At 57.3% G+C, this 51,219-nt stretch carries 43 protein-coding genes and 1 pseudogene (1 of these 44 running past the window's edge); 16 read left to right on the top strand and 28 right to left on the bottom strand.

Annotated features, from left to right (window positions below; translation table 11 throughout):
- On the top strand, nt 1–727 hold the 3' portion of the coding sequence (locus tag ACFFSY_RS10675; RefSeq protein ID WP_377493586.1) for a helix-turn-helix transcriptional regulator. It extends 119 nt beyond the left edge of the window; the window shows 727 of its 846 coding nt (coding positions 120–846); its start codon lies off the left edge, out of view; the stop codon is at nt 725–727.
- 395 nt (nt 728–1,122) lie between these two features.
- Nucleotides 1,123–1,971: a LysR family transcriptional regulator gene (locus ACFFSY_RS10680; RefSeq protein WP_377493588.1), complete on the top strand. Its 849-nt coding sequence runs from the start codon at nt 1,123–1,125 to the stop codon at nt 1,969–1,971.
- On the opposite strand, the gene ACFFSY_RS10685 is transcribed toward ACFFSY_RS10680, so the two are convergent.
- Nucleotides 1,968–2,624 (bottom strand): NADPH-dependent F420 reductase, encoded by a 657-nt coding sequence (locus ACFFSY_RS10685; protein ID WP_377493590.1) that lies wholly within the window; start codon nt 2,622–2,624, stop codon nt 1,968–1,970. The genes ACFFSY_RS10680 and ACFFSY_RS10685 overlap by 4 nt on opposite strands.
- Before the next feature lie 235 nt (nt 2,625–2,859).
- A complete protein-coding gene (locus ACFFSY_RS10690) occupies nt 2,860–3,273 on the bottom strand; it encodes an Lrp/AsnC family transcriptional regulator (protein ID WP_377493592.1) in 414 nt (137 codons plus the stop codon).
- Nucleotides 3,274–3,450: 177 nt separating this feature from the next.
- Between ACFFSY_RS10690 and ACFFSY_RS10695 the strand changes: the two genes are divergently transcribed.
- Nucleotides 3,451–4,209 (top strand): MBL fold metallo-hydrolase, encoded by a 759-nt coding sequence (locus ACFFSY_RS10695; protein WP_377493594.1) that lies wholly within the window; start codon nt 3,451–3,453, stop codon nt 4,207–4,209.
- Nucleotides 4,210–4,317: 108 nt separating this feature from the next.
- Here ACFFSY_RS10695 and ACFFSY_RS10700 read toward each other — a convergent pair whose 3' ends face one another.
- The 11 genes from ACFFSY_RS10700 to ACFFSY_RS10750 form a co-directional block, all read right to left on the bottom strand.
- On the bottom strand, nt 4,318–4,674 hold the full coding sequence (locus ACFFSY_RS10700; protein ID WP_377493596.1) for an MmcQ/YjbR family DNA-binding protein: 357 nt from the start codon (nt 4,672–4,674) through the stop codon (nt 4,318–4,320).
- Nucleotides 4,675–4,706: 32 nt separating this feature from the next.
- Complete coding sequence (locus ACFFSY_RS10705) at nt 4,707–5,561, bottom strand: phosphotransferase family protein (RefSeq protein WP_377493598.1); 855 nt, start codon at nt 5,559–5,561, stop codon at nt 4,707–4,709.
- A gap of 96 nt (nt 5,562–5,657) precedes the next feature.
- Nucleotides 5,658–6,518: a glycerophosphodiester phosphodiesterase gene (locus tag ACFFSY_RS10710; protein WP_377493600.1), complete on the bottom strand. Its 861-nt coding sequence runs from the start codon at nt 6,516–6,518 to the stop codon at nt 5,658–5,660.
- Between the two features lie 14 nt (nt 6,519–6,532).
- Nucleotides 6,533–7,276: a glycerophosphodiester phosphodiesterase gene (locus ACFFSY_RS10715; RefSeq protein WP_377493602.1), complete on the bottom strand. Its 744-nt coding sequence runs from the start codon at nt 7,274–7,276 to the stop codon at nt 6,533–6,535.
- 27 nt (nt 7,277–7,303) lie between these two features.
- Nucleotides 7,304–8,116 (bottom strand): carbohydrate ABC transporter permease, encoded by an 813-nt coding sequence (locus ACFFSY_RS10720; protein WP_377493710.1) that lies wholly within the window; start codon nt 8,114–8,116, stop codon nt 7,304–7,306.
- Between the two features lie 123 nt (nt 8,117–8,239).
- The gene (locus ACFFSY_RS10725; RefSeq protein WP_377493604.1) at nt 8,240–9,112 is read right to left on the bottom strand and encodes a carbohydrate ABC transporter permease; all 873 of its coding nucleotides are present in this window, start codon (nt 9,110–9,112) and stop codon (nt 8,240–8,242) included.
- 1 nt (nt 9,113) lies between these two features.
- Nucleotides 9,114–10,184, bottom strand: coding sequence for an ABC transporter ATP-binding protein (locus tag ACFFSY_RS10730; protein ID WP_377493606.1), 1,071 nt, complete (start codon nt 10,182–10,184; stop codon nt 9,114–9,116).
- Nucleotides 10,144–11,058: an HAD family hydrolase gene (locus ACFFSY_RS10735; protein ID WP_377493608.1), complete on the bottom strand. Its 915-nt coding sequence runs from the start codon at nt 11,056–11,058 to the stop codon at nt 10,144–10,146. The genes ACFFSY_RS10730 and ACFFSY_RS10735 overlap by 41 nt, the downstream gene beginning before the upstream one ends.
- Nucleotides 11,059–11,162: 104 nt before the next feature.
- Nucleotides 11,163–12,524 (bottom strand): ABC transporter substrate-binding protein, encoded by a 1,362-nt coding sequence (locus ACFFSY_RS10740; RefSeq protein WP_377493610.1) that lies wholly within the window; start codon nt 12,522–12,524, stop codon nt 11,163–11,165.
- A gap of 503 nt (nt 12,525–13,027) precedes the next feature.
- A complete protein-coding gene (locus tag ACFFSY_RS10745; RefSeq protein WP_377493612.1) occupies nt 13,028–13,705 on the bottom strand; it encodes a glycerol-3-phosphate responsive antiterminator in 678 nt (225 codons plus the stop codon).
- Nucleotides 13,666–14,508: a metallophosphoesterase family protein gene (locus ACFFSY_RS10750; protein ID WP_377493614.1), complete on the bottom strand. Its 843-nt coding sequence runs from the start codon at nt 14,506–14,508 to the stop codon at nt 13,666–13,668. Before ACFFSY_RS10750 ends, ACFFSY_RS10745 begins: the two co-directional genes overlap by 40 nt.
- Before the next feature lie 258 nt (nt 14,509–14,766).
- Between ACFFSY_RS10750 and ACFFSY_RS10755 the strand changes: the two genes are divergently transcribed.
- Entirely contained in the window at nt 14,767–15,564 is a 798-nt protein-coding gene (locus tag ACFFSY_RS10755; protein ID WP_377493616.1) for a DUF2935 domain-containing protein, read from the top strand.
- A gap of 571 nt (nt 15,565–16,135) precedes the next feature.
- On the opposite strand, the gene ACFFSY_RS10760 is transcribed toward ACFFSY_RS10755, so the two are convergent.
- On the bottom strand, nt 16,136–17,734 hold the full coding sequence (locus ACFFSY_RS10760; RefSeq protein WP_377493618.1) for a xylulokinase: 1,599 nt from the start codon (nt 17,732–17,734) through the stop codon (nt 16,136–16,138).
- 334 nt (nt 17,735–18,068) lie between these two features.
- Between ACFFSY_RS10760 and ACFFSY_RS10765 the strand changes: the two genes are divergently transcribed.
- The 3 genes from ACFFSY_RS10765 (at nt 18,069) to ACFFSY_RS10775 (ending at nt 25,192) form a co-directional block, all read left to right on the top strand.
- Complete coding sequence (locus ACFFSY_RS10765) at nt 18,069–23,144, top strand: S-layer homology domain-containing protein (protein WP_377493620.1); 5,076 nt, start codon at nt 18,069–18,071, stop codon at nt 23,142–23,144.
- A 203-nt stretch (nt 23,145–23,347) separates the two neighbouring features.
- Nucleotides 23,348–23,491 carry a hypothetical protein gene (locus ACFFSY_RS10770; RefSeq protein ID WP_377493622.1) on the top strand — a complete coding sequence of 48 codons (144 nt, stop codon included), beginning with the start codon at nt 23,348–23,350 and terminating at the stop codon, nt 23,489–23,491.
- Between the two features lie 225 nt (nt 23,492–23,716).
- Entirely contained in the window at nt 23,717–25,192 is a 1,476-nt protein-coding gene (locus ACFFSY_RS10775; RefSeq protein ID WP_377493624.1) for a stalk domain-containing protein, read from the top strand.
- Between the two features lie 159 nt (nt 25,193–25,351).
- Here the strand turns inward: ACFFSY_RS10775 and ACFFSY_RS10780 are convergent, their stop codons facing one another.
- The 7 genes from ACFFSY_RS10780 to ACFFSY_RS10810 form a co-directional block, all read right to left on the bottom strand.
- Nucleotides 25,352–26,302, bottom strand: coding sequence for a YbhB/YbcL family Raf kinase inhibitor-like protein (locus ACFFSY_RS10780; protein WP_377493626.1), 951 nt, complete (start codon nt 26,300–26,302; stop codon nt 25,352–25,354).
- Nucleotides 26,303–26,567: 265 nt separating this feature from the next.
- Nucleotides 26,568–27,557: a hypothetical protein gene (locus tag ACFFSY_RS10785; protein ID WP_377493628.1), complete on the bottom strand. Its 990-nt coding sequence runs from the start codon at nt 27,555–27,557 to the stop codon at nt 26,568–26,570.
- Nucleotides 27,547–28,125: a sigma-70 family RNA polymerase sigma factor gene (locus tag ACFFSY_RS10790; RefSeq protein ID WP_377493630.1), complete on the bottom strand. Its 579-nt coding sequence runs from the start codon at nt 28,123–28,125 to the stop codon at nt 27,547–27,549. Before ACFFSY_RS10790 ends, ACFFSY_RS10785 begins: the two co-directional genes overlap by 11 nt.
- Before the next feature lie 160 nt (nt 28,126–28,285).
- Complete coding sequence (locus ACFFSY_RS10795; protein WP_377493632.1) at nt 28,286–28,561, bottom strand: hypothetical protein; 276 nt, start codon at nt 28,559–28,561, stop codon at nt 28,286–28,288.
- Entirely contained in the window at nt 28,545–29,033 is a 489-nt protein-coding gene (locus ACFFSY_RS10800) for a hypothetical protein (RefSeq protein WP_377493634.1), read from the bottom strand. Before ACFFSY_RS10800 ends, ACFFSY_RS10795 begins: the two co-directional genes overlap by 17 nt.
- A gap of 756 nt (nt 29,034–29,789) precedes the next feature.
- Complete coding sequence (locus ACFFSY_RS10805; protein ID WP_377493635.1) at nt 29,790–31,412, bottom strand: glycoside hydrolase family 5 protein; 1,623 nt, start codon at nt 31,410–31,412, stop codon at nt 29,790–29,792.
- Nucleotides 31,413–31,936: 524 nt separating this feature from the next.
- Nucleotides 31,937–32,965: a LacI family DNA-binding transcriptional regulator gene (locus ACFFSY_RS10810; RefSeq protein ID WP_377493637.1), complete on the bottom strand. Its 1,029-nt coding sequence runs from the start codon at nt 32,963–32,965 to the stop codon at nt 31,937–31,939.
- A gap of 113 nt (nt 32,966–33,078) precedes the next feature.
- On the opposite strand from ACFFSY_RS10810, the gene ACFFSY_RS10815 reads away from it, so the two are divergent.
- On the top strand, nt 33,079–33,996 hold the full coding sequence (locus ACFFSY_RS10815) for an ROK family protein (RefSeq protein ID WP_377493639.1): 918 nt from the start codon (nt 33,079–33,081) through the stop codon (nt 33,994–33,996).
- Between the two features lie 22 nt (nt 33,997–34,018).
- Nucleotides 34,019–34,963 carry a mannose-6-phosphate isomerase, class I gene (gene manA / locus ACFFSY_RS10820; RefSeq protein ID WP_377493641.1) on the top strand — a complete coding sequence of 315 codons (945 nt, stop codon included), beginning with the start codon at nt 34,019–34,021 and terminating at the stop codon, nt 34,961–34,963.
- A 293-nt stretch (nt 34,964–35,256) separates the two neighbouring features.
- On the opposite strand, the gene ACFFSY_RS10825 is transcribed toward manA, so the two are convergent.
- A complete protein-coding gene (locus ACFFSY_RS10825) occupies nt 35,257–37,221 on the bottom strand; it encodes a stalk domain-containing protein (RefSeq protein WP_377493643.1) in 1,965 nt (654 codons plus the stop codon).
- Between the two features lie 420 nt (nt 37,222–37,641).
- On the opposite strand from ACFFSY_RS10825, the gene ACFFSY_RS10830 reads away from it, so the two are divergent.
- Nucleotides 37,642–38,121, top strand: a complete 480-nt coding sequence (locus ACFFSY_RS10830) for an RNA polymerase sigma factor (RefSeq protein ID WP_377493644.1) — start codon at nt 37,642–37,644, stop codon at nt 38,119–38,121.
- A 4-nt stretch (nt 38,122–38,125) separates the two neighbouring features.
- Nucleotides 38,126–38,815 (top strand): zf-HC2 domain-containing protein, encoded by a 690-nt coding sequence (locus ACFFSY_RS10835; protein WP_377493646.1) that lies wholly within the window; start codon nt 38,126–38,128, stop codon nt 38,813–38,815.
- A gap of 261 nt (nt 38,816–39,076) precedes the next feature.
- Here ACFFSY_RS10835 and ACFFSY_RS10840 read toward each other — a convergent pair whose 3' ends face one another.
- Nucleotides 39,077–39,718 carry a TetR/AcrR family transcriptional regulator gene (locus ACFFSY_RS10840; protein WP_377493648.1) on the bottom strand — a complete coding sequence of 214 codons (642 nt, stop codon included), beginning with the start codon at nt 39,716–39,718 and terminating at the stop codon, nt 39,077–39,079.
- Nucleotides 39,719–39,888: 170 nt separating this feature from the next.
- Here ACFFSY_RS10840 and ACFFSY_RS10845 point away from each other — a divergent pair, with 170 nt between their 5' ends.
- Together ACFFSY_RS10845 and ACFFSY_RS10850 are read left to right on the top strand one after the other, a co-directional pair.
- Nucleotides 39,889–40,305, top strand: coding sequence for a VOC family protein (locus ACFFSY_RS10845; RefSeq protein WP_377493650.1), 417 nt, complete (start codon nt 39,889–39,891; stop codon nt 40,303–40,305).
- Nucleotides 40,306–40,342: 37 nt separating this feature from the next.
- Nucleotides 40,343–40,681 carry a DUF1801 domain-containing protein gene (locus tag ACFFSY_RS10850; RefSeq protein ID WP_377493652.1) on the top strand — a complete coding sequence of 113 codons (339 nt, stop codon included), beginning with the start codon at nt 40,343–40,345 and terminating at the stop codon, nt 40,679–40,681.
- Between the two features lie 69 nt (nt 40,682–40,750).
- Here ACFFSY_RS10850 and ACFFSY_RS10855 read toward each other — a convergent pair whose 3' ends face one another.
- Nucleotides 40,751–41,167, bottom strand: coding sequence for a hypothetical protein (locus ACFFSY_RS10855; RefSeq protein WP_377493654.1), 417 nt, complete (start codon nt 41,165–41,167; stop codon nt 40,751–40,753).
- Between the two features lie 157 nt (nt 41,168–41,324).
- Nucleotides 41,325–42,786, bottom strand: a pseudogene (locus ACFFSY_RS10860) (sulfatase family protein).
- Between the two features lie 235 nt (nt 42,787–43,021).
- On the opposite strand from ACFFSY_RS10860, the gene ACFFSY_RS10865 reads away from it, so the two are divergent.
- The 3 genes from ACFFSY_RS10865 to ACFFSY_RS10875 all read left to right on the top strand — a co-directional run bounded on the left by ACFFSY_RS10865 (nt 43,022) and on the right by ACFFSY_RS10875 (nt 46,744).
- Nucleotides 43,022–43,819 (top strand): helix-turn-helix domain-containing protein, encoded by a 798-nt coding sequence (locus ACFFSY_RS10865; protein WP_377493656.1) that lies wholly within the window; start codon nt 43,022–43,024, stop codon nt 43,817–43,819.
- A gap of 57 nt (nt 43,820–43,876) precedes the next feature.
- A complete protein-coding gene (locus ACFFSY_RS10870) occupies nt 43,877–46,018 on the top strand; it encodes a winged helix-turn-helix domain-containing protein (RefSeq protein WP_377493658.1) in 2,142 nt (713 codons plus the stop codon).
- Nucleotides 46,019–46,114: 96 nt separating this feature from the next.
- On the top strand, nt 46,115–46,744 hold the full coding sequence (locus ACFFSY_RS10875) for a DUF4386 domain-containing protein (RefSeq protein ID WP_377493660.1): 630 nt from the start codon (nt 46,115–46,117) through the stop codon (nt 46,742–46,744).
- Between the two features lie 157 nt (nt 46,745–46,901).
- Here ACFFSY_RS10875 and ACFFSY_RS10880 read toward each other — a convergent pair whose 3' ends face one another.
- The 3 genes from ACFFSY_RS10880 to ACFFSY_RS10890 all read right to left on the bottom strand — a co-directional run bounded on the left by ACFFSY_RS10880 (nt 46,902) and on the right by ACFFSY_RS10890 (nt 50,963).
- Nucleotides 46,902–47,870 carry a formylglycine-generating enzyme family protein gene (locus ACFFSY_RS10880; RefSeq protein WP_446686130.1) on the bottom strand — a complete coding sequence of 323 codons (969 nt, stop codon included), beginning with the start codon at nt 47,868–47,870 and terminating at the stop codon, nt 46,902–46,904.
- A 139-nt stretch (nt 47,871–48,009) separates the two neighbouring features.
- Nucleotides 48,010–49,377 carry an MFS transporter gene (locus ACFFSY_RS10885; protein WP_377493664.1) on the bottom strand — a complete coding sequence of 456 codons (1,368 nt, stop codon included), beginning with the start codon at nt 49,375–49,377 and terminating at the stop codon, nt 48,010–48,012.
- Nucleotides 49,378–49,637: 260 nt separating this feature from the next.
- On the bottom strand, nt 49,638–50,963 hold the full coding sequence (locus ACFFSY_RS10890) for an ABC transporter substrate-binding protein (protein ID WP_377493666.1): 1,326 nt from the start codon (nt 50,961–50,963) through the stop codon (nt 49,638–49,640).
- Nucleotides 50,964–51,219 lie beyond the last annotated feature (256 nt).

Consider the following 51,219-nt stretch of genomic DNA (forward strand, 5'->3'; position numbering starts at 1 on the left):
GGACGTCAATTTGGATCGCTATTATAATCTGCACATCGTGCTTGAAGGCAAAGGATATGTACAGGAAGCGGGCACGACGTACGAATTGACACGCGGGCAAGGCTTCCTCTACGGTCCGGGTCTTCGGCAGCGGTATTATGCGGATGCGCGCGAACCGTGGGACATTCGATGGGTGCATTTCTACGGCATACGGCTGGAGGAATTGCTGAACGGGAAGGGACTGGACGAGCCATGGCTGTTCGGTCTGTCGGAGCTGGACTCGATCGCGGCCTTGGTCGAGCGGCTGCTTGGCTTGGGAAGAACGTACGAGGTGGAGGATGAATACGCGACGGCCGGCACGCTGTACGAGCTGCTGACCCGACTGCAGGCGATGGCGACGCAGCTGAACGTCCCGGTCAATCTGGCGGCGGACAAAATCCGGGCGGCCGCGAACTACGTGCGCGCGCACTGCCATATGCCTTTCACGCTCGAGGAAGCGGCCGCGATCGCCGGCTATAGTCCGCATTATTTCAGCCGCAGATTCAGCGCCGCGTTCGGCATGTCGTTCCCGGAGTTCGTGCTGGAAGCCCGCATGCTCCAGGCGAAACGGCTGCTCGCCTCCACCCGATTGTCCGTCAAACAGATCGCGCTCGAGACGGGCTTCTCGCAGACGAGTTATTTCAGCAAATGCTTTCGGCGGTTAGAAGGGATGACGCCGCTGGATTTTCGGGGGCTGCATCAGGATTAGGGGTTAAAAAATCGTACGGGTAAAAATTCGCGGCCTCCGGTTGGTGTGGGCTTTCACTCGCTGTTGTCTTCGGATTTCATTGAATTTGGTTGGTCTGGGGAGAAATCCGAAGACAAAGGCGACCGCTGCCGCTGCTCCATCTCCACACCAACTCTCCGGCTGCTATTCACCCGTTTAATATCATTTAACCTGACAACATTGTTAGGAAGGCAGAGGGGATGCGCCATGGGTGATGCATCCGTATAAGAAGCTAGTTCATAGTAACTTTCCAATAGAATCACCGCCTTTAATGCGCTTGTTGTGCGTTCTATATTATAGTAGATCTATGGAAAAACGACCAATCTACGACATGGATTTCTCATCCAACCACTATCTTCCCGGAAGGAGCTTGAATCGTGAACACGGATTTTCTCATCGGCTTCATGGAGACGGCCCGTACCAAAAGCATCGCGAAAGCGAGCGAATCGCTGCATCTTACGCATACCGCGCTCAGCAAGCAAGTGCGCAGCTTGGAGCAGCAGTTCGACGTCCAGCTGTTCACCCGCTCCTCGCAAGGGGTGGAGCTAACGGACGCCGGGAAGGTGTTGTTCGACGCTTCAACGGCGCTGCTCGATCAGCTATCGGTACTAACGAAGGCGCTTGAGCCCTACAAGGTATGGAAGCAAATTCGGATCGGGACGGTGCCGGACATCGCTTCCCGGTATCTATTGCCCTCCCTCCACAAGTTGGAGGCTCAAGGCCATCAGGCGGAATTAATCTATCGGCAGTCGACGGCGGAGGCCTATCGCATGTTGATGAACGGAGAAGTGGATCTGCTCGTGGCCGAGCGTATCTCCATGCATCCGGCGTTATGGATGGGGGATCTGCATCGGGAGCCGTTATTCGCGGTCGTGCCGAAGGGACATCCTTTCGCAGCCCAAACAGCCGTCACGTTGGACGAATTGAGCGGCGAGCCTCTCGTTCTGTATGCGGAGGGCTGCACCATTCGAGCCAAATTGACGGATCTATTCCTGGCCTTGCATCTTCCGATGCAAATCAAAACCGAGGTGAGCTTCAAAGAAGTCATCCTCGGCTACGTGGACCATGGCGCGGGACTGACCGTGCTGCCGGAATCTCATATGAGCACGCTGCCTGCCGATCGTTTAGTCGGCGTTCCTTTGGGACATCCGGATGCCGTGCGAACGATCGCCGTCTTTAGCACGAACCGGCAGAAAGGCAAGAAGATGGTCCAGCTGCTCCGTTAAATCACCGGGACGGCTTCCGGGATGCCGAACACTTGAAGCGAAATATACGGATACGTGCCATAGCGGACGGCCAGCTCCAGCTCCAGCAGCGTGAACCGTTCGATCGTCCGGTTATTGGCGAGCGGGCCGGCATGCAGGAAACGGAACGGAAGCGGGTTGAACCGCTGGATGAACTGCTGCACCGCATCTTCGTCGTCCCCGGTAACGAGCACGTCGCTCTGGCGATCCTGGAATTCCGGCTGCTCGAATACCTGGAAGAACGTATTCTTGAAGGCCCCGATGACGATCGATTCCGGCAGTAGAGCCTGCAACCGTTCGGAGGAAGACTCGCCCCAAGACGTCGTGAATCCGCTGAAGTCGGCATTGAACGGGTTGGCGATATCGACGACGATTTTGTTCTTGAGCTGCTCGCGGTTCGCCTCCGCCCATTCCAATATCGCCGCGGCCGGGAAAGCCGGAATGATGATGTCCGCCTGCAGCGCGTCTTCATACGTGCCAGTGACGATGCGTTCCTGTCTGAAGCCCTTAGCGAGCTCCGCCGCTGCTTCGGGATTGCGCGATCCCCACAGTACCTGCCCCTCCAAATTCGCCGCCGCTTGTTTCACCAACGCTTTACCCATATTTCCCGTGCCCAGTACGCTGATTTTTTTCATCGTAATCACTCCTCCTTTGAATTGATTTCAGCTTATCAGAGAAAAAGCGCCCTTCGAAGTTCCGCGATTTCGTCCCCCTCCCACTTTTGGTTTCGGCGCTGGAGAATGCAACGGAGGCAACGACGATTTCCCGAGCATAAAAAAGCACCCTGTTCGGGTGCTTAGCTGTAAACCGATCATGGCCGCAAAATCCGTCGATTAACCGATGGCGGTCATTCTTTGCTCCGGCGCATCCTCACTGCTGCTTAATGACCATCGTAATCTTGTAATTCGCATGCTCGTTGAGCCGTACCAGGAACTCATCGAGCACCTCGTTGGACGGAAAACGGCACTCCAGGAGGTAACATCCATCGCCGCTGATTTTATAGTTTCGCAGCACGTGGTTCTCTTGCGTCTTGATGAAGGAGAGGAACGGCTCGTGCTGGAGGCTTTTGGTGAAAATCGTAATGAACGCGTGCATGAAGCACCCGAGCTTGGCTTGATTGACTTTAATCGTATAACCTTCGACGACCCCGTTGTCCTCCAGCTTAGCGACCCGCGCCGCAGCCGCTTGGCCGGTGAGATGGACTTTCTCGCCCAGCTCCTTCATCGTAATTCGGCTGTTCAGCGACAACTCCTCTAATATGCGTATATCGGTTTGATCTAACATGCCATCACGTCCTTTATCGAATAAGCAGGATCTCTCCGTTCGCAGAGGGGGATCTGGCGATACGGCATTAACACTTTCAAAAATCAAGCCAATCGCGCGAATGACTTGATTTGTTCTATGTAACGGCAACCGGCTCCTCGTATACACTTAGGTCATGAAAGAAAAGGAGCTGATCACATGAAAGTAACGCAAATTAGAAACGCCACGCTAATCGTCGAGTATGCCGGGAGAACCTTCCTCATCGATCCTCTATTAGGGGAGAAAGGCGCTTACCCGCCTCTCGCCGATTCGATCCGTCAAGATCAGCGGAATCCGCTCGTCGACCTGCCGCTTCCCATCGACACTATTATAAAGGCAGACGCGGTCATTGTAACCCATCTCCATCGGGACCATTTCGACGAGGCGGCCAAAGCGGTATTGCCCAAACACCTCCCCTTGTTCGTGCAAAATGAAGACGATGCGGTCGAAGTACGCAAAGCCGGGTTCCTTCACGTCGAGGTACTTCAAGCGAATACAGTCTTCGAGGGCATCCAGCTGAGCAAGACGAAAGGCGAGCACGGCAGAGGCGAGCTGGTCCAACTCATGGGTCCTGTCAGCGGCGTCGTGTTCAAGCACCCGAGCGAGAAGACGCTCTATGTCGCGGGCGATACGGTGTGGTACGAAGGTATTCACGAAGAGATCGCCTTGCATCGTCCCGACATCATAGCGGTCAACGGCGGGGATAATCAGTTTCTTCAAGGCGGCTCGCTCGTCATGGGCAAAGATGATATCTACGAAGTTCACAAGGCGGCGCCGGATGCCAAGATCGTGTCCATCCATATGGAAGCCGTCAATCACTGGACGTTGTCGAGAGCGGAATTAAGAGATTTTGTTGCGGAGAAAGGCATCGCAGCGAGCGTGCTCGTTCCGGAGGATGGGGAATCGTACGTGTTCTAAAGAGTGAAACGTTTCAATTGATAAGCAATAGGCCGTACCGAACACGCCATCTAGGATGACGCCGGGACGGCCTCTTATCGTTAGAGGTATTGGGCTAACAGTCGTGCTTTACGCGCCATTGCTTTCCCCGTCCGAGCTAAATTGCCGCAGGAGTTTTTTCGGCGCATGTTCCGTCCAAAGCTTGCGAAAATGACTCCTCAACTCATCGAGATCGACTCCGGCAAGACGCACCAATACATAGGGGTACCCCCGATAATGATCCGTTATGTAATACGTCTCCGGATTGGCCTGCAGGAAGAAATCGCGGGTTTCTACGTCCATCTTTAACACCAGACACTGGCCGTCTTCGTGGAGCCTCGCCAGCATTTTGTCCTTCAGCTTGAACGAGGGCGTGCCGTAGGAGACGCTCTCCGCGACGCCCGGCAGCGAAAGCGCGATTTGACGAATGGCTTCCTTCGTTTCCATTTGTCCGCTCCTCTCCGAACTATTCATAGACTTCAGCCTTTCTGGATCGCCGATCGCAGCCGGGTGACAATCTCGGCTTGTTCCTCTCCCCGTAACTCGCGTATGCGAGCCGCAAAGGTGGGCACGAACCACTCCTCAAGCGTGCCTCGGTCCATTCCGGAAATCCTTTCGTACTCGCCTAAATAGGCTTCGGCGAATAGAACGCGCAGCGCCCTGTTCGTTAGCCAAGCCGGAGCATGCGGTGGCACGGCGCGCGAGTCGATCATCATGTATGTTCTGGCAACATCCGCGAGCCGATGTCCGACCAACGCGTTCATCCAATCAATAATAATTGGCCCGTTCGGCGAAAGGATGATATTTCCCGGATGGAAATCGTAATGGCATAAAGTCTGCTCTTCGGGTAAGGTCTCCAGCATGTCGAGCACAATGACTTTTTCCGGTTCCGTCATGACCTCTGAATGAATCACGTTGGCGGACAATTGGGTTCGTAAATTCGATTGGACGTCAGTCTGAACCTCGTGTAACTCGATGTGGAGCTGGGCCATTAGCTTGGCACAGTCGGAGACGCTAGACTCGGTTGGCTCGATGGAGGACAGCATCGTCTGCCCTTCGATCTTCTCGTAGATGAGACACGTCTTTCCCTCATATTCCGTCAACCCGGAGAACCGAGGCGCCTTTATTGAAAGCCGGTCTACGATTTCCGCATTTCGGGCTTCCTTCATCGCTTCCTCGCGCGCATTCTCCTCAAGATGAAAAATTTTGATCACTTCGCTTGTTCCCCATTCGAAGACATTCGCCGTGTTCCCGACACCCAGGAGCTGGCCGATCCTCATCGCGACGACCCCTTTTCCGCTACTTTTTCGACTGCGCTCTTTCAGCCCCATCATACCATATGCTGGTATTTCATAAGACTAACGTACGTCATCTAGACTAAAAAAAGGCTACAGACGAGGCTCCCCCTCATCCATAGCCTTCTCCTAACCCTACTTTCCCTCATTCCCCCACACCGGATAATCCGTAATCATCCCGTCCACGCCCAGCCGCGCGACGCGCTCCATCTCCCGCTCATCGCGAAGCGTCCACGCCATCACCTTGCGGTCTAACGCATGAATGTCCCGGACGAGCTTGCGGTCCAGCACCTCGTAATTGCAGTTGATATAGTCCGCGTACGACGCCAGATCCGCTAGCGTGTCTGGCGAGAGCGGGTGCTGGTCCGGATGGATGAGCACCGCCCGCGGGATGTCCGGGAGCCGCTCGGCCAGATAGCGGATCGACTCCCGCTCGAACGACTGGATCATGATCGGCGCAGCCTGCCCCTCCTGAGCAGCGATCACGGCGACGTCATATTCTTCGATCAGCTGTGCCAGCTTCTCCTCGATCCCCGGATAGGACGCCGTCTCCTTCAGCTCGATCAGAATGCCGATTCGCCCTGCGAAGCGGTCCAACACCTCGCGCAGCAGCGGGATTCGTTCCCCTCGATAAGCCGGGTCGTACTTACTTCCCGCGTCGAGCCTGCTAATCTCCGCCCATGTGCGATCCTTCACCGGCCCAACCCCGTCCGTTGTCCGCTCCAGCGTCTCGTCATGGAGGACGACCAGCTCGCCGTCCTTACTAAGGTGCACGTCGAGCTCGATATAATCGGCTTTCATCTCGATGGCCAGTTCGAAGGCGGCCATCGTGTTCTCCGGCGCGTAACCGGAGGCTCCCCGATGCGCGATGATCGGGATCCCTCCAGACAGGCGCGGCGACAGCATGAACGAGGTCAGGATGAGCAAAGCCGCGGCGGCCGCCAGTCCCGCCGCCCCCGCGCGCAGCAGCGACATCCGCTTGGCTCGGCGTGTCACGTCTTACGCCTCCGTTAGCGTACGCTCGCCGCTTGAGCGCTGATCGCCGCGAGCAGCCGGTCCGGATAGTTCGTCGTGATCCGCAGATCCGGGTAACGGCCGACCAGCTGTTCCAGCAGCTCCGGATCGTCCACGGTCCACACGCCGGCATCAATGCCTGCTTCGGCCATTTGCGCGAGCAGCTCCGGCGTCGCGAACCCATGGTGGATGGAGAGACTCGTCGCACCGGTGAACGCGAGCTGCTCGAGCAGCAGCGTCGGCTTGCCGAGGAGGATCAGCCCGGTCGCGATCTCGGGCGCAAGCTCATGGGCCAGCTTCATCGAATCGTGGTCGAAGGACGAGAGGACGACCTGCTCCTGCATGCCGTGCTGCCGGATCAGCGAGACGACCTTCTCCTCCAGCCCCCGGTTCAGCTCGCCCATCGTCTTCAGCTCGACGGCCAGATGGACGCGGCCCTTGCACAGCTCCAGCACGTCTTCGAGCGAAGGAATTCGCTCCCCGGCAAATTCAGGCGCGTACCAGCTGCCGGCGTCCAGCTGCGCAAGCTCCGCGTACGAAGATTCGCGCACGGGACCTTTGCCGCTCGTCGTCCGGTTCAGCGTATGATCGTGAATGACGACCGGCACGCCGTCCGCCGACAGATGCACGTCCAGCTCGATATAATCGATCGCAGGCTCCTTCAGGGCCAGCTCGAAAGCGGCCATCGTATTCTCGGGCGCGGCGCCCGACCAGCCTCGATGCGAGACGATGACGGTCATGGTTCATCCAACCTTTCTGTAATGGGGTTATTTCACGCCGCTGTAGACGAAGGCGCGGATAATGTGACGCTGCGAGAAGAAGAAGGCGACGAGTATCGGCGCGACGAGAATAAGATTGCCCGCCATCAGCGTGTTCCACGTTGCCACGCCCTCTACCTCGCGTATCTTCGCGATGCCGAGCGGCAGCGTGCGGGCGGCCTCGTTCGTCGTCATGACGAGCGGCCAGAAGTAGTCGTTCCAATGCGCGATGAAGCTGAACAGCGCGAACGTGACCAGCACCGGCTTCACCAGCGGGACCATGAGTCGGACGATGATCTTCCACTCGCTGGCTTGGTCGAGGCGAGCCGCTTCGATCAGCTCCTCCGGCACCTGCATGAACCCTTGGCGCAAGAGGAAAATACCGAAGGCGCTCGAGGCGAACGGAAGGATAAGTCCCAAGTGCGTGTTGAGCAGCTTCAAGGCGCTCAGCTCCAGATAGACCGGCAGGAAGATGAGCTGGGCGGGGATCATGAGCGTCACCATGACGACACTGAACAGCAGCTTCGAGCCGATGAATTGATAACGGGCGAACGCGTAAGCGGCCGGGATGATCGTCAGCGCCTGACAGATCAGAATGCCGATGGCCACGATGAGGCTGTTCAGGAAATATTTCAAGAACGGGCCCGTATTCCACGCCTCCGCATAGTTCTCCCAGACCGGCTGCTTCGGAATCCACGCCGGCGGGAAAATCATCGTCTCCGGCAGCGTCTTCAGCGACGTCGAGAGCATCCAGCCGAACGGCATCGCGAACACGAGTACCAGCAGCAGCAGGCACAGGACGTTGAGCACGCGCAGCGCCATGCGGCCGGCGCGTGCCAGAGCGGCCTGCGTCTCCCCGCTCCGCTCCATGCTCCGGGAGAGCGCCGCGTCGCCGCTTTCGGCGAGAATGCCGGATTTGGTTGCTTTCACTTGCTTCACCACTTTCTAACGGTAATGAACGCGGCTGGACAGCAGCCGGAAGTAGACGATCGTGAGCAGCCCGACGATCGCGAGCAGAATGACGCCCGCCGCCGAGGCGTACCCGATCTTGAAGAAACGGAAGCCATTCTCGTAAATGTAGTACACGAGCGTGTTCGTCGAGTTGATCGGTCCGCCCTGCGTCATGATCGCGATCGTCTCGAACACCTGGAACGAGCCGATCATGTTGATGATGACAAGGAAGAAAATCGTCGGCGACAGCATCGGCAGAATGATGCGGCGGAATGTCGTCCACGGCTTGGATTGATCGAGCGCTGCCGCTTCGTAGATGTCGGCGGGTATGCTCTGCAAGCCCGCGATGAAGACGAGCGTATTGTAGCCGATTCCCTTCCACACCGCCACGATGACGAGCGACGCGAGCGACGTGCCGGGATGCGACAGCCACTGCAGCTTCTCGAAGCCGAACAGCCCGATGACCCAGTTCAGCAGCCCGTACTCCGGGTCCATCAGCCAGCTCCACAAGAGCGAGATGGAGACGAGCGAGATGATATGCGGGCTGAAGATCGCGCCCTGCACGAACGCGTGGAACACCCCTTTGCGGTTCAGCCACAAGGCCAGCAGCAGCGACAAGCCGGTCGTCAGCGCCACGGTCATCAAGGTATAAAGCGTCGTGTTGGACAGCACCTGACGGAAATCCTCATCGGTGAGCAGATCCTTGAAGTTCTGCAGCCCGACGAACGTTTTGTCCGGACTAACGAAGTTCCAGTCGTAGAAGCTCAAGTAGATCATGTAGAAGATCGGATAGATGAAGAACATCGAGAAAATGATGATCGACGGCGCAACCATGCCATACGGACGCAGCTTCTCCCAGACGGTCATGTTACGCTCCTCCGGCCGCCGCGAGCTGCCGCTCGTGAACGCGCACGCCGTACAGGCGCTTGCCGTCCGGCCCGAAGAAATACAGCTGGTCGTACGGGATGACGACGCTGACGGTCGATTCCTCGCGCAGCGGCTCGAGGAACGTCTTCACGAAGAACGCGCCGCCGGGCGCCTTGATCTGATAGATGTTCTCCGCGCCGAGACTCTCTCGCGTCATGACTTCGCCCGTCAGCCGGTAGCCCTCGTGCATGCCGCCCCAATCGAATAGCGCCTGCTCGGGCCGAAAACCGATCTTCGCGACCGTGCTCTCGCTCTCGAGCGCAAGCCCCGCCGCATCGCGCGTATCCAGCACGTTCATCGCCGGCGTGCCGATGAACTGGGCGGTGAACAGATTAGCCGGGTCGTGGTACAGCTTCATCGGCGAATCAGCCTGTTGAATGACGCCTTTATGCATGACGACGATCTCGTCGCCCATCGACATCGCTTCCACCTGATCGTGCGTCACGTAGACGAACGTCGTCCCAAGGCGCCGGTGCAGCTGAATGAGCTCCGTCCGCATCTGGTTGCGCAGCTTGGCGTCGAGGTTGGAGAGCGGCTCGTCGAGAATGAACACCTTCGGCTTCTTCACCATCGCGCGGGCGAGCGCCACCCGCTGCCGCTGGCCGCCGGAGAGCTGCTGCGGCTTGCGGCCCAGCAGCTGATCGAGACCGACGATCTCCGCGATCTCGCTAATCAGCTTCTCGCGTTCCGCCTTCGCGACCCCGCGATTCTTCAGTCCGAATTCGATATTGCCCCGTACGGTCATCGTCGGGTAGAGCGCGTAGTTCTGGAATACCATCGCCACGTCCCGGTGGCCGGGCGCCGTGTCGTTGACGCGCTTGCCGCCGATGCGGATCTCGCCGCCGGTCGCGCTCTCGAGGCCCGCGATCATGCGCAGCGTCGTCGATTTGCCGCAGCCGCTCGGACCGACGAGCACGGTGAAGGACCCGTCCTTGATCGTCAGATTCAAGTCGTCGATGACCGTCTCGTCCTTATATTTCTTGCAAATGTTGATCAGCTCGATCTTGGCCATATTCTGCCGCCCTCCTTGTCGTTGCCTGCTGAATCCGGCGCAGCAGCCGTTCCAGCTCATCCAGCTTCGTGAACCGGAGATCCCACCGCGAAGACTCCGCGCTCGCATACGGGGAGATCAGGCACGTGCGGCCCCCCAGCCGGCGGACCGGCTCCAGATCGTTCCAGCCGTTATCGCCAACGGACAGGATCTCCTCCGGCTTATACCCTTGCGCCAGCAGAACCGTTATATAACGGGCGATGCCCTCGGGCTTCTCGGCTCCGCAATATACTTCGTCGAACAGATGATGGATCTCCATATGATGAAGAAACGCCAGCCCCGATTCCAAGTACGTGTTCGTCATGACGACCTTCTTCTCGATCGCCGTCAGCGCGGCGAGCGCCTCGAACAGACCGCGGCTGGTGGGGAAAAGGTACGGCTCCCGCACCATCTCCTCGCGCACCCGCCGGAACGCTTCGAGCCGCTTCTCCTCCGGCAGCTTGTAGCGGAGGCCCAAGACCGCCGCGATCCCCCACGGATCGCCGAACGGCACGAGCTGTTCCGGCAGCGCTGCTTCATCCGCGGTTAGAGCAGCCATGTCGTCGCGAAGCGCAAGCTCCGTCCCGTCCCAGCTTAACGCCCGCACGAAGCGTCCCGCTTCGCGCACGAGCACCGCGTCGTCTGCCGCATGGTAGAAATGTCCGCATTGCACCGGATGGCTGCCGGCGAGGATCGCCATGCCGAGCGAGACGGCCTCTTCGGTATGCGGCTCGGCTGCGGTCTTCTCCAGCAAATAGCGAATGTAGCGTTCCATGAACGTATGATCCTGGTACAGGGTGCCGTCCATATCGAAAATAACGACTCTAAGGTCGGACAACCAGTGTTCCGGCTCCATCTGAGCACCCCCGTTTGATGTCGCGCACGGCGGCGAGGCGCCCCGCCTGCTCAAGGCGTACCGCCTCGCTTGCCCGCTCGGTTTGCTATCGTGTACGTCGAAGATTACTTGGACAAGAGCTTATTCGCCTTCTCCGCCGCTTCATTCAAGGCTTCCTGCGGCGTTACCTTCGGATCGAGGATCGCTTTCTCGATCGCCGTCTTCAGAATGCTCGCCACCTCCGGATAAGCCGTCTCCATCGGACGCGGTCTCGCGTATTCCAGCTGATCGACTGCGACTTTATATTGCGGGAATTGCTTGAAGTGCTCCTTCAGCTCATCCGTCTCGAGCGCCGAGAGACGCGTAGGCAGGTAGCCGACATGCTTATGCTGGTAGATGGTGCTCTCCGCCGTCGTCATGAACTGGACGAACTCCCATGCCGCTTCCTTCTGCGCTTCGTCCAGCTTGGAGGTGATGACCAATTGGCAGCCGCCCGTCGGAACGCCGTAGCTTTTGTTCGCCGGCATGAACGACGTCTCCATCTCGAATTTGTTGCCTTTGGCGATCTCCAAGCTGCCGGAGACGCCGGCCGTGGAGCCGAATTTGAACGCGGCCAGCTGGTTGGACCAGTCCTTGTCGGCCGTCGCGCCCGCTTCGTCGCCGACCGGGATTTTGATCAGCCCTTCGCCCGCGAGCTTCTTCCAGAACTCGACCGGCGCCACGCCTTCCGGCGTGTTGAACGCCGCCGACTTGCCGTCCTCGCTCAGCATCGTGCCGCCGCTCTGCGCCACGAGCCCTTCGTAGTACCAAATATCCGCCGGCATCGTCATGCCGACTTTGCCTTTCTCCTTGAGGGTGCGGGAGTATTGCTCCAGTTCATCCCACGTCTTCGGCCCCGCCGGATCGAGACCCGCTTCCTTGAGCATCGTCACGTTCTTGTATAGAATCGGCGTGCTGCGCATGAACGGAAGACCGTACAGCTTGCCATCCACGTAGGCGTTGCCCATCAGCCCCGGGTTGAAGTCGTCCAGCTTCACCTTGTCCTTGTCGCGCTCGGCGAGCTCGGTCAGCTCCTGCAGCATGCCCGAGCGGGCGAATACGCCGGTCGAGGCGATCTCCAGATCCGATATCGCCGGCGCATTGCCCGCGGCGAACGCCGCCTGCACCTTCGCGTGCAAATCATCGTAGCCGCCTTGGTGCTCGGCGACGATCTCGATGCGGTCCTGCGATTCGTTGAAACGCTTGACGAGCTCTTTCTTCGCTTCCTCGATCTTGCCGCCGAAGGCGTACCAATATTTGAGGGTGATCTTCTCGCCGCCTGCTTCCGTCTTTGCGGTATTCTCTGCGGCGCTGGCCGTCTGAGCGTTATTGCCCGCGTCTGTTGCACCTCCGGTATTCTCCGCGTTCCCCCCGTTGCCGCCTCCGCATGCCGCCAAGAGGACGGACATGGCTACCGGTAGTGTTACGCTAGCAATCTTCTTTTTCATCTTCTAAACCCTCCGCTTTTTCCAACTTGAGGTTGGGCGAGCAGCAAAAAGAAACCTGAATCAGAACTGTGGCGCCAGCGCCTACAGCCCGATCAGGTTTCTCCGTGAACTCCAACCTTGATTGGTTATTTACTTGTCACCATGAATACTACAGGACAACTATTAAACGAGCGTTACCGAATTGCTAAGAATATATGAACAAAGGAATCTCCTCCCCCTTCCCCCTCCGCCGAGGGGAACCAAAGGACTTCGCCCTGTCCCTCCCCCTTCCCCCTCCGAAGAGGGGAACCAGAGGACTTCGCCCTCTGGACTCCCTCTTCGTGCGAACACAATTGTTCGCGGTCGGCGGGTCGGCTTGAGCTGGGCACGCTTTTGTCCTTCCGGACAAAGCTTCATACGAATGGGGAGAGCACCTTCGCTTCCTTCGCTATCGCGCAGCTTTATGTTGTTTGATCTACAACATGCAGGACTGCAGATTGGAAATGCGGCATTCAGCAACCCGGCTAGGCCATCTGCCTGACGTTCCGGGCGTCCCGCAGCTGATGGACGGCTGTCCACAGCTCCGGCTTGGACGCGGAGATCGCGGTCGCGCCATGTTTCAGACATTGGTGGGCATGCTCCGTCTCATATAACAGCCCGCCGGTAATGATCGGTAGATCCGTGAAAGTCTTGACGAGTCCGATCATCTCCGGAATGCGCGCCGGCATCAGCTCGACGATGTCCGGTTCGGTCTGGCTCAAGCTCTTGGCGATATTGTCCAGCCCTTCCGAATCGACGAGGAAGAAGCGCTGAATCGTGATCAGCCCCATCTTCTTCGCGGTACGCACGACGGTTGTCTTCGTCGTAATGATGCCGGCCGGCTTGATCGTCTTGGCCAAATAATCCAGTCCGTGGTGGTCGGTGCTCAGTCCCCCGATTTTCTCCAGATGAAGGAAGACCGGCAGTCCATGCTCGTTGAACAGATCGACGTAGCCCTTCAGCACGCCGATATGGCCGGTCAGAAGGAAGACGCCGCTGAGGATGTGCCTGTGGCGCAGCGCCACCTCGATATGCTTCGGCTCCTTGATCGAGGCGATCATCCGATTCGCGGCAAGCCGATCGTAGAAGGCATCCCGTATGGCGGGCGGTTTGATCCGCTCGCTCATTGCGGGTTCAGCGCCGTCAGGCAAGCAACGAGACATTCCCGCTCCTCCGCTTGACCGCGTGCGTCCGGGTTGTGGCGAAAATGCGGCATAAGGCCGTGAAGCCTCCGGGCATGCGCCGCCATGTCGGCGTCGTCGCAGTCGACGGCCGTGATGCGGATATCCCGCTCGCCGAGCTCGACGACGCGGAAGCCGTGCTGGTCGATACACGCCGACAGCTGCACGAACGTCCAGTTCTCCTGCCGCGCGATCGAATCGACGTGCGTGTGGCCGTTGAAGTAGACGCCTACGCCTTCCTTCCGACGGAGGATGCGCCACATATCGATGCTCGGGTGAATGGAGCCTTTGTCCGTCTCCGAACGCGTCGTTGTTTGGTACACCGGATGATGACCGAATACGAGCAGCGGTTTGTTGCCGGACGCCTGCACGACGCCTTCGAACCAATGCAGCTGTTCGTCGTCGAGCCAGCCGCCCCAATCCGCATGATCCATCTCTTTGGCGGTGTCCAAGAAGACGAGCGTTGCTTGCTCCGTATCGATCGCATGGTAGCGCCGGCCCCCGGTGAGCGCCAGCACTTCGCGGCGAGTCTGGGCATATAGATCGTGATTGCCCAACACATGGACGAAGTTGCGTTCCTTGCGGCGGAGCAGCTCATAGACCTCCAACAGCTCAGTGGTGGTTCCGTAATTCGTCAAATCCCCGAGCGAGATATGGAAATCCGCATCCATGTCCAGAAACCGCTCCAGCACCGATTCATAGAAACCAGCCCGCGCCTCTTGCCATCCTTCGACCGCTTCGTCGATGTCGTGGTAATGCAAATCTCCCATCAGCAGCAATTTCATGCGTTCGTCTCCCCTTCCGCTTCACGCGATAAGATTGTCCGCCTCCTATGTTACCGGGGAAACGTCGGCGTTTCGTTAGATTGGTCCGAATATTTTGTAAAGTTGGGAACGAGAACCTGCTAGGCGGAAGCGAACTGCGGCGAATACCGGAGACCTGACCACGTATAAACGTCTGCCGCATCATCATAGTGTAGCTATGACAATAACAACAACGGTACGCCTCTCCGGCCGGGAGGGGGCGGAAAGGAAGGCACCTTAATGTCCGAGCAAGCGTGGTTCGAGCATCGATTCTGGCTTCAAATACTTGGCGATCATGCGCGGTTCATCCTTCAATCTTTGGCCCCGGGCGAGAAAGCGGATATCGGGAAGGCCGATTCGTTCAAACAGGTATTCGATGATCTGCTGGGTCAGGCGAGACAAGGCGGGAGCGGACCTTCGCTTGCAGCCCTCAACGCCAAAGCCGCCGAAGCGGCCGCTGCCTTCCGCGTCTTCAAGCTGAATTTGCTGGATCGTCGGCTGCTGAACCGCATTCAGCTGGCGCTGACGCCCACTTTTCTCAATCACATGATCAACGAGCTGGACGAATACGCCAAAATCCTGCAGGCGCTGCTAAACAACCAAGCGGTTCCCGTCTACCATCCGCTCCATTACGATCTCCTCTGGCTCCCCGATGCCGCAGGTCACGCGAGCGCGATCGCCAGCGACCTGGACGGCGTCGAGAAACGGCTCATGAAGAAGAGCAAGGAGTTCGAGCGGCATTTCGAGCAATTCTATCTGAAGGCCGTCGAGCTGGCGGGCTATCTGCGGACAATGAGGGAGCACTATCCGGCTATCGCGAAATTTCACCGGGACGTGGATATGGAGATGAACGTCTTCAAGGGCTTCCTGCACGAGATCGAGCAGCTCGATCTTAGCGCCGAGGTGCTCAGCCGCATCAACCCGCTCATGCCGGACCATATGTTTCGCGAGGAATGCTACTACCTCATGAAGCTTGCCCAAAGCGGGGCCGTCCCGCCGCCGTCGTGCGATCCCGCCAAGCCTAGAATCGAGGTTTAACTGTCGAGAAAGGGCTTCGCCCATCGAGAACCCGTTTGTTTTACCCTCGCCCCTTCCCCCTCCGCCGAGGGGAACCAGAGGACTTCGCCCTCTGGACACCCTTCTGCGTGCAGCCACCATTGTTCGCGGTCGGCGGGTTGCTTCGAGCTGGCACGCTTTTGTCCTCGCGGACAAAGCTTCAGTGGGTTTTGAAGTTCTAAGACATAAGACTGTCAACTATAGGCCATGGGTGGCTTCATCGGACATTTTTCCTTAACCTGACAGCACGGCTCCCTCCATAGGGGGAACCAGAGGGTTGAGACTATGCTTCCGATATCGCTTTTCTTCGAAAAACGTTCACCTAGGGACACCGCTATTCATCCTGCCTTCTACGCGGCCTGTAGGTATTGTACTTGATGCACCTCCATGCTAACTTTCGCTTTCGTCCGCTCCGGCGGATACGCTTTACGTTTTACACAACATGAACGGTCACATAATTTCCTAAACAACCAAAAAGCCCGAAGGAGCGTAACGACACGCTTCTCCGGGCTTTGGTTATAATATTCGCTTGGTGCCACCGAATTTGACGATTTTACGCCAGATGGGTAACGGCCGCTCTTTCGATCGCAAGTCCCTGCTTGTAGCGATCCATGAAGACCTCGAAGCCTTCGACGTCCTTCGCATCCGGGGCGATCTTCTCGCCCGACTGACCCGCGAACACGCGATCATTCAGATATTGCTCGAGCGTCTCGCCCTCGCCTTTGTTGACCATGTACGACGCCAGCAGGGCAATGCCCCACGCGCCGCCTTCGCCGGCCGTCTCCATGACGGAGACCGGCACGTTCAGCGCGGCCGCCATGATGCGCTGGCCGACGCCCTTCGTCTTGAACAAGCCGCCGTGGCCGAGAATCTCGTCCAGCTTGACCGCTTCTTGCTTGAGCAGAATGTCCATGCCGATCTTGAGCGCCCCGAGCGCCGTGGACAGATGCACGCGCATGAAGTTCGCCAGGTTGAAATTGCTGCCCGAGGAACGTACGAATAGCGGACGTCCTTCCTCGAAATGCGTCATATGCTCGCCGGAGAGGTAACCGTATGCGAGCAAGCCGCCGCAGTCCGGATCGCCTTGGAGCGCGAGGTTGTACAGCGTGCCGTACAGCTCGTTCTTGTCCAGGTTCATGCCCATCGCCTTGCCGAATTCCTCGAACAGGCCGACCCATGCGTTCAGGTCGGAGGAGCAGTTGTTGGAATGCGCCATCGCGACCAGGTTGCCGGTCGGCGTCGTTACCAGATCGATCTCGTCATAGGCTTTGGACAATTCCTTCTCCAGGACGACCATCGCGAATACCGACGTGCCCGCCGATACGTTGCCGGTCCGCTGCGCGATGCTGTTCGTCGCGACCATGCCCGTTCCGGCGTCGCCTTCCGGCGGACAGAGCGGGATGCCGGCTTGCAGCTCGCCTGTCGGATCGAGCAGTTGCGCCCCTTCCGCCGTCAGCGCCCCTGCGCGCTCGCCCGCGGACAGCACTTGCGGCAGAATGTCCTGCAGCTGCCAAGGCAGGTTGCGAGAGGCGTTCAGCTCGTTGAACTGGCCGATCATCGCCGCGTTGAAGGCTTTCGTATGAATATCGATCGGGAACATGCCGGATGCTTCGCCGACGCCAAGCACCTTCTCGCCGGTCAGCTTCCAATGAATGTAGCCGGCAAGCGTCGTCTGGAATCGGATGTTCGAGACATGCTCTTCGCCATTCAGGATCGACTGGTACAGGTGCGCGATGCTCCAACGCTGCGGAATGTGGAAGTTGAACAGCTTAGTCAGCTCGGCCGACGCCTGCTCCTGCAGGTTGTTTCTCCATGTGCGGAACGGAACGAGCAGCTCGCCAGCTTCGTCGAACGCCATGTAGCCGTGCATCATGCCGCTGAATCCGATCGCGCCGATCGTCTGGAGCGTGACGCCGTACTGGCGCTTCACCTCATCGGCCATCTTCCGATAGCTGTCTTGAATGCCCTTCCAAATCTCTTCGACGCTATACGTCCAAATATTGTTCACCAAGCTATTCTCCCAGTCATGTGCGCCGGAAGCGATTGACGTATGGTCCTCGCCGATGAGCACCGCTTTAATGCGCGTGGAGCCCAGTTCGATGCCAAGGACGGTTTTTCCGCTCTGAATGGCGTTTTTCACATCAACACTCATGCTTAATCCCCCATCATCATTCATGATTTCCAATCCAATTAACTGATTAATATATTAGCAAATATGTAACCCATATTACCATAGAATCAAAGTCTAGAAAATTGTAATTTTTTTCGATTCGCGGCGTTTCGGCATCATAAAGGATATGCCCGCAGTTCCGTCCTGCTCGCCGGCCTGGACGTGTATCTTCTGATGCACTAATCCCTCAATTGGTTTAAATTTGCACGTCCCAGTCCCACCTGCTACTATTTTGTGTGGGTCTATAGTTTCATTTGGTAGAATTAGATGACAAAGGATAACAGAGGTTCAATATGAGAGGGGCGTAATTTTGTTGTTGAAGTCGAAACGAGTCGCAGCTCTGCTATTAGCAGGCCTGCTAAGTCTCCCGCCTGGAATCGGCGCGGCTGCCGCAATGCCAGTCCAGGATGCTAAGGGACATTGGGCTGAGAACACCTTGTCCAAGTGGGTGAATAACGGTTGGCTGAAGGGACAGCCGGATGGCAGCATCTCGCCGAACAAATTGATTACTCGGGCCGAGGTCGCGGCGCTGGTCAACGCCGCCTTCGGGTTTACCGAGAAGGGGAATGACGTCTACCGAGATGTGAAGTCCGGACAATGGTTCGCTTCAGCGGTCGCAATTGCCGCCAAGGCGGGCTACATGAAAGGCGGATCTGACGGCCGTTTTCGCCCGAATGACGCGATGACGCGCCAGGAGATCGCGGTGCTAATCGCGAACCTACTGCAACTAAAGCACGTCGATCCTCCTGTGGCATTGAAGGATGCGGCGAACGCGCCGACTTGGAGCAAGGGCGCTATAGGCGCGGTTGTGGACGGCGGCATCATGGTCGGTCAGACGAGCGGATCGTTCGGCTTGCTGGCCAAGACTACGCGCGCGGAGACGGTCGTCATCCTCGAGCGCGCGCTTACCAAGCGGACAAGCTCCGTTCCGGAGACCGTGTACGGACAAGCGGGTACCTTCGATGCCGCTTCGAAGATCGACGGTTCCGTGCGAATCACGTCTACGGACGTTGTCCTGAAGAACGCGGATGTGGCGGGCGATCTTATCATTGATCGCGCGGTAGGCGAAGGCGACGTCACCTTGGACGGCGTCACCGTCAAGGGCAAGTTGATCATAAACGGCGGAGGCGCGAACAGCATCCACCTGCATGACACGGAAGCATCAGCCGCTGTGGTCGACAAGGAGGGCAGCCCGGTGCGGATCGTCGCAGATGGCGTCCAACTAGCTGGAGAATTAAGACTGCAATCTCCCGCGATCATCGAGCAGACGGGAAGCGAGATCCCGAACGCGGTCATTGCCCCAGACGGTCAGGAATCAGGGGAATTCACGCTCAGCGGGACGTTCGACCGCGTGCAAGTCAGCGGATCGAATGCAGGCGTCTCGCTCCTTAAGGGCAGCGTCACAGCGTTCGAAGTCGGCAAGGGATCGGTGAATACGAAGCTTCAGCTGGCGGCCGGAACGAAGATCGGCGAGTTGCGGCTGAACGGACCGACTGCCGTTAAAGGACAAGGCGAGATCGGAAAGGCGATCGTATCCGCTTTTGGTTCTACCCTGGAGCAGGAGCCGGGACGCATTGAGTTGTCCGCCGGCACTTCGGTCACGGTCGGCGGCAAGCCTGTAACGGAAAGCACGCCGGCTGGCGGCGCTACCAGCGGTGGCGCTCCCGGTGGCGGTGTTCCCGGCGGTGGCGGCGGTCTGCCCGGCGGTGGAGGTTCCAGCGGAGGCGGTACGACAAGCGGACCGGCGGATGCCTTGTTCGACACAAGCCGCACCGTTCGTGGCGGCACGACGGTTGCGCTGAAGAGCGCCCCGGCTTACGGAACTGCCGTTTGGCTCGCGCCGGCGGATACGAAAGCATTCGCGGAGGGTTCGAAGATGACCCGCCTGAAAGGCAACGGCATCGCCAAGAAGCTGGCTGCCCCTGCCGAACCAGGCGATTATCGGCTGTATCTCGTTACCGGCAGCACTGCCTCTGCTCCTTCGGCCGCGGTGCTGAAGGTCGAGAATACGGCGAATGTATCCGGCACTGTTAAGTTAAAGGATGGCACTGCCTTTGCGATATCGGATCTTGTTATTGAAGGAATAGATGGGAATGGCGCATCCCAAACGTACAAAACCGGCGTAGACGGCGGGAGGTTCAACCTCTATCTTCCGGATGGCGGCTACCGCGCCACCAAACTGATGGAGCGTGCCGGGGCCAAGACGGAGACGGGGCTGTATTACTCTTTTGACGTGCGGGAAGGAAAGCTAGTCGGCGGCGAATCGCTGAGTTTCACGGCCTACGTAACGGCGGACTTTACCGCCTCGGGTACCGTTCAATTCGCGGATGGGGAAGCCGTGCCAAACGGGACGCTGATGATAAGCGACAAGAATAACGACGCTACATACCGTGCACTGGTGAAGGACGGGAAGTTCGGACTGTATTTGCCACACGGCGAATATGAAGTGAACACTTACCATGATGAGGCAAAACGCATCCACCGCAATCTCCATCAAGTCTTCGCCGTCGCGCCGAACGAGAGTCAACCGCTTGCGCTTACTGTGGAGAAATCTAACTTTACGGGTACGCTGAAGGATGCGAAGAATCAGCCGGTGGCATCCGGTACCGTGACGATTTCCAGCCAGACGATCGATTACTATGCCGGGTTCGTAGTAAACGGAAGCTTCTCTTTATATCTGCCGGATGGCAGCTATGAAGCAAGCCATTATGATAATGGACGAACCGCATTCCCGATTCATGCGAACTTCAGCATTCAAGACGGCAAACTTGTCGAAGGCAGCTCGGATTTCTCCTTAATTCCGGAGAATCTGCGCGCGGTCGTTACCCATGGCGGCCGACCGGCCGAGGACGGCTATGTAAATATTGTCACGCAGGGCTATAGCGCGAATTCAGAAGTGGTAGACGGCCGTTTGAGCGAGCCGCTGCCGGAAGGAAGCTACACGATCGAATCCTATACCAACGGTCACGGGTACTTTGCCTTGAACGTTCCGGTAGAGATCGGCGCCGAGGTCAAGACGATTGAGTTGACGATTCCGGACGCGAATCTGAAGGGTACCGTATCGGACGCGAACGGGGATCCCGAATATGCGAATGTTGGATTTACGAATGTAAACGCTCCTGGCCGCATCCATTCCGTGCCGGTACTGGAAGGCCAGTTCGAGGCGAGCTTGCCAGATGGTACCTACGCTTTCGGTTATAACAGCTCTGTGATCGACAATCCGATGCCTTTGGGCCGAATTACGATCGCCGGAGGTAAAGCCGATCAGGCTCAGCTTACGCTGACGGTACCGCGCCAGAACGTGAACGGGACGATCACGGATGAAGACGGGAAGACGCTGCCTTACGTGAGAACGCTCCGCATCCAATCGGCCGGCGGCGGCGCGGAAACGATCCGGAACGTAACCGTACAGAACGGCAAGTTCCGGCTGTACTTGCCGGATGGTCAATATGAAATCGTGAGTTATAGCGCGGGTGGATACTACGACATTCCAGTCAACCTGCCGCTGTCGGTTAACGGTTCGGCTTCGCCAGTGGTCAAAATTACGGGCTCCGTGAAAGGGATGCTCCGAGACGCAGCGACGGATCAAGCCATCTCCGGGGTTGATCTCGTCATTGAGCCGGCCAGCGGAGCGAGCGTGAAGCAATTCATTCCGGTATGGGAAGGCCGATTCTCGGCCAATCTGCCAGATGGCCGCTATCAGGTGAAAGGCTACGAGACATGGAGAACCGGGGAATTCTCGACGCTCGGCATCATGTTCACGGTTGCCGGCGGTCAAGTCGTCGGCGGAGCGCTCGATGTTCTTATTCAACCTAGCAATGTCATCGGGCGAATCGAGTCTCCGGGTTCCCTTAACCTCGAACGGAGTCTCATGCGTGTCATATCGATCACCACCGCCATGTCCTATGACGTGCAGATCCGCAACAGCGCATTCAGTACGTACCTGCCGGACGGCGATTATACCGCGCGTTTTCTGACTGGAGCGGATGATTTGATTGGGCTTTCCCTCGAGTTCTCGGTCAAGAACGGCACACCAAGCGACAACCCGCTTATCTTCCATATTCCCGCCGCTCAGACAGGCATTGTTCAGTCCGCCGACGGCCAAGAAGTTAGCGGTGGTATGATCGGGATAACTAGCATAAGCGCAGACCCGAACAGAGCCGTATCGCATATGTACGAGGTAGCGCAAGACGGGAAGTTCACCTTCCGTCTCCCGGCCGGATCGTATAAGATAACGAATTTTTCGTATGGCCAGCTCAAGTGGATATCCGTCAATGTCCCGTTCACGATACCGGCAACCGGGTCCGTCAGTCCAACGCTAGTGGTAAAGGTACCTAGCCCGAACGTAAGGGGCACGTTCACGATCGGCGGAGATCCGGTTGAGAATGCGCTCATCGAAGTCTATGTAAGCAACATGGTGATTCAGTCGAAACTAAGCGTTAGAAATGGCCAAATCCAGGGCGATCTTCCAGATGGCCTATATCAATTGGATCGTTATGTCGACACGAGAACGGGTGAGGGCGGATTGCTGAATACCTCCTTCACGATTCAAGGCGGAGTCATGAATCCGGCTCAGCTTACCATCGCGCTGCCTCTCGATAACGTCAAAGGCACGGTCAAGGACGATACCGGACAGCCCGTCTCGGGAGGCAGGGTATTCGTCAAAAAAGAAACTGGTACTTGGGTTGATCTCGAGGCTGATGTTCCCGTCATGGACGGCGCCTTCTCCTTATCTCTGCCGGACGGGAATTACGTCTTGACCCATTACCGTCAAGATAACAGCACCACCACGTTAAATGTGGCGATTACCGTCAAAGATGGGACTGCCGCCCCGATCGCATTGGTCGTCAAAGCACCCAACGTCTTTGGCTTGGTCGACCACATCGACGGCACGCCGGTCGCGGACGGCATAGTGACACTTATGAAAAAAGATGACCATACGCTCCTTCAACTCCAGATCGCCAACGGGATATATAAGGGTTGGCTTCCAGATGGGGAGTACGCAATCATGAACGTCATTTTAACCAGTACCGGTAAAGTCATTCCCGTGCTTCGGACACTAACCGTCAGCCAAGGGAAAGTAACGGACGATAACGTGCTTGCGATCCGTATTGCCTACGCTGGACAACTTGCCGTGCAATGGTCCGACGGGTCACCGGCGAATGAGATCAGAATCGCGCTGGAAGGAAGCGGCCTTGCTAATCATTCTTATTTATTCACCCCCGAGAATGGCAACATAACGCTGCAGCTTACCAATGGACAATACCGCATCGCCGGTTATTTTGAATCCGACTATGTGACCTACCATCGACTACCCCAGCCACTAACCTTCCAGGCCACGGGTGGTAAGCTGGATCCAGCGGACTTCACGATCGTCCTGCCGAAAATATAATACTAGGAACCCTCAGACAGCCGTAGCCAGGCTTGCCTGAGGGTTTCTTGCATTTAACCATGAGCGCCATCCGTACGATGACAAAAATTCTGCCGCCGGCCTAGCCTGTTTCGTCCACCTCTCTTCGTGGTAAATAGATTCCATATTCGATCTTCGATGAAGGGCTGATCCCACCTATGCGAGCAAACAAGAAGATACGCATTTTGGAGACGGTAGAAGACTCGTTCTTGCAGCACCTGTTAGCGCGAACGCTGCACAAAAAGACACAAGCCGCGTTTCTGGCCATTATTTTGGAGGAGCTGTACTACCGGGACATGACACCGATGCACAGTACCGGCCTCGAATAATATAGAACGAGCAGCCCCGACCGGCTGCTCTTTATTTTGCGTTCCGGAAGACAACTGCTGGGATTGGGAATCCTTTCGGGTAAGCTTACGTAGACAATAACCGCCAGCGATGCTTTATGATTTTTTTGTGCGATCACCCTAGAGACTGGGAACCTTTCGCCGGTCTCTTCCGTCTAATCTGTATTCCTACCATCCAACCGTACACAAGGAGGACAATGATTTCCGATGAAAAAACGTATCGTTTCGCTTATGATCACATCCGCGCTCGCGCTGCAAGCCGCAGCAACCGTAACCGCCGCGCCTGCCGGGGGGACGATTCAAGATTACGAACCGAACGCGATCGTCAAGAATAACGGCACCTTCTGGAATTGGGGCGTCTGGGGCATCGCGCAGCGCGCCGTGCCGACGCAGGTGAACGCGCTCAGCGGCGTGAAACAAGCGTTCCCGAACAGACTCGTCTTGAAGCAGGACAACACCGTTTGGTTGTGGACGATCGCACCGCAGACCGGCAAAGCGACGGCCGCCCAAGTCGCGGGCGTTAGCGGCCTGACCACTTCCGTCTGGACGGGCGATCTCTTCTACATCGTCGATGGAGCCGGCGCTGTCTACAGCATACCGTTCGACCCGCAGACGTACGAACCGATTCCTGCCAAGGCTGCCAAAGTGGCCGGCCTCGAGGGCGTGACGGACATCAGCTATTACGGCGAGGCCGACCCGAAGCAATGGCGTGAGCAGTGGCTGTTCCTGAAGAAGGACGGCACCGTGCTGCGCAAATTGAGAGAAGAGACGGCACTTAAGCCGGTTGCGGGCTTAACCGGGATCGTCGAGCTGCAGGACAACTTCGCGCTCAAGAACGACGGAACGGTATGGGGCCTTGCAACAGAGGTCGCCAAGTCCGACGCGAATCCGGAGCAGGTCAAAGGCCTGACGGATATTCAATCCTTTAATGCCGCTGTCGCCATCGACGGCCAATCCCGGCTTTGGTTCTGGGGAAATACAGTGACGGGCTGGTCAGACGCAACGGTTCGGCACGCCCAAGCGCCGATTCGCATCACGACCATCAATGACGTCAAAGCCGCATACGTCGTAGAGCGCGCGCTGCTCGTGCTAACGAACAACGGCAAGCTGTACATGACGTCGATCGAGACCGAGAAATTGCCGGCGAATCCCGCCTTCAAGCTGATCGCCTCCGACGTGGATACAGCGGAAGCCGGCGGCCGGCAGCTGTTCTTCCAGAAGACGGATGGCTCGCTGTGGGGTGTCGGCATTAACAAAAACTCCGAGCTCGGCTATGGCGATTTCGAGTTCGAGCATTGGACGCCCGTACCGGTGCAAAAGCCGATCGAGGTGATCCTGAACGGCGAAGCGGTGGAATTAACGAACGGCGTCGTCGCGCGTTCGAACCAGACGTTCGTGCCGCTGCGTTCGATCTTCGAGAAGCTCGGGGCAACCATTGCGTGGAACGCCACCGAGAAGCTGGTCACCCTGAAGGGCAGCAGCCAAGCATCCGAGCCGCTCACAATTACGATTAACTACAAGACGGGCGTCACGACGTTGAACGGCAAATCCGTCGATACGGGCACGACACCGTTCAGTCTGGCCGGCACTTCATACTTGCCTCTGCGCTTCGTCAGCGAGCAGCTGGGCGCCAAAGTCGATTGGAACCAGCAGGAAGAGAAAATTAATATTACGTACAAGTAGGCGAGAATTTCTCCAAGGTGAAGCGGCTGCCGCCGTCCATTAGCTCGGTACGTTTCATCCCGGAGAAATTCAAGATGACGGATAAGCGTGAAACTTATCCATGCTTGTAATAAAAAAGAGCAGCTTGCAGCTGCTCTTTTTTCGTTCCGCGAGGTGATCTTAATAGGCTCCGTAATATCCGTTCAGAACGCCATAAGCAAGCGCGTGCTTCTTCAGCACGGGGATCAGATCCTCGGCAAATAACGGTGAATCCGGCAGCTCCAGCTTCTCCGTATCGAGCGCATATACCTCGATCCTGTAAGGGTGATCGCCCGAGAATGGCGGCGGCCCCATTCCGAAATATGGATTCGGCTGCTCCTCGGTCGCGATCTTACCTGAGGCTCCCTCCTGGAGCGACGTCGTGGAAGCCGGAAGACCCAGCACGCTCCAGTGGATCCAGTTATCGGCGATCGGGTGCGGATCATACATGATGACGGCGAAAGACTTGGTCGTGCTCGGCGCGCCTGCCCATGCCAGCGGAAGACTTAGGTCCTCTGCTCCTTCCGCTGCTTGGTGGGCATATTTGCCCGGGATGGGGCCGTAATTCGCATAGGCTGACGAGCTTACGCGCAGCGTCTTCAACGGGTCGGCTTGCGTCCGGAGAGATAGCTTGCCGCTGCTTAAATCCCATGTATAATCTATGCCGAATGCATCCGGCAGCACCCTCGCCGCCACCATCATTTGACCGCCGATCACTGCCGTCGGATGGTCCACATCCACCGGCCGGCCTTGAATGGAGACGCTCGAGCGGCCCTCCTGCGCCTCAACCGCTGCATCCTGCCGCCGCGCGCGGACCTTTCCGGATTTCGCATCCCAGTCTACCTTGGCCCCTATCGCCTCGAAAGCGGCCCGGACCGGAATGAGCAGACGCGCATTCTCCATCTGTCCCTGCACAGGGAGCACCTTGCCATCCACCTCAATCGTAATTGGGCTGTTCCACTGCATATAACCGGCGACATTGTTCATGACATTGCGTTCCTTAGCTTCCACCACGGCTGTCTCTGTTGTCCCTACAGCCAAACAGATGGTCGTCATCAGAGCTGCTCTGGCAGCCCATTTCCGTATACTCATCTTCTATCTCCTCCTTCAAAATGTACCCATCTCAATCCGCTTCCGTTATACTAAAAAGACAGAACATCATTCCCATACTGGCCAGTATGATTTGTAATAAAAACAAGTACGATCGTTTGAATTTATATTATAATTTAACGTTGCCACTGTCAATACGGACGTGGTTTCTTTTGTTGTCGATCGAACAACAAATACGCTTCTGCCTCCACCCGCAACAAAAGCAGCCGTATGAACGGCTGCCTTCGAATTGGTTATGATATGTTTTCTATCGCGGCAGGCCTTGCGCCGCTTGGACCAGCTGTTCTTTGGTCAGCGTCTCGGAATCGGACTGCACATGATAGACGATCGTTTGATCTCCGCTCTGTTGGAGCCACGTTACGTCTTGCTGCATGCGGCTTTGTCCGAACAACGCTTGATCGTGCCTGAGATAATGCGCCGTTATTCCGCCAAGCGCAATCTCCTCGTAGACCGTGCTCGGTGGCGCGGCTTGGAACACCTTGACGTCGCCGTCGCCGTTCCCGCCGGCAACCTCCCATGTGACGTATATCGTATCCTGGGATGCATTCCGGTAGACGGATGTATAGGGAACAAGCGGCCGGTCTGCAGGTGGATCGGATTTGCGCCATAAGACGCGGCTTCCCGTCTCCTTGCTTTCGGCTTTCATCTCGTCCATCAGCCGGTACGCATCCGCGCCGAACGTGATTTGATACGGCGATCCTTCCATACCTTCCTCGAGCGTGAATCCTCCTGCGAGCGAGTCGGGTAACCTCTCTTTGACGCGATGCTCCTTCAGCACCGCTCGCCAGCTATCAGGCTGCAAGATAACCGGATTTTGGATGCCGAGCACCACGGGCGTATCCTGGATTTTCAACTCGTAATCTCTGAGATAGACCACGGCCGTGTCCCCCGGTGCCAAATGGCCCTTCACCGCCGCGAGCGAACCGCGGATCTTCTCCACGTCGGACGGCTCCAATTGAAGCTGTTGATCCGTTTGATAATGAACAGCCAGCCGGTCCTTCTGATCCGCGAAGAGCAATTTGTTCCCCGCATAACCAAAGCCGCAAATGACGACTACGATGATGGCGATCAATAACATTTTCGTTGATTTTCCTTTACTCCGCATGAAAGGCTCTCCCCTTTGCTGCGCCGCCAGCTGCCGGTATTCGGCCGCCATCCGGGCATCCAGGCCGGGAGGACAAATCCGGTTCCGGGCATCTCGCTCGAACGCTTCCGACAATTGCCGTTCAATAGACAAAGCCTTCTCCCTCCTTTCGCAGCCCGAGCTGCTCGAATAGCCGGCGCATATGCTTGAGCGCCTGATGATGTCTGGATTTCACCGTGCCTAACGGCACCTTCAACAATTCGGCCATTTCCTCCAGCGTGCAATCCTGGTAGTAGCGGAGCACGATCACTTCCCTGAATTTATGCGGTAGCGTCTGCAGAATCGGGAGCAAGTCCAGCCGTTCGTCCATCTGCTGGATTCGCCGCTCTTCCCTCCAATCGCTTGTCTGAATCGGACCGATCCGCAGCTTCTCCGCAAGGCGGAAGAGACGCCACTCCTTGCGCTTCCAATTGCGAACTTGCCTGACGATCAATCCGTTGAACCAAGAGACGAAAGGTTGGCGCGGATCGTACGAACGCCAGCTGCGGAACAGCTCCGCATAGACTTCGCTCATGATGTCCGGCGCGTCTTGCCTGTTGGGCGCGAGATAATGGATCAACCGGTACGCGTGATCGCGCGTCGACTCGTACACGGCTTGGAATGCTTGTTCATCCCCCTGGCTCATCCGGATAAGCAAGGGGGTTACTTCGAAGTCCTTCATTCGGGCCGGCCTCCATTCGGGTCTTACAATGGGATATTGGCTCTATCGGCGAAAAAGGTTCATGGTATTGAAAAAAAGGCTTACCTAACGCAAAACCACGCCCAGATAACCTAGACGTGGTTGGGTTGAGATGGCTTATGAAAGATGTCGATGACGTCTGTTATTCCAAGAGAACAGGGAGCAGGAATGTGATGGTTACCGTCCCCGCCAGGAACAAAGGCAATATGGATTTGAGGTTGGCGTTCTTCGAGAATATCGCGCCAAGAACGAGCAGCGCAGGCACGCCCCATAGGAAAGGGACGAGGTAGGTCATGCCAAATCCTGAGAGAGAGGCTAATGAATTCATGTAGAGGATAACGCCAATAAACACCCATAAGACTGAACACACACCGCCGACTAGCACGCTCCAGAGCTTCGGTTTAACCAGCGGTTTCACCTCGCCCTCTCCGCTGTACCATTAGCGCGGTCCACGCACTTAGCGACAGCCCGATCATAAAGGTATACGCGTTAAAGTACATCTTGTTCGTATATTGGTTCAGCCAGCCGAAATGGTAGATGACGGAGTCGGGGTTCCCCGGCCCGCCTCCTAGATGACGAAGAAGCCCGCTTACCGCCCCATATTCTCCTGCGCCGCACAGCAAGGCGAGCAGCAGTAAGCCGACTTTTATCCATTGCGCGATTCTAGCGTCGACCATACGCGACCTGACGAACAGGTAGGTAAAGATCAACGTCAAGAGATAGATTGGTACGGCTGGAATGACGAACAGGAGGCCCGGGTTGCCGTTCCCGGATATCCCGTGACCTGCCCCTCGGTACGTAAAAGTGAACAAGTAGGCAAGGAAGAATAAAATTCCGCTAAGGGTGACCGTTATCGCACAAGCAATCGCGGTCGCGTTGGGCTTGGACAATGCGCTTCGCCTCCTTTGCTCCGCAAGCGTAATTGCCGTTTCTCCCGGCTGTTTTCTATTCATGCGGGGTGTTTCAGGCCAATTTCGCCAACATCGGCGCCGAATAAGGTAAGCCTACCAGCTTGGTACAGGAAAGGCAGCCTCTATATGCATCTAATAATTCGGCGACCTTCTCGAGATCATTCCGAGTAATAGGATTCTGTTCACTGCGAATCCAATGAACTGCCTTCGTAATATGAAGATCGTAGCTCACCCAAACATCACTCTTCCATAATTAGTCTTCCTGCGTACAGCTATATTATTTGCATGCCTCCAACACAAATCTACCGCTCCAATCATAACGAATCCAGCTCATTTCCTCGATATGAAGCGCTGTCTGAAACGCCTCCGGTTAACTCCATTATTTCTATACATTTCCACATTCTCCTGCTCCATCGCCCTTAACAAAACTTTTACCGCTTGCGGCATCCCACCCCCCCGCCGTCTGTGCCTCAATCGACGCGCAGCGAGGGCGATGAGGCCGCGAAAGCCGTCCAGCCGGACAACATGGATCAGACGGAGCGCTAGACGCAAAAAGGAGAAGGACGCGCGCCTTCTCCTTTTTGCTAGCATCAGTCTGACCTGAATCGGTCTACTTAACCCGATGCTCGATCCTATTAGGGACTGATGCGCGCGACATGAGACGGGGGCAAGCGGCACGCAAAGAAGCAGACTGCCGCAGCAGTCTGCTCCCATCCCGTATAACAATTAATAAGTTTAACCGAAGATGATCCGCTCGAACTGCACCGTGCCCCGATGGACCGCAATTCGAACCTTCGATTCGCTGCTAGCAAGCAAGGCGATCTCGGCCGACCGCTGCTTGCCTTCGCCCGGTTCAAGCTCCAGCTTGCACAGCTCGCGGCCGTCCTGCGCAATCGTGATCTCCGCTGGCTCAAGCGCCCGGTAATCGAAGGCGACCGTGCTGCCCGCTATGGTGTCGTTGATGGAATAAGCCGCGAATTCGCCAGCTTGCATCTCCAGCAAGAAGCGGTCCCACAGCACGTCGAAGAAGAAGCGCTTCTCCAGCTGCTCGATCGGCGTATCCTCCACGATGCGCATCCCCGTCTTCGACCGGTAACGATACGGGTTCCCTTCCGTGCGCAGTCCGCTGTAGGCTTCCCCGCGTCCTGGCAGCTCGTCGAAATCAGTCGCGCGGACCGAACAGCCCGGCGTACGGAAGACGGCGGACGTCACATCGGCATTGTACGCGCAATTCGCCGCCTGGATGTTCGTCAAGTATTGGTCCAGAATCGCGCGCGCCAGCTCATACCCCGGATGCGGGCCGCCTTTCGTATAATCCATAATCTTGTCCCAGCCGTCCGGCAGCGGAATCGAATACGGCGAGTTTGCGCAATTCATTTTCTTCCACGGCCACAAGTTGTACCCGATGTTCAGGTCGGCTGCCAGCGGATACATCGCCGCGAACCACTCCGTTATGTTCTCGCCGGTCTCGCCCAGCCATAACGGAACGTTCAGTCGCTCCGACAGCTCGATGAACTCCGCGTAGGCGGAGATGTCCGGCAGACAAGCGTAGCGGTGAAAATGGACATGCATGTTATCGTCGTACCGCTTGTAGAAAATACTCGTATTCGTCGCCCAATGATGGCCTTCGATCGAGAGCATATGCAACGCGTCGATAGCGCGAATGGCGGCAATCGATTCCTCGTAGAATTGAATCAGCTTCGGCACGAGATAATCGACGCTCTTCTCGCCGCCGTACGTTTGCTTCAGCGGCTCGTTAAGCAGATCGTACCCGCCCACGATCCAGCGGTCCTTGTAACGCTCGGCTAACGCTTCCCACAGGCGGATGCCTTTGTCCCAGCTGTCGGCATCGGTGAACAGACGCGGCACGTCATCGATCGAGTCGTCGATGTTCGCCCCCGTCTGCCCGCCAGGCGCGCCGTGCAAGTCCAGGAACGCGTACAGCTTGAACTCTTCGCACCAATCCAGACAGCGGTCGATCAGCCGGAAGCCTTCTTCGATCCAAGCGATGCCCGGCTCGTCTTCCATTAGAAGACGCCAGTTGATCGGAATGCGAACCGAGTTGTAGCCTTGCTCCGCCATAAGGCGAATATCTTCTCTGGTCACGTAATGCTCGCGGAATTGCGCCCAGAACTGCTCGGCATACGCCGTACCCGTCAACTCGCGGATGACGGATTCGATGCGTCGCGGGCGATCGAACCGGCTCGTATGCGCGGTCCACATATAGCCTTCCGGAAGCAGCCAGTTGCCCAGCCCCCAGCCGGCTAACAGCACTTCCTCGCCGTCTTCGTTCACGATCGAACGGCCTTCCGCCCGCAGAAACCCCTTCACTCTTGCCCTGCTGAATTTCTCGTTCATCGTAGGATCACCTTTCATGCGAAAATGGGGATGTCGTGCTCGGCTCTTGTACATGCGCTTCGATTATATGACGGGGAGCGGACGGCCGTAAGTGCGGAAATTTCGGATTGGGTGCGATTATTTTGGATTGCACGAGGCGAGACGGCGATCGCCGTCGTGAATGGCCTTGCAGCGGGCTTCCTTCCGGGGAATATAGAAAGCGGACGTCATAGGAAAGGCCCCGCGAATAGATCGCGGAGCCTTTGTTAGTGGGAAGCCTATTCGATTACAGTTAACAAGCTATCGTCCAACTGCTAGGGTGCCTTACCGGAAAAGTATCGAAGAAATCTCGACCGTTTCGTCCTTCTTCGTATTGGGCTCATTGGAAATCAACAACCTTTCGGAATGACGTACTGTCATTTGCTCCTAACGGTGTTTCTTTAACCACTTCCCACTTGACTACTATTAACCCGGTCGGACGAGCTTGAAACAAGCCGTTGTGCGCGGGAACGTGAATTTTTCGTAAAACATTGCCCCAACCGTGGCTAAACCCCGATGCGCCGAACGGAATCGCGCTCCACCAGCTTCGGCTGCACGTACAAGCGAAGCATCTCCCGGCAAGGCCCCTTGAGCGACAGCAGCAGGTCGGCGGCGGCCTCGCACATGCGCTCCTTGTCCACGCGCATCGTCGTCATCGCAAGGCCCCCGTCCTCCTCGTAGCGAAGGTCATCGAAGCCGACGATCGAAATATCCTCCGGAATCCGCAGCCTGCGTGCGCGAAGCTGTCTGGCCAGCAAATAGGCGATGCGGTCGTTCCCGCAGAAGAACGCGGTCGGCAGACCGCCCATCCGGTCCAAGAAATGCTCGATGTCCCGTTCCGTATCGCCGAAGCCCGCCGAACGGACCAGCACCTTGGCCGGATCGATCGGCAGACCATGCTCCTGCATCGCGGCCCAATAGCCAAGCCAGCGCTCTTCGTGGCTTGTCGTCAAATTGGCCGGGCCAATGAACCCGATGCCGCGATGTCCGCTGCGAATTAGCGTCCGCACGGCCTCGCTTGCGCCTTCGGTGTTCGCGGACGCCACGACCGGGCAGGGAAGCTCCCGATGATACGAATCCAGCATGACGAGCGGCGTGTCAAGCTGCCAGACCAGACGCGCATACGCCTTATCCACGATGCCGAACAGAATGATTCCTTCGTACGCAATCTCCGCGCAATGACGCGGCAGCTGAAGTCCGGCTTCCATCTCGGCGTCGATCGGCGCGATGACGGCATTCCGTCCGCGCTTGCGGATGCTCTTCTCCAGCCCCCAGATCATGTCGTGGAAGAACTGGAAATGATCGTTGTCCTGATAGCTCATAATTCGCTCCGGCACCAGGACGAGCACATTGCCGCCGGTCGCGGGCTTCTCGGCATAGATGCCGTACCCGAGCTCCCTTGCCGTCTGCAGCACGCGGTACCTCATCTCGTCGCTAACGCCTTTCTTATCCTGCAGCGCCAGCGAGACGGCATTCTTCGAGATATTCAGCCGATCGGCGATATCCTGCATGGACACCTTTTTTTTGCGCGCCATTCGTCTTTTCATTCCTTCCGAACCGTGATAAACTTATCGTAATTTTACTTTACACAATTTATTTTGTCAAGTTTGTCAAGTAATAATGATGGAATTAACAGGAGGTATTGCTTGTGAAAGTTGCCATTGGCATTGACATCGGCGGCACCAAGACCGCCATCGGCCTCGTCGCGCCGGACGGTACGGTGCTCGCCAAAACTTCGCTCCCGACGGACCTGGCGCTGCCGCCATCCGTGATGGTGGACAACATTGCGGGTGCCGCCAAACGTCTCGTCGGCGAGAAGGAGCTGCTTCCGGCCGATCTTCAAGGCGTCGGCATCGGGGCGCCCGGTCCGCTCAACACGAAGCTCGGTCAAATTGCCGAACCGCCGAACCTGCGCCCATGGTGGGGATTCCCCGTCGTGGACGCGTTCAAGCGCCACTTCGACGTGCCGATCGTGCTCGAGAATGACGCCACGGCCGCAGCGCTTGCCGAGAAGCAGACGGGAGCGGCCAAAGAGGCGGACCATTTCGTCTACGTGACGATAAGCACCGGCATCGGGGCTGGAATCTACAGCCATGGCCGCCTCATTACCGGCGCGACCGGCAATGCCGGCGACATCGGACATATGGTCGTCGACCCGGCCGGCGGAGACTGCCCTTGCGGACAGCGCGGATGCTTCGAGCACATCGCCTCCGGCACAGCCGTCGCCAGAGAAGCAAGCGCCCTCCTCGGGCGGCCGGTCTCGACCAAGGAAGCGTTCGACCTGGCGCTATCCGGACAGGATGCCGCGCTCGAACAGCTTGTCCAGCGCGTATTCCGCTACATCGGCGTGGGCTGCGTGACGCTGATCAACACGTTCGATCCCGAGCTGATCGTCATCGGCGGCGGCGTCTCCCAAGTCGGCTCCCCGCTATTCGACGCCGTTAGCGGCTATATCCGGGATCACGCGCTCAATCCGTCCGGACGCAGAACACCCGTCGTCCCGGCCGCGCTGCATCAAGACGCCGGCTTGATCGGCGCCGCGGCGCTCGTTCTGACCGACTATTAATTCCCGAGAGGAGCCTATCCCGATGAATGAACCGATCTTTTTGCAATCTGTCTTCCAAGAACGAATCTGGGGCGGAACAAAGCTGAGCGACCTGTTCGGCTATGCCATTCCTAGCGAACATACCGGCGAATGCTGGGCCATCTCGGCGCATCCGAACGGCCAGAGCGTCGTGAAGGACGGACCGTATCAAGGCATGGCGCTAGGTCAATTGTGGGCTTCGCATCCCGAGCTATTCCATTCCGAGTCTCCCGTATTCCCGCTGCTCATCAAGCTGCTGGATGCCTCGGACGATCTGTCCGTCCAAGTACACCCGGACGACGTCTACGCCGGCGAGCATGAGCAAGGCGAGCTCGGCAAGACGGAATGCTGGTATATCGTGGACGCCGAGCCGGGCGCCTCGATCATCTACGGACACGAAGCCTCTTCCAAAGAAGAGCTTGCCCGTATGATTCAAGACGGTCAATGGGACGCGCTGCTCACGCGAATCCCCGTTAAGCCCGGCGACTTCTTCTACGTCCCGAGCGGCACGATCCACGCACTGGGCCGAGGCATCGTCGTGTTGGAAACCCAGCAAAGCTCCGACACGACCTACCGGGTATACGACTATGATCGCCGGGACAAAGACGGCAACCTGCGCGAGCTGCATCTGGAGAAGGCCATCGACGTCTCGACTGTTCCGCAAGCCTACGAGCCTATCGCTTACGAGACGCAGACCCGCGAAGGCATCACGATTACCTCGTTCGTGTCCAATGCGTTCTTCACCGTCGAGAAATGGGACGTAAGCGGACGCGCGCAGCTGGCTGCGCGCGAGCGTTATACCCTCGTCAGCGTCATCGCCGGCGCCGGATCGCTCCGCATCCAAGGCGGCGAATACACCCTGCGCAAAGGCGACCATCTTATTCTGCCGGCAGGCTTCGGCTCGTTCGAGCTCGATGGCGAGCTGACGCTCATCACCTCGCACGAATAGATCCTTATTCTCCCTCGCCCCTTCCCCCTCCGCCGAGGGGAACCAGAGGACTGAGCATATGCTTCCGATGTCGTTTTCCATCCAGAAAACGTTTACCTCTGGACTCCCTTTCCAGCTGTTACGTTTTTTCGCAGGTGGCGGGGTGCTTCGAGCTGGCGCGCTCTTGTCCTATCGGACAAAGCTTCATGCGTGTGGGGAGCATCTAAAAAAAAACGCCCAGCTCGTCGCATAAGGACGAGCTGGGCGTTTTTTTTAACTTCAAATAATGGATAAGTGCCTCTACCTTCTAATCGCTAGCTCTTGAGCGCCGGCATTGGCAGGAAGACCATCGCCAGCGGCAGGAAGCTGCCCGATGCCAGCGTGAATTTGATCTCGACCGATTCCTCGGCGGCGCCGGTCCGGTACAGGAAGCCGGCTTCGTTGTTGTTCAGCAGCACGGAGTTGTTCGTGACCGTGACCAGCTTGCCGTTCACGAGGAACGCGCCTGTGTACATGCCGCCGCGCGGATTGAGCGCAATGACCGTATTAGGGGCGACCCTATTGAGCTTCATCGTGTACATGACGCCGAAGTTGCCGAGGTTCAGTTCGTTCACGCCGCTGGAGTAATCGTAGCCGAACAGGTACGGGTCCAGCTTGCCGTCGCCGAACGTCATTTTGCCTGGCTGCTGGCCGAGCAGCTCGCTCGTCTCTAGCGTCCGGTTCGCGTTATTGAACGTCCCGCGGACGTGCTTGCCGTCGCGCGGCATGACGGGCAGCAGCGGCAACTCGGCTTTCGGATCCTTATCCGCGGCCACGACGACCACGTCATAGTACAGCTCCTGATCCGAGAAGATATCCGCGTAGGCCGAATAGACTTGGTTCGGCTTAATCGGATACTTGCTCAGCTCCGGCAGGATCTCGATCGTCTCGCCTGGCTTCACCGTCATCGTTTTCGGCGGCGCGCCGTTCTGGATCGACTGCAGGTAACGGACAGCCGCCAGCTTGGCGGAGTTCGCCACGTAAGTATCCGGACCGCCGTAACCGAAGGTGCTCGTGTTGACATTGACCGTCTTGGAACCCTTGTTCGTCGCCATTAAGTACATTCGCACCGGGTAGCCGACCTGGTTGACGTTGTGGAACAGGTACCGGACGTTGCCCGTCAGCTGCTCCTCGTACGCGACCCCTTCGCTAATCAACACCTCGGGGCTGTTGCTGCGGATGAGCTGCGCCGTATCCGATTGAATGTCGTACTTGATCTCCGGGTAGTTACGAATATCCGCGCCGCTGACCGCGAACTTCTCGCCGGCGCTCGAGAAGAGGAGACCGTATTCTTCCTTCGTGTAGAGCACTTCGTTCGTGACCGTAATCGTCTTCGTCACGGAGGCCGTCAGACCTTGGGTGTCCGTCACCTCGAGCGTCACGTTGTGCTCGCCTGCTTCGAAGAATGCGTCGCCCGCGGGACGGTCGATGTATTTCGCCTTGGCGATCGCGTTCCCGTCATCCGTGCTCAGGTCGGTGAAGGTGATTCGCTCGCCGATCCGGTACGAGTCCCGGTCCACCAGGAAGTTCGCCACTGGCGGCAAATTCGGCGCCTTGACCTCGATCGTGACCGTATACGGTTCGCTCCACTGGCCCGACGCGTCCTGGACTTGACGGGTAATCGTATGCGTCCCCGCCTCGGCGAAGATCTCCTCCCTGCCGGTCCACTGCTCGTTCACGAACGGTTCGCCCGACTCGTTGGCCGACCGGTCGATATACGTCACGATCGTCTCGCCCGCGATAATCTCAGCCGGCGACACCTCGAAGTTCGCCGTCGGCTTCGTGCCCCAGGCGAGGGTGATCGTCGTGCCCGTCAAGGTCAGCTTGCTGTCCGTCATGTTCGACCATGTGCGGATCGGCACCATCATGGAGCCCTTCAGCGCGAACGGCGCGAGCGGCGCGCTTACCGGCTGGCCATCCCGCGTGATCGTCTTCCGGTCCGCCTTGAAGCGGAACTCGTGCTGCTCGTTCTTCACGACGGATTCCTTCGTCTTCGCATCGAACGACACTTTATAGCCATAATGATCGGCTACCGACTTGAGCGGTATGAAGGACGTGCCGCTCTTGGCCGTTACCGGTTGAGCCGTCAACGAGGTGACGCCGTTCTTGACCATAATATTGCTGTTCAGCTGCAACGTTAATTGATTCAACGCTTCTTGCGCTCTTGCTTCCTTGGCGCCAAGGCCCCCGATCGGGGCGGCCAGCAGCGACAAACTCAGCACCCATTTCAAAGCTTTCATGTCTCGTCTCCTTCTGCTTCTGCTTCTGCTTGCGCGATCTGAAACTTCTCTCATGCTTGCCGGCGGGATGGCTGATCTCCGCCCGTTGAACCCACGCCATCTTAAACGCCAACAAACGCGAAAAAGTTTCTCTGATTTATCCAAAATTTATGAAACGCTTGATCGCTTGATAGAAGTCGGGATGCGAGTTATGGTGAATAGACGCGCTGTCGGCGATGCCGAAGCAAGCTGTTCCCCCCTTGCGGAAACGGCTAGTTCGGCTTCGGAACGGCGTTCAACGGTTCAGATGGACGCCGCAGAAGAAAGACCGACCCTCAGCAAATGAGGCGCAGCTGGAGCTCTGACTGTAGGACGAATTTTTTTGTCCGCATTGTAACGAATCGCGCCTCGACGAGTCTTATTTCCGAAGGAGGTGAGAATGTGACCCGTTTTGAGCATATTTACAATCAATATTTCAAGGACGTGTATCGATTCGTCTGGTCGATGTGCAGAGATTCCGCCACGGCCGAAGAGATCACGCAGGAGACCTTTTTTAAAGCGTTGAACCGCATCGATCAGTTTAGAGGCACGTGCCAAATTAACGTCTGGCTTTGCCAAATTGCCAAAAATACATACTTCTCATACGCAGAGAAACAAAAGCGGCATGTGCGCTACGATCCGGGAGATGATGCCAGCAAACAGAGCCTGGAAGCGATGATGGTGAACCAAGAAGCCGCTTTTCGCGTTCATCAAGCTTTACATGGACTGGACGATCCCTATAAAGAATTGTTCACGCTGCGAGTATTCGGGGAGTTGAGTTTTGCGCAGATCAGTCAACTATTCGGGCGAACGGAGAGTTGGGCCAGGGTTACATTCCACCGAGCCAAACGCAAAGTACAAGACCGTCTAAAGGAGGATTGAAACGATGAAGGGGACTCCCTGCGAAATCATTCGGGATTTGCTGCCCCTGTATGCCGACGAGGTCTGCAGCGAGGTCGGCGCGAGATGGGTAGAAGCGCATTTGGCGGAATGCCCGCGCTGCCGATCGGAGCTTGCGAACATTCAAACGGTGATCCGCTTGCCGGAAACCGACGTGATGAACAACTATAATGAGGCTGCCGGGATCAAAGAAATCGCGGTGAAATGGCGGCGTTCGAGAGTGAAAGCCCTCCTTACGGGACTGCTGGCCGCCGCCCTGCTGTTCGGGATCTATGTCGGCCTTACCCAGTGGCAGATCATGAAGGTGCCTGCGGCCAGCATACGAATCCATGAGGTGAGCCGGTTATCGGACGGTCGAATCGTCTACCAGGCTAAGGTAATCGATGGGTATGAGATCAACCGTATCCGCTATGAGATGGACGAAGAGGGGAATTTCTACTTGACGCCGCTTCGGCCTGTAATCAAACGCAAGGCGTTATCGGAGCGGCTGCAATCGATGTACGAAACGTTAGAGCACGAGAGCTACGTATATAAAGAGAACTTCGGCCAACAAGCAGAGATGACCGCAATCTATTTCAGGACGTCGGACGAGGACATTCTAATCTGGAAGAAAGGGATGGACCTGCCCGCCGCAAGCGATGCGGTCGAAGCAGAATTTCATCCAGGGAGGGATTAAACGTGGAGGTTGCGAAGCATGCCGTCAAGTATGGATTGGCGGATTTGAAGAAATGGGCGGAACGAAACCACGTGCGGCTCGTATCCAAATCGTTCTGGACATGGACATAATTCGCATAGCAGCCAGCCGTTCGCAAGAGCCAGTCCTGAGGGGCTGGCTTTTTTTCATTCGGGGGCCGCTCCGCATCCCTAGGCATGACGAATAGGCCAGCCCAGGGGGCCGACCTCCTCGTACAATTTTTGTTAGCGAACCTCCACGACATTACGACTCCCGCCGCTCATCCGATGGCCCGGGACCCTGTCGAACTCCTCGATCCTCGAACAACCGCTCGCTGATCAAGCGCAGGAACTGCCCCCATTTCGCCTGGAACTCCGGGTCTTCCGCAGCGTGGCCCGTAATCATGCGCGTCACGTTGCTGTACAGCAGCGGATAGATCGTCAGACTCGAGATCATCAACGTGATCAGGGCAGGATCCAGTTCCTTCGGCACCAAGCCCGCCTCTTGCTTGGCTTGCATATCCGCGACGTACGATTGGAGAATCGCCTTTCGCCGCTCCTCGCCGTTGCTGTTCTCCGGCACGCTGTCGATCGCTTCCCAAGCCGTGAATTTCAGAAAATCCATCAAATGCTCTAGATTAACCTTGTACCGGAAGTCCGCGATATGAGCCGGATTCTCCGGCAGGACGAAATTCCCCGAAGGCAAAGAAGTAACGAAGCTGTCGATCACTTCATTGATCAATGAATCTTTGCTTTTGAAATAATGATAGATCAACTGTTTGTTGATGCCCGCCCGTTTCGCGATCGATTCGATTCTCGCGCCCGTATAGCCCTTCTCGAAGAACTCTGCCTTCGCCGCTTGGAGTATCGTCTTCCGCGTCCGTTCCGCATTTCGTATTTCGCCCATCCATGACCCTCCAGCTAATCGTTAGCTACCATGGTAGTGTTTGCCGGCGGCGAAGTCAATTTCGTGCGGCCGGATCATCAATATAACTTGACAGTTGGTAAGTTGAGAACTATATTTATGCCATAACTTTATACTAGTAAAGTTAAATCCCGATCGAGGTGACCTCCCAAATGGCGCTCCAAGTTAGCAAAGCATTTATAAATTTGCCCGTCAAAGACTTGCGGCAATCGATGGACTTCTTCTCCCATATCGGCTTTGATTTCAATTTGCAATTCACGGACGACAAAGCCACCTGTATGGTAATCAACGAGCATACGTACGCGATGCTCCTCGTGGAGCCGTTCTTCCAATCCTTCACCTCCAAGGAGCTGTCCGATTCGCGCAGAAGCACCGAGGTCATCGTGGCGCTGGCCGCCGACAGCCGCGAGCAGGTGGACGAGCTTGCCGACAAAGCGTTGGCAGCCGGCGGCAGCCATTCGAACGACCCGCAGGATCTCGGGTTCATGTATACCCGCAGCTTCCAGGACCTGGACGGCCACCTGTGGGAAGTATTCTACATGGCCGATCCGGAATCTCACCAAGCTTAAACCGGACTCGGCGGGGATCACGAGAGGAGTAGTACGTATGAGTCAGGAAGTCGTCGATTATATGGAAGCCCTGCAAGAACCTTGGCAGAAGGAGCTGGCCGCGAATCTGAGCGATGTGATCCATCAAGCGATCCCGGACGTTCAAGAACGCCTGCAGTATAAAAAGCCGCATTTCTTGAAGAACGGGAAGTATGCCGCCGTCGTCTCCGTCTCGAAGGACGCGGTCAGCTTCACCCTCTTCAACGCGGCCGATCTGACGCTGCCGGATACGTTCGATGGCCCTCCGGAGAGAAAGACGTTAAAGCTGCGCAAGGGCGATGCATTCGATGCGGGCGCGCTTGGGTCTTGGCTGATTGAAGCTTCCGGTTCGCTTTGACAGGCAGCATCCATGCGTGGCATGCAAACAACCCGGAACGGTCCGCGTTCCGGGTTGTTAGGCTTATCGCTAGATTAAGCCGGAGGGAGGATTCACCAAGTTTAAGACCTCTCTCATATATGAAGTTATTTCCCAGCTACCTTCCAACTCTTCTTCTACCCTTGACCAATATAGGATTGTATTCATGTGTATCTCACTATCACTCATAAGTATACGCTTAATTTGTTCCCAAACTGTAAACTCCATTCCTTTCTCGCTTAATAAGTCGTCGAAGGAAGAAATTACAACGATCATCAATGCAAATTTCTCATTTCTTTCTAACTGTCCATTTTCGTAGAAAAAAAGAAACTCATCGATTCTTGATGTGTTGGCTGCTTCGTATTCCCAGTCTTGACTAAATTCATCTGGTTCAGGTAAGTCAAGTTTCTCCACAAGTTTATATATTGCTTCTCTTGTAACATATTGAGGGTGTTTGCTAATTTCCATCTTTCCTCCAAGTAAAATCCCATATAGGTGTAGACATACTAGTTAGCTTAGCACACTTAACCTCGATTCGCTCAACGCGAAGCCCGCTGCCACTGCATCCCCTAGCACTTTCAAATAATACGCCAACTATCGATCCGGATCGTTGGCTCATATTTATTCACGCTTCCCGCGGATGTCTTCTGCGCAGTTCCTCCACGTGTTGGCCCCTTCCGGTAGCGGCGAGTCGTTCGGCATAGGCGCTCAAATGCCCTTTGGCATGATACGGCCCGCCTTCCTTCATCACCGTCCAGAGCGGATCGACGTCATGCTTCATCGTCATCATCATCGCATCAAGCCAGTCTAGCAGACGATAAGCCGCTTCCCGGCATAGGTCGGGTCTGGTCTCGGCCAGGTTATGCTGCTCATAGGGATCATCCTTGATATGGAACAGCATCTCGCGATCGAACAAATGGTAGCCGTCGTGATAGGTGCGGATGTACAGCCAGTCCCCGAACCGCACGCTGCGCTGGCATACATGGGCGCATTGCGACAGGATCAAGCTCTCGCGCCCCGTATCCTCGCCGGCTAGAATAGAGTCCGCGTAGCTGCGGCCGTCCCAGCTTGCCGGCGCCTGCAGCCCCATCAGCTCCGCCATGGTCGGGGGCAGGTCGAGATGGTAGTGCAGCCCGTCGTCCACATGCCCTACCTTGCCGCCCCCCCGGCCAGCGGATGATCATCGGAATCCGGCACGTGCCCTGATCCGCCGTCCCGTGCTCCCCGTAGATGCCGAGCTCGCCCATATTCTCGCCGTGATCGGCCGTCACGATAACGACCGTATCCCCCAGAATGCCTTTCCTCGCCATGACGTCCAGCAGCAGACCGATATTGTCGTCCATATGCCGGATGCCGCAGTCGTACCCGTCGATCATGCGCCGCAGATCGTCGCGGTCCTTCAGCTCGCCGGGATGGCGCGGATAGTCGGGCGACGTCCGGCTGTCGTACATATTAATCTCGCGCGCGCCGTGCGGCCCTACTTTCTCCCGATGCGCCGCGAACACTTCATCCGTAATCCAGCTTGGCAGCGGATCGTCCCGGAACGGGTTGCCGAACGCCTCCGGCGCTCGGTACGGCGTATGCGGATCCCAGTAGTTCACGTAGAGCATCCAGTTGTCCTGCTCCGCATGGCGCTCCAGCCAGTCGAGCACGACCGGCGTCACCTCCTCGGCCGATTCCATGCCGCCCTTGCCGGTGTTATGAATTTCGTTGAAGCCCGCATAGAACGTCCAGGCGGCGTGACGCTCGCCGAACGGGCTGATCAGCGCCGTCTTCATGCCGGCCTTGCGGAAGAGCGAAGGGAAGCAATCGCCGGCCAGCCGGCTTCGGAAGTCGCGCGATTCGCCTTCATGGCGCACGTCCGCCGCGGTTCCTCCGTGGCCGACGACGCTGTTATGAATGCCGAATTGGCCGGTCATCAGCGCCGTCCGTGAAGGAAAGCACGGCGCATCGGACGTGTAGTAATTGTTGAAGCGGACGCCCTCGGCCGCGATTCGATCGATATTGGGGGAGGTGTTCCGGTGATACCCGTAGCAGCCCAGGTGGTCCGGCCGCGTCGAATCCAGATCAAGCAGCAGCACTCTCATCGTTCGGTCTCCTTTGATAGAAGTATTCGCCATTCCCTGTTCATCCCTGCTTGCGTTGTCGCGTCAGCGTTACGTCCAGTATAGGCACGGGTTCGTTGGACCGTCGATGTACAGCATCCCGAATAGGTGTACGATTCAACACCAATTTCATCTCCTTACGCACCGCTGGCTACCTCCGCACCCCGGTCGTTGCTATAATAAAATCGACAAGAACTACGCGCCAGGAGGTGTGTTCATGCTGACGATCCATGCTGTACATTTCGACGATTTCATCCCGAACTGGCGCACGCATGCCGAGGTGATCGGCTACAATGTGCTCGTGCTTGTCCTGGAGGGCCGCGTCTGTTACCGGATCGGAGCTCGGGAGCACGTCGGCGAGCCGGGCGACCTCCTCTTCATCCCGCGCGGCACCCGGCGCGCCGGAGACAACCATGTCTCGGGGCCGCATCGGAAATATACGGTTCTATTCAACGATGAGGAAGATCCCATGTCGTTCATCCCGTTCCTGCGCGATCGACAATGGATTCGGCACAAGCCCCGGAAGCTGGCTTATATCCAGCGGCGATTCGAGCGATTGCACGAGGAATGGCGGCTGGACGATCCGCTTAGCGCCTTCGCCGGCTTGGGCATTCTGCGGGAGTTGATCAGCCTCATCGCCCGAGATCTCGAGCGTCCGGAGGTGCCGCCGATCAAGACGAGGTATGCCGAAGCGATGCAGCGCTATCTGCGCGAGCGCTACCGCGAGCCGGTCGCAACCCGGGATCTCGCCCGGCTGATCGGGCGGTCGCCGAATTACGCCATCGCCGTCTTCCGCGAGGTCACGGGCCAGACGCCGATCGCCTACATGCATCAACTGCGCGTTGCGGAAGCATGCCGGCTGCTGCTCAATTCCGACATGACCATTGCGAGCATTGCCGACTATTTGGGCTATTACGATCCGTCCTATTTCTTCCGCGTCTTCAAGAAGCACGCCTCGATGACGCCGAGCGATTATGTTGCGGACGGGAACCGCGGTCAGGCGCGCTTGCGATAGACGGGATCTTCCATCCTCTCATTGATGGCCGAAACTCCAAGGTGGTAACATATGGGTATGACTACGCCTATCCTAACTGCCAAATTGATCATTCCGCCATGCCGGCCTCATACCGTTCTTCGTCAACGGTTGATCGAGAAGCTTCAACACGGCTTGCATCGCAAACTGACCCTCATCTCCGCGCCCGCCGGTTATGGCAAAACGACCTTGATCGGCGAGTGGATCGCCGATTGCGGACGCCCTGCCGCATGGCTGTCGCTTGAGGAAGGAGACGACGAATTGACGCGCTTCTTAACGTGCGTCATCTCCTCCCTGCAGACGCTTGCGGAGAAGATCGGGGAAGGCGCGCTTGCGCTGCTTCAATCTCCTGAGCCGCCGCCTATGGAGTCGATTCTAGCGGCGCTTCTTCAGGAGGCCGCCGCTATCGCGCCTTTCCTCCTCGTCCTTGACGATTATCACGCGGCGAAATCCAAGCCCGTCGACGAGGCCGTTGCCTTCCTGCTTGACCATCTTCCCGCGCAACTCCACCTGGTGATGATCACCCGCGAGGACCCGCTTATTCCTTTGCCCCGGTTACGGGTTCGAGACCAGCTGACCGAGATACGCGCAACCGATCTGAGATTTACTTCCGCCGAAGTCGAAGGATTTCTAAACGGAGTGCTGAGACTTAACCTGCCCGCGAACCAAATAGACGCGTTGGCCTCGCGCACCGAAGGCTGGATTGCCGGCTTGCAGCTGGCCGCGCTCTCTATACAGGGCGATCAGGGGAGCGATCGGTTCATGCAGTCGATTGCAGGCAGCCATCATTTCGTGCTGGATTATTTGGTGGAAGAGGTGCTGCAGCGGCAGCCGGAAGCCGTTCAGACCTTTTTGGTGCGGACCTCCGTCTTAGGCCGCCTGTGCGGCTCGCTTTGCGATGCTATGCTGCTTGACCCTGAGATGTCAGGCGATCAGCGGCTGCTGGAGCTTGAACGGCAGAACTTGTTCCTCATTCCGTTGGACCATGAACGGCGGTGGTACCGCTACCATCATCTGTTTGCCGAATCGTTGCAGAGACGGCTGCAGGATAGTCTGGACGGACGCGGCATCGCGGAATTGCATGAACGAGCAAGCGCGTGGTATGAACAGCACGGCCTCGAGATCGAAGCGTTCCGCCATGCCGTAGAATCGGCTGATCGAGAGCGCGCCGCACGACTGCTTGAAGGGAACGGAATGCCGCTGCATCTTCGCGGGGCAGCAGGTATCTCGCTGAAATGGCTGGCGTCATTGCCAGCCGCGGAACTGGACGCCAGACCTGCGCTGTGGGTGATGTATGGTTCCGCGCTGCTGATTACGGGGAAGCCGACGCACGTCGAACATAAGCTGCTTGCGGCAGAGGCAGCGCTGGAAGGCGCCTTGCAGGACGATCGTATTCGAAGCTTGATCGGAATAATCGCCGCGACTCGGGCGGCAGTCGCCTCCTTGGCGATGGCGGCCAAACCCAATGGAGCCATTCGATCTCTCCAGGCCGCCGAAGCGACCATGCAGCTGACGGAGCCGGACGATAAGTCCGATGAGCTGATCAAGCTGATTGCTCCTGGCAAAGAGGCTTGGGCGGACCAAGACCGCGATATCGAACGCGTTGTGACCCAATCCAGACGCGCGCTGGAATATCTGCTGCCAGATCAACTCGCTGTTCGAACGTCTGCCGCTTGGATGCTGGGCGTCGCGTGCCAACGCCGGGGAGACTATGCCGGGGCTCGCAAGGCCTACCACGAAGTCATTTCGTACAGCGACATGATGGGCCACAAGCTAATGGCGGTCATGTCGCTCATCGGACTGGGTCAAATCGAGGAAACGGATCGTGCGCCAAGCGCGGCGGAGGCATATTACGAGGAGGCGCTTCGGCTCGCAGGCGATCTGCCGCTTCCGGCTCTTCGAGAAGCGCAAGCGGGTCTCGCGCGCCTACGGACGACGCTCCAATCCAAGACGAACGGCCGCCTGATCGAGCCGCTCAGCCATCGCGAGCTCGAGGTGCTCGCGCTCATCGCCAAGGGACTTTCCAACCGGGATATCAGCGAGCGGCTCTTCTTGGCCTTGGATACGGTCAAAGGGCATAACCGACGAATATTCGAGAAACTCCAGGTGCAGCGACGCACGGAAGCGATCGCGCGCGCTCAGGAACTGAACTTGCTCCCCGCCTCCCCTAAACCACACTAAAGTGTCTACTGGCCGCTGTGCTCCCTTAGCTATAATCCTTATAACATGAACCAAGGGGAGATAAGCATGAGCCGGATGGCAAGGGTGGCAGGGGTAATGTTTTTGGTGTCGACGGCGTCCTACTTGATCGGGAGCGGGATGCTGAATGCCGTTCTAGAGCGGCCCGAATTTCTCGCCGGATTGGATGCGGACAGAACAGACCTCGTCGCAGGCTTGTTATTGGAGTTGGTCAATGCGATCGCGGTCGCGGGGATTGGAATGCTGCTCTACCCGATGCTCAGACAACATAACGAGGCGTTGGCGCTGGGCTACTTCGGAGCCCGGATTATCGAGGCTTCGATTCTCATCATTAGTTTGGCCGGTCCGCTCGTTCTCATCGCGCTCGGCGAAGATTATGCCGCGGCGGAAGGAGCGAATCGTTCTTACCTCCGAGCGATCGCCCAAGCGGCGGTAGATGCGCATTTCATGCTCTTCGAACTGGCGATGACCGTGCTGAGCCTGGGCAGCTTGTTGCTGTGTTACGTTCTCTTCCGCTCGAAGCTGGTTCCGCGAGTGTTGTCCCTGATCGGCTTCATCGGGTATGCGGGGTTGTTAGCCAGCAGCTGTCTGGCGATCGCCGGTCGTGACATCGGTGCCGTCCTGTATATTCCAGGAGCAATATTCGAGATTCTCTTCCCGCTCTGGCTCATAGTGAAGGGAGCTAATCCCCGTACGGAGAAATCCTGATGATCGGCTCGCGTTAAGCGCAAATAGCTCAATCATGACGCGAAGGCAGCCGCTCTACGGAACGGCTGCCTTCGTATTGTCATCAGCGTTTGGGAGTACCCGTGTCTCAGGTTCACCACCAGGGTATCGCATCCTGCGCACGTCCCTCTGCTACTGCTTATTCCCCACGACGGTCCGCCGCGACGCGGAACCCGATGTTCCCCGTCGAGCTGTCGGGCGTGTTGGAGCTGCGGGCCGCCACCCGGTAGCGATTGCAATACGAACGATGGCACAAATACGAGCCGCCCCGCATCGAACGCTTCCCGGTCTGCTCGGTATATTGCGGATTGACCGTGTCGGTCAGCCGATGATAGCCGGGGGTGAACCAATCCGCGCACCACTCCCAGACGTTGCCCGACAGGTTGTACAAGCCATACCCATTCGGCTCGTAGGCATCGACCGGAGCCGTGCCGACGTAACCGTCACTCGCGTTGTTCTTCACGGGGAACTTCCCCTGCCAAATGTTGCACCGATGCCGGCCATCCGGCTTCAGCTCATCGCCCCATGGATACGTTCGACCCGTCAATCCGCCTCTTGCGGCATATTCCCATTCCGCTTCCGTCAGCAGCCGCGTGCCCGACCAGGCGCAGTACGCCGCGGCGTCATTCCACGAGACATGGACGACCGGGTGGTCCAGCCGATCTGCAATGGATGAATCCGGACCTTCCGGCTTCGCCCAATACGCGCCATCGACGACGAGCCACCACGGCACCTGCTGCGGCACATTCTTGACGCGCGCGCGAGTCTCCTCCGAGGCCAGCAGATGAAAGACGAACGACCAGCCGAACCGCTCCGCCTCGGTCACGTACCCCGTGGCTTCGACGAATGCCCCGAACTGCCGGTTCGTCACCGCGTAAGGCGAAATCCCGAACGGGTCGATGCGCACCTTCCGCACCGGTCCCTCCCCATCGGCTGGAAAACCGTCCGCGGCTGCCGTTCCCATATAGAACTCCCCGCCTTCCAGCCAGACGAATTCGTCAAGCTCGGCGCGGCCAGCCGCCTGCGTCAATTCGGGCTGATTCTCGCCAGCCTCAGGCGGCATGGCTTGTTCCCGACTGGCTGAACAACAAGATTGCGTTGATTTCAACATCCTCGTCCCTCTCCTTCGTAAGTGCTGCTCTATGGGTTGTAGTATAGCGGAATTCATAGCAATAGAGAATATACGCGGCCACCCCGAATTCGAATGCGGTACTTGATCCGGCACCCGATTCCGAGCAGATGAACGGCTATTTGCTCGCCACCACCGGTCTCCGCGCAGGCAGCCGCAGCGTCAGTATGACCATGAGGACGCTCAGTGCGGCGCAAGCCCAAGCCATGCCATGCAGCTGCGGCGTCGAGATGGCCTTCCCGAATAAAGCGGCCAGCAGGCTGGAGGACAAGATGGTGCCGATGAAGCGGCTTGTCATGAACAAGCCCGATGCAATGCCCGTCTCCTCCTTTTTCACGAAGTCGTAGAGGATCGTCTGCATGCCCAGATTATTAAAGCCGTTCGCGATGCCCAGCACGCACAGCACCAGGAAGATCACGGCCGCAGGCGTGCCATCCCGAATGAGTAAGAGCATCAGCGAACCGACCACGGCCGTTAGCGTCCCAACGATCAGCGATGGCTTGGAGCCGCTCCGGTCGATCCACCGGCTGACGAGCGGGGTCACCAGCACGCTGAAGCCGGCAATGGACAGCATGACGAGCCCCGTCTGCTGCGGGTCCAGCTTCTGCACTTGTTGAAGATAGGAAGGAATGCCGAACATGATGGAATAGAAGCAGATGTTGGTCAAAATGAACTGCACATAGATTAGCGTAACGTTGACGTTATTCCGCAAGAACGCCACATCGATGAACGGCGCTCGCCGGCCACGCTCATACCGGTAGAACCAGATCGACAGTCCGGCGCCGAGCGCGAGCATCCACAAGTTCGCTCCTTCCGCCACGGAAAGGAAGAACAGCAGCCACACGAAGATCGTGGCCGAGAACAGGCCGACGCCCGGCCAGTCCATGTCGGATAGACGCCCGCTCTGCTGCGTATCGCGGGGAAACACCTTCCAAGCGATCAGGAAGGAGCCGACGATGAACGGGAAATTGCATAGGAAAATAAGCGGCCAATCCCCGTAATGCAGCAGCATGCCGCCGAGCGAAGGGCCGAACGCGGCCGACGTGCTGGAGAAGATCGACATCGCGCCCAGCGCCTTGGCCTGGCCCGACGTAATTTGGCTGCGGATAATGCCCATCCCGGAAGGGAACAAGGCCGAGCTGCCGAACGCCTGAATGATGCGAAACCCGATCAGCCAGCCGAAGCTTGGCGACAAGGGAGCCAGGCAAGAGGCAACCGTCACGAGCGTAAGCCCCAGCATGAACACCCGCTTGCGTCCGAACATGTCGCTCCACTTGCCCATGATCGGCTGGCCGATCGCGCTGGCCAAATAATACGTCGAGATGAGCCATGACACCTCGCCGAAGGTCAGCCGGAAGTCCTCCTGAAGCCGAGCCAACGCGACCGAAATCATCGTCGTATTGAGCGGATTCAGCAGCGTCCCAAGCGCAACGGCGGTAATAAGGAGCAGTTCTCGCCTTGTTAATCCATTACGAACTGTCGTCATTCCTCACCTCTTCTTCTGCATCCACATGTGGTAAGTACACCTCTTGGAATAGTATATATTATTTCTAGTATACCGCAACGCGCGTCCCGCACCTACTCCCCTTTCCTCCGCTGGCCTCGATAGGCGCTCGGCGAGATGCCGCTCCGCTGCTTGAACATTTTGCTAGAATGATACTCTTCCAAATACCCGCATAGCCTCGCGACCTCCCCGGCAAGCAAAAACTCCTGCCTCGTCACAGGCAGGAGTTTTCCTATTTAACGCTATTGCGCCGAACCCAGCTGAATCCACGCTTGCTGAATTTCTTCGACCGCTTGGTCTTTCGTCTTCGACTTGCCGATGTAGGCTTGCATGATTTCACCGAATTTCTGGTGGAACGTATCGAGCGAGTAGTTGACGGACAGGTCTCCGGACTTCTCGGTCTTGAGCATCTCGTCCATTTGCTTGGGCATGTCGAGCTCCGGCAGCGGCGCGTCCTTGATCGGCGGGATAACCTTCGCCACCGTGGAGAACCAGCTCTTCCCGTAGTCGGACGTGTAGAGCCAGTTGAAGAATTCGATCGTCTCTTTGGCTACGGCCGAATCCTTGTTAATGCGAAGCGCTTGGTCCGCGCCGGTAATGATCTGCGCTTGCTCGGCTTTGTCGCTGACCGGATAGCCCATGATGCCAAGCTCGAAGTCCGGCGTGATTTTCTTGATCGCTTCTTCGTCCCATGCGCCTTTGCCCGTCAAGATCGCGGCTTTGCCGGAAGCGAAATCGCTCACTTGGGCGTTGCTGTCGCGCTCGAGCGGCTTCGGCGTGCCGTGCGCCACCGTCGTGTCGATGAAGCTGAAGAAGTTATTGTAGAGCAGCGGATGATCCTGGAATTTGGTCTCCCCGGCGATGAACGCCTTCACGAGATCCTGCGCGCTCTGTCCCGCATCCTGCGCGGCTGCATCCACGAAGTGCTGGAAGATGTGCTTCCACACCCACCACTCTTTGTACGCGTTCGCGAACGGCGTGACGCCTTTCGCTTCGAGCTTCGCGATCGCGTCCTCCAGCTCGGCGGTCGTCTTCGGCGGCGCCGCGATGCCTGCGCCTTCGAACAGCTTCTTGTTGTAGATCAAGGTGAACAGATTGCCCTTCACCGGCAAGCCGAGCACTTTGCCGTCCGTGGACGTCATGTTCGCGCGCACTGCATCGGTCATCGCCGCAGCCAGCGGTTCGTTCGTCAAGTCCGCGCTGTATTCGGCGAACGTATCAATATCCCCGCCTGCCGTCGTCTGGAACACGTCCGGCGTGCTGCCGGCCGCGATTTTGGATTTCAGCACCGTATTATAGTCGGCCTGCATGATCTCCAAGTTGATCGTCACGTTCGGTTTCACTTTCTTGTATTCTTCGATGTAAGCGTTGAAGGCTTGCGTATATTCCGGCGATGCGGTGAACATATTGATCGTCACCGGCTTGGTAGCATCGGCTGCTTCCCCGGCATTCGTCCCCGCGTTCGCGTTCGTGCCGGCCGCGTTGCCGTTATTGTTGCCGCCGCATGCGGATAGCAACGTCATCGTCATGGCCAAGCTTAATGACAGTGCCATCATCTTGTTCTTCATGTCTACGCCCCACTTTCGTTATCGGTTGAACCTTTCGATGCCTATTCTATAGAAAGCGGCGCGCGACCGAAATGCACATAAGTGAAGTGTTAAGGGTAAAAAAGTGTTCTCTCCCGGTGCCGCCTCCCCCTTCCCCCTCCAGGTTAAGAAGGGCTCCGCCCCTTTGACCCCGTTTTTGTTGCTCCCTCCCCCTTCCCCCTCCGCCGCAATGCTGTCAGGTTAAGAAGGGCTCCGCCCCTTTGACCCCGCTTTTGTT

The sequence above is a fragment of the Paenibacillus aurantiacus genome (assembly GCF_042431225.1).
GTDB classification, from domain to species: Bacteria; Bacillota; Bacilli; order Paenibacillales; family Paenibacillaceae; genus Paenibacillus_Z; species Paenibacillus_Z aurantiacus.

Excerpts from the sequence above, each read along its gene's own strand:
- ACFFSY_RS10685 (WP_377493590.1), bottom strand. The coding sequence starts at position 2,624 with ATGAAAAAAATCAGCGTACTGGGCACGGGAAATATGGGTAAAGCGTTG.
- ACFFSY_RS10690 (WP_377493592.1), bottom strand. The coding sequence starts at position 3,273 with ATGTTAGATCAAACCGATATACGCATATTAGAGGAGTTGTCGCTGAAC.
- ACFFSY_RS10695 (WP_377493594.1), top strand. The coding sequence starts at position 3,451 with ATGAAAGTAACGCAAATTAGAAACGCCACGCTAATCGTCGAGTATGCC.
- ACFFSY_RS10700 (WP_377493596.1), bottom strand. The coding sequence starts at position 4,674 with ATGGAAACGAAGGAAGCCATTCGTCAAATCGCGCTTTCGCTGCCGGGC.
- ACFFSY_RS10705 (WP_377493598.1), bottom strand. The coding sequence starts at position 5,561 with ATGATGGGGCTGAAAGAGCGCAGTCGAAAAAGTAGCGGAAAAGGGGTC.
- ACFFSY_RS10715 (WP_377493602.1), bottom strand. The coding sequence starts at position 7,276 with ATGACCGTCATCGTCTCGCATCGAGGCTGGTCGGGCGCCGCGCCCGAG.
- ACFFSY_RS10720 (WP_377493710.1), bottom strand. The coding sequence starts at position 8,116 with ATGGCGCTGCGCGTGCTCAACGTCCTGTGCCTGCTGCTGCTGGTACTC.
- ACFFSY_RS10725 (WP_377493604.1), bottom strand. The coding sequence starts at position 9,112 with ATGACCGTCTGGGAGAAGCTGCGTCCGTATGGCATGGTTGCGCCGTCG.
- ACFFSY_RS10730 (WP_377493606.1), bottom strand. The coding sequence starts at position 10,184 with ATGGCCAAGATCGAGCTGATCAACATTTGCAAGAAATATAAGGACGAG.
- ACFFSY_RS10735 (WP_377493608.1), bottom strand. The coding sequence starts at position 11,058 with ATGGAGCCGGAACACTGGTTGTCCGACCTTAGAGTCGTTATTTTCGAT.
- ACFFSY_RS10740 (WP_377493610.1), bottom strand. The coding sequence starts at position 12,524 with ATGAAAAAGAAGATTGCTAGCGTAACACTACCGGTAGCCATGTCCGTC.
- ACFFSY_RS10745 (WP_377493612.1), bottom strand. The coding sequence starts at position 13,705 with ATGTCTCGTTGCTTGCCTGACGGCGCTGAACCCGCAATGAGCGAGCGG.
- ACFFSY_RS10750 (WP_377493614.1), bottom strand. The coding sequence starts at position 14,508 with ATGAAATTGCTGCTGATGGGAGATTTGCATTACCACGACATCGACGAA.
- ACFFSY_RS10755 (WP_377493616.1), top strand. The coding sequence starts at position 14,767 with ATGTCCGAGCAAGCGTGGTTCGAGCATCGATTCTGGCTTCAAATACTT.
- ACFFSY_RS10760 (WP_377493618.1), bottom strand. The coding sequence starts at position 17,734 with ATGAGTGTTGATGTGAAAAACGCCATTCAGAGCGGAAAAACCGTCCTT.
- ACFFSY_RS10775 (WP_377493624.1), top strand. The coding sequence starts at position 23,717 with ATGAAAAAACGTATCGTTTCGCTTATGATCACATCCGCGCTCGCGCTG.
- ACFFSY_RS10780 (WP_377493626.1), bottom strand. The coding sequence starts at position 26,302 with ATGAGTATACGGAAATGGGCTGCCAGAGCAGCTCTGATGACGACCATC.
- ACFFSY_RS10790 (WP_377493630.1), bottom strand. The coding sequence starts at position 28,125 with ATGAAGGACTTCGAAGTAACCCCCTTGCTTATCCGGATGAGCCAGGGG.
- ACFFSY_RS10805 (WP_377493635.1), bottom strand. The coding sequence starts at position 31,412 with ATGAACGAGAAATTCAGCAGGGCAAGAGTGAAGGGGTTTCTGCGGGCG.
- ACFFSY_RS10810 (WP_377493637.1), bottom strand. The coding sequence starts at position 32,965 with ATGGCGCGCAAAAAAAAGGTGTCCATGCAGGATATCGCCGATCGGCTG.
- manA (WP_377493641.1), top strand. The coding sequence starts at position 34,019 with ATGAATGAACCGATCTTTTTGCAATCTGTCTTCCAAGAACGAATCTGG.
- ACFFSY_RS10825 (WP_377493643.1), bottom strand. The coding sequence starts at position 37,221 with ATGAAAGCTTTGAAATGGGTGCTGAGTTTGTCGCTGCTGGCCGCCCCG.
- ACFFSY_RS10835 (WP_377493646.1), top strand. The coding sequence starts at position 38,126 with ATGAAGGGGACTCCCTGCGAAATCATTCGGGATTTGCTGCCCCTGTAT.
- ACFFSY_RS10840 (WP_377493648.1), bottom strand. The coding sequence starts at position 39,718 with ATGGGCGAAATACGAAATGCGGAACGGACGCGGAAGACGATACTCCAA.
- ACFFSY_RS10845 (WP_377493650.1), top strand. The coding sequence starts at position 39,889 with ATGGCGCTCCAAGTTAGCAAAGCATTTATAAATTTGCCCGTCAAAGAC.
- ACFFSY_RS10850 (WP_377493652.1), top strand. The coding sequence starts at position 40,343 with ATGAGTCAGGAAGTCGTCGATTATATGGAAGCCCTGCAAGAACCTTGG.
- ACFFSY_RS10855 (WP_377493654.1), bottom strand. The coding sequence starts at position 41,167 with ATGGAAATTAGCAAACACCCTCAATATGTTACAAGAGAAGCAATATAT.
- ACFFSY_RS10865 (WP_377493656.1), top strand. The coding sequence starts at position 43,022 with ATGCTGACGATCCATGCTGTACATTTCGACGATTTCATCCCGAACTGG.
- ACFFSY_RS10870 (WP_377493658.1), top strand. The coding sequence starts at position 43,877 with ATGACTACGCCTATCCTAACTGCCAAATTGATCATTCCGCCATGCCGG.
- ACFFSY_RS10875 (WP_377493660.1), top strand. The coding sequence starts at position 46,115 with ATGTTTTTGGTGTCGACGGCGTCCTACTTGATCGGGAGCGGGATGCTG.
- ACFFSY_RS10885 (WP_377493664.1), bottom strand. The coding sequence starts at position 49,377 with ATGACGACAGTTCGTAATGGATTAACAAGGCGAGAACTGCTCCTTATT.
- ACFFSY_RS10890 (WP_377493666.1), bottom strand. The coding sequence starts at position 50,963 with ATGAAGAACAAGATGATGGCACTGTCATTAAGCTTGGCCATGACGATG.